Genomic DNA, 40,709 nt, shown 5'->3' with positions numbered 1-40,709 from the left:
ACACGTAGCGTGGCATGGTGAGCATGCGGACTATGACAATCACGTTATTTATTACAGTAAGTCTGAGGACGGTGGGCAGAATTGGGAGACGGAAGTTCTATCACTGTCAAATAACGGTATGGCAAATGGTTCTATAACTGTAGATAGTGATAACAATGTTTATATTGTATTTTCAGCTTTTGGTAATCCAAATAATACAGCTCCTTCTAATTATGTTGCTTACTTAGAGGGGGGCGAATGGAAAAGGTTAACAATCAGCAACTTGGAAGCCATTGATATGGGAAGGGATCATTATCATCCTCACTCTTTATATGACCCGCAATTCAACCTAAAATTCTTAGACAATTCACCACCACTTATTACTTCTGTGTCTAAAGGAGAAAACCCAAGAATAGTTTTTCGTGGTCATTGGCAAGAAGGCGAAGAAATCCCACTAGAAGAATCCACCGCCATCTACCGCATCAACCGAGAAACCGACGAATTGATCGTATGGGTGCAGAGGGATGACAACGTTACGATCACCGCATTTGCCAACGATCAAGAAATGGAGAAGGAAACCGAAGGCAACGAAGACCAGTTTTCGATACAGTTGTCAGAGTCCGCAGAGATTGAGTTGAAATTCGAGATGACTCAGCCTGACGGCGACGAAGTGCGAAGGATTACGAAGGTGTTAGGAGGGGTTGCTCGTGTCTGATAAAAGGACGCACTCATTTCCAGCCAAAGAACAACAGTTACTCCAAGAAATAAAAGACCTCAAACAATCGCAAGGAGAGCAAGACAGTTACTTGGTTGATCAAGATTTTAGAATATCAATTATAGAAATGGGGCTTTAATAATGACGTATACAACATGTAAAAGACTAATTGCGAATGGGAACTATGAAAAAGAAGATTTGAAAATGAAGCTGGATATTTTCCTTCTTAACGATCGAGTGAGCGAAGCAGAATACAATGAATTAATCAATCTAATCAACGCCGAGTAGGGCGTATTTTTTATGGGTGAAATGAGGTGGTGGTACATGGAAGACGGTAAAGCATATATCAGGTCTGATGCAGCAATCTCAAAAGTGGTTGCTGCATTTTTACTTGTATCTGGGGCATGGCTCGCCCCGTCTGGGGTGCTCTTTATTACGATGACGGAAGATGAGATAAGCGGTATACGACCATACGAATACATCCAGCGTTATTTTGATATGGACCTCCTGGGTATCTTGTTCTTACTCGTTTCGCTATTGCAAATCTGGCTGGGTCTTGGTCAGCTAATCAAGTTTTTGGAGCATAAATCCACAATATGGGCGTTGTACGTGCTGGCAGGACTTGCAGGAGTGCTGTTGCTATGCCTGCATACAGCCATTGTTATTTTGACAGCAGAGTCACTCATTACAGTAGTAAGACAAATGGTGTTTTTAGGCATCAACATGTTATGTATCACAGGACCGGGGGTGTTTATGTGGATCAAGCAAATACGCGCAGCGGCACAGACCCCGTGACGTGGGACAAATTTAAAAAAGAACGCATGGCGATCTCTCAAGAAATCATTCAGGGGGATGCAGCTACTGAGCGCAAGATGGTTGATCAGTTTAAACGCATAACAGACGCCACCAATCGTGCGGCAGAGAATCAAGAAAAGCTTCTCACTCGCATTGCTGATACCACTGATTCCAATACTGCAGCTATTCGGGAGCTTACTAAAGCGCAGGAACATCTCAATTCCTCAATAAACCAAATTCAGAATGAACATGGTAGAAGGCTAGAGAACATTGAGTCATCAAGAGCTCAGGAGCACGAAATCAAGACCATCAGCCTTAAAGGTTGGTTTGGTGTAGGTGCTGCCGCATTAGGTGGCACTGGCATTATAACGGTTATTGTTACGTTCTTACTAAATTATTTACCAAATTACTGAGGGGAGAATGAAAAATGAAGATGGATAAAGGAACTTTTATTAGAACGGCCGTGCTAGTTGTGGCATTGATCAATCAGTTTTTAGCATCAGCTGGACTATACGTTATCCCTGGAACCGAGGAGCAGCACACGGAGGTTATTGCAACGATTATTACTGGTATTGCCGCAGCTGTTGCTTGGTTTAAAAATAACTATGTGACTGCACGTGGTAAAGCACAAAAAGAAGCGCTCAAAAGGCAGAACCTAACCAACGCCAAATGAGGCATATTTTTTATGTCGAGAGGAGTGATTTAAAGTGGTCAGAGTGCAAACACCCCGTTTGAATTGGGGTAACTTATCTAGGATGCGTAACATCAGACGCGGTATTATCCATCACCCCGCAGCAGTCAGATACTCGTATTTACAGGTACACAATCAGCATCGTGGACAAGGTTGGAGCGGTGCTGGATACACGCATTACATGCACAAAGACAAAACAGCCTATATCCTTCGTGGCAAGAATCAAGGTGCTCATGCAGCCGGTCATAACCATGACTCGTTTGGCTATTGCCTAGAAGGTAATTATGACATCGAGTATGTGGATGATGATTTGTTGATCGAATTTGCCAAGTTCGTTCGGCAAGAATCAGCAAAAGAGTTTGCACTAATTAACTCCAATTTCCAGCGGCACAGAGATGTGGGCAGCACTTCATGCCCCGGAAGAAACTTCCCCTGGAATCGCTTTTTAGCGTTGGTTACTGCAAAGGAAGCTCCTGCTCCTGCTAATGTATGGATGGGTAAAAGCGGACAAGAGGTAAGAGAGTTACAAGATAAGCTCATTGCTGTAGGCGAATCACTACCTAGGTTTGGTGCTGACGGACATTTTGGTGATGAGACACTATTAGCTGTTCAATCCTTCCAACGCAAGCATGGTATCAGTAGTCCGAGTGGTCGCTTTTATGGCGTTCCTGGTCCAGCTACTCAAGAAAAACTTGATGCACTAATCATTGCAATGAAAGATGAGGAGGCGGAAGATTTGAAGAATGTAATTTTTTGGCCAAGCAGTCCTTCTTTAAGGGAATCAGCACATAAGATGTTGAAACGGGCTGTTGATCGGGATCATATCGACAAGAGGTGGTTGGATCAGTACGAGAAAAAAGAGCTGCGCATGGCTGATTTTATTACGCTTAAAGTGCACATTGATATGATGCCAAATGATTCGGATGTATATGAAGTGCATAGAGAGGATTGGGAGGACTACACTGAACGGGGTCTTGTGAATGGCGAGAACCAAATGATCTTGTGACTCGTTCACAATTGACGACCATTTGGGTAGAAAAGAAAGGGAAGAAAAATAACATTGGCAAATGTTGCATCTGCTAAAAATGGTGTGAATATAGTCCGATAATGATACAATGAAAGTCCATCATTTGTTCGGTGTTTATCGAGCAATTAGCCCTCACTTCTGTGGGGGTCTTTTTTTATGTAATAAAGCCCGCGTCATAACCAGCACGGGCTTTATTGAGGTCCTTTATCTTGTCCCCTTCCATATCCTTCTTCAAAATTCGGGAAAATATTCCAAAATTCATTGACCCCTAGTATAAAAGTCTGTAAATTTGTAATTGAGAGAGTCGAACAGGACATGGTGTACTGTTCATATAAGAGCCCGTGATCATAAGATCTGGGCTTGTTTTAAATTTTAGGGGGAGTTCCATGGCTGTTGAAATCGATTGTGCGAATAAACAAACACGAGCTAGGACAACTATTACATTAGACAGACATCCAGATTATTGTCCAATTTGTAATATAAGACAAATTCCTGAATTTATTATGGCTCTGATCCAAAAGGATCTAACAACGGAATTAGTTGAATGTGTGCACAAATGCACCAATAATAAGTGTAATATTTTATTCTTGAGCCATTACAAAAAAGTAAATTCGATGTATTTCGATTGGCAATATAATTTTTCGATGCCGAATTTTCCAGAACGTATAGAAGTAGCAGATGAGATTAAGTCATTTTCATCAGAGTTCGAGGAAATTTATAATCAAGCTCACTTAGCTGAACAAGACCGCCTTATCCATGTTGCCGGAATGGGTTACAGAAAATCTCTTGAGTTCTTAATCAAAGATTATAGTATTGAAATTATAGGTTGTGATCGAGAACGAATCGAGAAAATGAGTTTGATGGCCTGTATAAAAGAAAATTTCGAGAACACAAGAATCAGGGACAATGCAGAAAAGGCTGCGTGGATTGGTAATGATGAAACTCATTTTAAAAGAAAGTGGCCAGATAAAGATATTGATGACCTGAAGTTGTTGCTCGAACTAACAATGAATTACATGAAAATGGAAGTTCAAAGTGAAGAAATGGTTAAATCATTTGAGAGTAAGGAGGATTAAGTTGAACATCATAATGAATATTCACGATGAGGAAGATTTGGGATTGACTTTAAAATATATGATATTGGAGCTAGCTAAAGATTTAGACATAACAAGCTTAAATGATGTAGTAGTTTCTGAAGATATCAGTAAAGATGTAATTGATTTCCAAGAAAAGTATCTGCAAGATGGGCAAAGTGGGCATAGATCTGGTGAAATTGCAGGAAAAGTTATCTCATATCCCTTGAATCATAAATTTTCCCAAGCTATGTTCTTAAATAGCGAAATAGTAAATGATTTAAATAGTGATGATGTTTGGAAACAAGGAAGAGCTCAACATTTTATTCATCATGAATTAGTACACGTGTATGATAATCAAAATACCGAAGCTTTTTTCACCAACATATTGAATGAATGTAATCATCCAGTAAAATTCGGCATTTACTCTCTAATTGAAATAATTTGGGGAGAATATATAGCTAATGTCTTATCTAGTCCAACTGCCAATAAGTATGTGATATATGATTCAAAGGTAGAACTTGAATACCAAATAGACAAATTTAATTCTGAGGTTAGTGAAATAAAGGAAGGATTTCTAATACATCAAGATAATGATAAATGTTTGCAAGAATTGGTTCTTTCTACTGACGGAATTTTATACAGAGTTGCGCATTTGTTAGGATATGATCATTTTTATGAAATGGATATAAGTTACAATGATCCTATATTAAACAGATTCTTGAATGAGTTTGGCGAGATTCTTAAAGAACTGTATGTCTCATATCCTAACTGGGGTAGCCAATCCGTATTGGACAGTATGTTTTACTGTATTCTCTCTTTTTGGGAGGAAATTGGTTTTGATTTAAAATATAAATAATACTCGGAAATGAAAAAGCCCTTTTCAGGGCTTTTAATTCTCTAACACATACTTGGCAAGGAACTGATGTAGAAGTTCCTCTTGTTGCTGTGGAAAGTTACCTAGATAACTTTCGTTTTTACCGAAAAAAATTATAGTGTTATATATAATTAACTCATCACTAATTTCTAAGCGGTGCAAACCTTGATCCTCGTTTTCAATTTGTTGACCGTAGACCAGGATGCACTCTTCTAAGCCGTAGTCTTCTAAATCAAGATATGCAGCACTATTACTTCCAACAATACTATTCAATCTCTTATGTGACTTTGATATTCTATTATATTTACCATAACTAGATATCCCTATGGATGCAATTTCATAATCATTATCCAAATTAATAATTCGTGCATTTACAGTGCTTTTAATTCTATTCAAATCCATACAGTGACACCTCACTCATTAATTTCATACCCCTCATTAAAGAAATCTGATTCAGCCATTACAGAATCATCTCGATAATAGAATGTTACTCTCGGTGAGTCATATCCCCAAGTTTCAACCATCGTTGTTATTCCGAGGCCGACATCCTCAGCAAGTTCTTGCTTTTCTGCATCGGAATATAGAGCCACATCATTCTCTACATACACAGAAATGTGTTCCCAATCATCATCGTTATTTCTCGTACTGATACTATTTATATATTCGTTGTCTTCAACTAACCAGTCCATGTCTTCGGCAGCCATTTCTGGGTTTTGTTCGGATGTGCCTGAAGGTTCACTCTCATCCCCATCATCCATGATTTCATCTATTTCTTCATCTGTAACTTCATTCTCAGCTAATCGATCAGCAAAGCTTTCGGAATCATCATCTTCTTCGGATACAGACGCGTCATCATTAACTTCGTCCACGGGATCAACGGGCTCGCCACCCTCATACCTTACACAGCCAGTAAGCAATACCGAAATACCTATAAATAAAAGATACTTCTTCATGAAATCCTCCCATAAATTGTTATTAATTACTCCAATAGTAATGGATTTAGACTGTATGAGCAAACAGATCATTAACAGATCGTGACTGTAGTATTGATAAAGATGTACGGTCCACATTGTAATTGGTTTCAGTGATCACCCATATGTGCGGAAAATAAGGATTGCTAGGTTGCCAATCAAATGATTTCCAAGACCCTCCATAGTAATGTGATTCATAACGTTGCACCTTTTGATCAAAGACCTTTTGGCTGTATTGTGTGCGCTGGATTTCAACATAGAAGGGAGAGTCCTTCCAGATCATCAGCACATCCGGTTCAATGCCTCCCTTAACGCCTAGCTTGGCTCCACCTCAAAGAGGGCAGGTGTCTCATGTTTGCAGCATTCAATATAAAAATCGGTGATGGCCATAAAGTGTGGCATCTTGGTGCTGTCCGTTTTGATCTTGCTCTCGGCCGGCATATAAAAGTACTGATTATAACCGGTGACTGCTTTATACGACCGTCTCTACGCAGTCTTTTTAGCACAGCATTACACACCTTCACTGACTGCCTCAATTCCCCGAAATGAAGCTTTATAATCTGGTCGCGGCTCATAACCCTAAACCTCTGCAAATCGCTCACAATCGCCTTATCACGGTCTCTCATGCTTCAACACCCCAAATATTTTATTTTCTTTTTTAGGCTGATCAGCAGGGATGGAAGGGGAGGTGTCCACGGTCTCTTCTGCTGGCTTTTCCACCTTGTAAGGGGCTAACAGCCTTTTAGCTTCACCCTCACTCAAATAAGGAGCCTGCACCTCCTGTAACTGCTCCAGCTTAATAATCATCCTGCCTTTATCCTTAGACTCAATCTGCTCAGATCCTTTGGTGCCGATGATCCGGCTGTTAATGGCATCAGCCGTGCGAAAGCCCATACGAACAGTGAGGTTTACTTTGAGCTTACCGTCCATTACTTTGCTGTCAGGACGCTGCATAGACAGAATTAAAAAGATGCCAAGCGCACGACCCACAGCAGACAGATCCTCAATGATCGCCATAACGGATTTATCCCTTTGGAGCAATGCCACCTCATCGATGCACAGGACGATATACGGCAGTTTCTCTGGCAGATCATGGATGTGTGTGACCTCATGTTTATCCAGAAGATCTCCACGACGTAAGGACTCATTTTTCAATCCCTCCAGGGTCCCCCTAAGAGCTTCAGCAGACACGTCAACACTTTGAACATGAGCTATCTGTCTGAAAAGGTGAAACTCCGATCGCTTTAAATCAGCCATGTATATCTGTAATTGTGTAGGATCAAAACACAAAATAAATGTAGTGATAATGCTACGGAGCTGAGTGGATTTACCAGACCCCGTTTCTCCAGCAATTAGTAAATGCGGGTGTATGGTCATGTCATATACCACATCTTGGTTATAAATATTTTTTCCTGCATATATACCGAGCGCCTTTTGATCTATTAATTGGACAGATTTACCAGCTAAGAATTTAAAGGATTGATTGAGAGTCCTGTCGAAAATGGTAAGCGTGAAGGATTTTATATCGTCTCCGGAAAGCTCTAAAGAGCGACCGAAGAACTGACGAAAGACGAATTCTTTTTTGAGAACATCCTTTGGATCCATGCCATTTGGCAACGTAAAAACGTATCTCAAACGATACTCAGTGACATCAATATCATGGATTTTAGGATAGATGTACTTCTCGTACTTTCCGCTTTTGTAATGCAGACAAATGCCGGCTGTGTAAAAGCAGTCGATGAGTAGACGATGAAATTTTTCTTATAACGCCGTTTCATCAAAAAGACACCAATGGGTTTAGATATACAAACAGAACTAGCCCGCCAATAGTGAGCCATGGTATGGCATAATCAACGGTTTGAGCAATGGTTTTGGCCAAGTTACTGTTTCGCCTCACTGTGCTTCTCTCGGACAAGGCCATGCCTATAAGTCCAACGCCAGAACCAACAACAATGATGTACCCATTAATAATCGCATCATGCATACTAAATCCCTCCAATGTAGTGGTGGGGCTCAGCCAGCAAACGTCGCTCGCTTACGCTCCCTCTGCGTTGCTTTAAACAGATCTTGGGATTATTGCCATATCAACTTAAATCAACCGAAAACCACGGTAGGGAGACTGTGGTAGATGCTTTGGCAGCTACTAAAGTTGATAGACAAGCATATCGCTTTTGCCTACCGTGGCAACGGCTATGGATGATCTTATGCAGGTACGCTTGTACATGTTTCACACTACTTTTACATTTATCACATAGATGGGTATTAAAATCAGATAAATGGACATGACTGTTTCCAGAGGTGATAAGCGTGGGACTAGGCAAAAAAAGATCCAAATTTGGTCAGTTTATAGACAAGCATTCTATCTCGCAGACAGACTTGTCCGTGGCGAGTGGGGTAAATCGGAATACAATCAGTCGGTTGTGTAAGGACTCAGAAAATGCACCGTCGATAAAGAACGGGAGCAAGCTTCTTAATACTCTGAGGGAGGAGGGATATGATGTTAACTTCGAGGACTTTTGGGGGTGAAAATTGTGAATATGTGTGAAATCTATCCTAGACAGGGAATGTATGTTCGTATATACTGTAAAAACAAACCCTCTCTTTAGGAGGGCACTAGTACCTGTTTTTGATAAACTTGTACAAATTAAGGAACTCTTGCATCACTTCTAATTCTTCATCTGTATAACGCTCAGCCATGAAAGGCGTGTCAGTGCGGTTAAGTAAGTAATCAATCGATACCCTGTAATGATCAGCGAGCATAATCAATGATTCATAAGGCATCTGCCGTTCGCCTGTTTCATAATTACCGTACGTATTCCTGGCAACGCAATAATATCCGCAACTTGTTTTTGTCCTAAATTATGTTGATTGCGTAGATCTGCCAACCTTGTGTGCATTTGACCGTTACCCCCTAGATCTAAAGGATATATCGGACAGCAAGGTTAGAGGTTTAATGTCTCAAAACGAGACTTTAAAAACGATTATGTCACGATGTAATTACTTGAGGTGATCTGATGAGCAACGAAGAGGTTAATTTAAACAAGGTTTCATACATTTTAGGAATTAACGTTGAAGATTTGAGAGCTATTCGGAATCAAATTGCCGAACAGAGCGCAAGTAAGAAATAAATGCTTGTGCTTCTTTTTCAGTTACTTCTTTACCGTCTAACGTCATTGACAGGTTCTTAATGGTTTCATCGTCTGAGAGCTCTATTGAGTTTATTAACATACGCTCATTATTATTTGGAGATTGGAGCTCATGTCGTTCGATGATAAATTCTAACGCTTCTAAAATTGCAATTTGATTTTCATAATCATTATCTGCAAAAGATTGCTTGATTGTTTTTGCATTTAGCTTATTATCAAATTCATTTTGGAGCTCTTCAATATCCTTGTTGTTAAAATCTTCTTTGTCCTCTAGATACTTCTTGTATCTTTCCTCAAAATGATAATATTCGTCCGCAGTATTGAATTGCCCACTCAAATTATATTCGCTTAAACTAATATAATATACTAAGTCATCACGTACTTCTTCGTGGAATATGCCAGTTACATTTGTCAACAAAGGCAGAATATTATCTAGTTTCTTGTGCATATTTTTTTGATCGTCATTATACCTCAGTAGTATTTCCTCTGACTCATGATCCTCCACTAGTTCAGTTATAGATACCCCTAAAACAGAAGCGATTCTTTTTACCACACTTAAGCTAGCATTATACCTAAAGTTCTCTACATCAGCGAGGTAAGACCTTGATATACCAGCTTTTTTAGCCAAGTCGTTCTGTGTCAATTTAGCCGCTTTCCGCATTTCTTTAATGTTGTTTTCGTTTGACATTTTTTGGTTCCCCCTAACTAAAGTAAATTTAATTTGATTTTAAAGAAATTAATTTATATCACTGTAATACACAGTATATACCCTTTACAGTCGGATATACAAGTACTCAAAAGACGGAAATACTAGTAATTTTTAGAAAATAGACGGATATACAAGTAAAAACTCTATATATCCTCTCTAATCCTTTAATTTAGTCGATTTTAAGAGTTTACTCAATGACGGAAATACAATACATTAATATGCACAGGAGGTGACAACATGATCGATCCTAAAGAGCTTGGCAAAAGTATTCGTTATGAAAGAGACAAAACGGGCATGACTCAAGGGGAGTTGGCCTCACGAACAAAAATGTCTCGGAACTACATTTCAGACATAGAGAACGGCAGATATACACCCAGCGTTTCCACCTTATCTAAGATTGCAGAGGTATTAGAAGTGGATTTTTATTTTGCTAAAAAATGACGGAAATACAAGACAAATTATTAGGAGGCAACCATTCATGAAACCACTAGATGCACGTATCAGCTTTTATCTACGCAAGGTAAACGGATCATTCCGCAGCTTAAATCCATACCGTCATAACCGACTCATGTCATACAAAACTGAGCTTAACAGACGTTGTGAGGTCGCTTGCAATGAGCGCTAAAAATCCACACGAACAGTACGAAGCTCCAATCATCCTCGTAGCGATCGCAAGCTGGTTTGTCTGCATGTTCATATTAATTTGAGGAGGTGAAACCATGAATAAGCAAATCGAAAACAACTTCACGCATCACAGTCCTACACAAGAACAAATTTCGAGGTACCAGAAAATCCGTAATGAAGCTTTAATCTTGGCTATGTTAATTGACGGAAAATGCCCGAACAGCCGAGAAAAGTCATTAGCCATGACTAAGCTTGAAGAGACAGTTATGTGGGCCAATGCAGCGATAGCAAGAAATGAGTAAGAAGGGGAGGTAATGAGTTTGGACGAAAAAACGCTTCTTTATATGGAAGAGCGGGTTAAGAAAGGAAATGCAATAAAAGCTGAAGTTGATCATTTGCTGGAGATAAAGGAGAAGCACTGTTCATCTATTCATAAAGTCGCTTTATCTAACGGAAATGATCTTTATGCAAGTTTTATAGAGAGAAAGGATAATATAAGATTTGTTCTTTCTTTAGAAGAAACCTTATCCAATGAGATTGACAAAGAAGTCGCTTTGCTACAAGAAGAATTTGACAAACTTTAGGAGGGGTATTTTGAAGGTATTATTTAAGGAACTTACTCTCAATAACCACAAAAGCCACCAGCATCTCCACGTTAACTTTGGCGAGGTAACAGAGATATCTGGCGACAATGCGTGGGTAAATCAACTATTTTGTTTAGTGCTTGTTGGTTATTATACGGCACAGATGCCGTTGGAAGCAAGATGGATCCGTCACCTGTTAATTACGAGTTTGATGAGTCAAAGGTTTCATTACTTCTAAATGTTGACGGTAAAGACATTCTGCTCGAGCGGGGGATCGTCAAAGGCAAGAACAAGGTTTGGATCAATGAGGTCCCTAAAAAAGCGACGGAATTCTCGGAACTGGTGGATTCTCTGTTCGAAAAAGAGCTGTTCTTTTCGCTGTACAACCCGCATTACTTCTTTACGCTTCACTGGGAAAAACAGCGGTCAATGGTCCTGCAATACGTGACCCCACCTGCTAATAAAGAGGTGCTAGCGGCATTGCCTAAACTACAAGCGGACAAGCTAGCCAGTCTTATCAAAAAGTATACGCTGGATGATCTCAAAAAATTACACTCAGAGCGCAAAAATAAATTGGAAAAGGAAGCCCATCGTGCTGACGGATCCATTCAGACATATGAAAATATGCTTGGAATGATTGAAGTAGATTCTGACAACGATGAAACTTTGAAACAGCTACAGGAATTAGAAGACAAATCCCGTGAGCTTGAAACAGCTTGGGAAAACGTTGAGAAGACCAATCGTCCTTACAAAGACAAACTCTCAGAATTGGAGAACGTTAAAGCAAAGATTGATGTCTCTAAAGAGGGATGGGGTCCAATAAAGGAAGAGGTTATCAAGACGCATTGTCGTTGCTGTGGGCAGGAGTTGGACGAAGATTCAAAACTAACGGCGGAAGAAGTATTAGAAAGTAAAAAGAAAACCTATTTGACTAAGCATAAAGCGCTGGTGTCACAAAAAGAAGCTATTTTTGAAGCGCTTGAGGAATTGCAATATGTGGAACCAGAAGAAGCTAAACAAGCTTTTATAGCGGTTGATCGTCAGATCCCTGATTTACAAAAGAAGGTTCGTTCCCATCAAGAATACAAACGACTAAATGATCAGGTTAGCGCAGCCAAAGATCATAAAAAACAAACGATCGATGATCTGAACGAGTCCATTTTTATTCTGGATGCTGTGAAAGCATTTTTGGCCAAAGAAGCCGAGCTACAGGGCGAAAAAGTACAAGCCCTCTTTGAGACTCTATCAGTGAGACTCTTTGAAACTCAGAAAAACGGCGAGATCAAGCCATCATTTGTCGTGCAGATGGATGGCAAGGACTACAACAAACTGTCCTTATCAGAGTCGATTAGAGCGGGCTTGGAGCTACGTGAGGTCTTGTCTGAGCAGTCCGGCATTATAGCCCCTACGATCGTTGATAACAGCGAGAGCATCACCAAGTTTAAAGGTCCATCTGGACAGCTGATTATGAGTCGTGTTGTTGCCAGCAAAGAGTTAGAGGTGACAGCAGATGAAGAGCGGTAAACGGCTCACAAAGGCTCAAAAAATGCTGCTTACTTCTTACAATCTTAACTACGAAAACTGGCTAGTAATCAAAAACCTTGACCATGAGCTACATCTCGTGCACCGCCATACAAACAATACACGCGTATTACCGAAGGATGATATAGATGTCAAATCTACAATTAACGCCGGAAATTAAAGAACAGTTTAGCAATGAAGTTGTTGAGGTTATGAAGAACACGTTTGCAAAAGATGCTACAGATTCCGAGTTTGTCATGTTTGCTCATAAAGCTGCTAACTACGGACTGGATCCGTTTAAGAATGAAATCTTCTTCATCAAGTACGGGACCACTGCCCGCATTCAATTCGCAGCAGAAGCATTTCTTTCAAAAGCTAGAGAAAAAGAAGGGTTTCAGCCCCCTAACACACAGATGGTCCACGATAATGATGAATTTATAGTTGAATCGGACGAGGACGGAGCAATGAAAGTAACTAAGCACAAAATTTCGTTTCCGAGAGGCAAGATCATCGGTGCTTACTCGGTAGCATATAGAGACAACTATCGCCCAGTAACGGTGGTTATGGATCGTGAAGAGATTAGTCACATGTTCACGGGAGCTAATAAAGATAACTGGAATAAATACACTGCTGATATGTTCGGCAAGCATGTACAGCAGCGCGCGTTAAAACGTCAGTACGGTCTCGAATTCGACGATGAGACGATCACAGGCGGTGAACCTGTTCCTGAGTATAAACCAGACCGCAAAGACATCACGCCAGAAGCGCCGGCAGAGAAGAATGAAGAAGATAATAACAAGGCTGAACCTCCTGCTTCAGAAAATGCTGAAGAGCCGACACAAGAAGATCAAGAAGCATCTGAAAGGGAAGCTTTGACGGATCAAATCAAGGCGAATTTTAAGAACCTAGGCATCACAAATAAAACTGCTCGTGGTGAATTCTTCGATGAACACGGAGTTACTTTCGAGGATCCTCAAAAGCCTACTTCGCAGGAAATGGTAGGACTAATCAACATCCAAAAGATGGTCATGGAAGAAGAGAAGAAAAGCGATGACCTCTCATGAAGGTGAATATTCTTGAGTCAGGATCCAAAGGGAATTGTATAGCTTTAACGGCTGATGACGGCACCAGTATCTTAATTGATGCTGGTGTAGCCAAAACAAAGATTGAGAAGCGTTTGCTTGAAGTTGGGGTGAGGGTCGATCGGATACACGCAATATTTATCACACACGCTCACGGTGATCACATTAGAGGGCTTCCGTTGGCTGATAAATATTCAATCGATGTATGGGCAACAGAAGGTGAATTCAAGAGCATAAAAACGGTGGATGAAGAGGATAGAAATATCCTCAATCCTTATCAGAACACGATATATGACTTCGAGGGATACGGTGACTATTTCAGTGTCAGTTCCTTCTCTGTTCATCACGACGCTCTTGAACCAGTTGGGTATACAGTTTCAACTTATAACAAACAAGTAGCAGTTTGCTTAGACACCGGAAAAGTCGATGAAGAGATGATCGATGCAATGGGAGGATCAGACACCTACATCATAGAGGCTAATCACGATCCCACCATGTTGGAGCACTCAATTTATCCTCCATCGGTCAAAGCTCGTGTTGCTTCGCATATCGGACATTTGTCAAATGAACAAACAGCAGATGCCCTCTCTAAGCTCATCAAGGGCAAAGGCGAGCGCATATACCTTACGCATCTATCAAGTAAAAACAATATGCCGGCACTGGCTAAACTGACTGTCAAACGGCGACTGAAGCAACTAGGGTACGTTGCAGGCAGGGACTACGAAATTGAGGTGGTTTGAAATGAGGATAAAGATTCTAGTGAATATTAAAGGTAGCCCCGTGATTATGAAAGGCTCAGAGCACGAAGCTCGTAAAGTAAAGGGGAAAACGCCAGGAGTTATAGGTATGATCCCCGATTTCCAAATTATATCGGGACAAAACATGGGCGATATCGTTACGCATATGGACGCTATCGTAATTGAAGAATCGTATTCAAAGGATGAATATGACAACATCGTTAAGGATAACGAGGATTTATTAAAGAAACTGTCAGATCAAGCGCAGGACAAAAGCGAGCTTACAACTGATTACAACAAAATCAAGGCTGACTGTGACGATCTTGTTCTTGAAAATACCCGTCTCAAATCGGAAATGGCTGAGACGGAACAGTATTATCTCAAAAAGTTAGATACTCAGAAGCTCGTACTACCTGATGATGTTTGCTCAGAAATTCAAGCATTGCTAGATGATGGTGCTTTTAGGACGAGCATTGTTGCCGGAGCTGTTCCGAAAGAAATGAATAGGGCTATTGTTCGGTTCGTACAAAGAAGCAAAGAAGACCGAGATCTCTTGTTCGATGCTTTAAGTAAAGGTTTTATTTCTGAATCCGAAGACCGCAAAAACGTGGCTCAAGACTGGTATGACAAAGCCGTTGTTAGCAACAATCAAGCTGCAATTGAATTAGCCCAAGGTATGGCAAAAGACCTCGGGATCACCCTGAAAAAGTCGTCATAGGAAGTGAGGTGAATGCAGGGGTATATCAAAGACTTTCGTAAAGAGCTCAACAGCGATATATGGCAGATGCCGCCCCTGTATTACAAGGTGTGGCAGTGGCTGAAATATATGGCGAGTCATAAAGATACGCATGTACCGATGAGGGACGGAAGTAAAATGCCACTAAAAAAAGGGCAGCTACTAACGTCTCTTACCAATATATCAAACGGTGTTGGCCATAAGTACAACAATGCTTTCATCAAACCCGACACCCGCACGATAAAACGTATTTTAGAGTGGATTGAATCGAACGAAATGATTGTCATTGAGAAGGGTAGAAAAGGCCGTCAATATCATCTCATTACAATCAAGAATTGGGAGGCTTATCAGATAGAAGAAAAGCCTCCTCCTGTTGAAGATACGAAGTCAGTTTCTCAGCCTAAAAATAAAAAGGATCCCAAGCCTCAGTATGACAAGGAAAACACGTACTACAAGATGGCATCTTACTTCAAAAGTCGTATAGATGAGATGGCAAAGTCTGAAGGTCTTGGAGAGATCACCAAACGTTCCAACATGCAAACTTGCAGATGACATGCGAAAGCTCGTAGAGATCGACGGGCTGATAAGCGGACCGTAAAAGACGTTATGGATTGGGTTGTAACGGATGAATTTTGGAAGGCGAATGTTCAGTCTGGGGAAAAGCTTCGAAAGCAGTTCTCAAAGCTCGCAATTAAGATGAAGCAGGAAAAGCAACCGGTACAAAAGAAAGCGCCCGCCGATCCACGAGACATTGAAATTGCTCGTAACAAATGGATAGCTGAAGGGGGAGATCCACGTGAATTTAAGTACGACAGATAATGCAATACAAGCTGAGCAGTCGGTTTTAGGAGCCGTATTTATAGACCCGCAAGTCATGGACGACATCACCTTTTTAGAGTCTCGCGATTTTCTAACTGACCAGCACCAAAAAATCTATGAAGTTATGAAATATCTGGATAGCCGGAGCAAACCTATAGACCTCACAACGGTAACAGCTGAGTACCAAAAGTACGGACGTATGGATGAGAGCGGCGGTGTGTCTTATCTGACAGATTTGGCGGGTTCAGTTCCATCTACAGCTAACACCATTCATTATGCCCGCATCGTGCGCTCAGCGGCTCACAAGCGCAGAGGGGCAGACATCGGAGCTCAAATTATAGCCTTAACGGACCAAGATTTTGAGAGCGATGAGGATTACTTTTCCGCAGCTGAATCACTTGTTCAGCAAATGCGCCCGATCGAGGAGGGCCGCATGAAAAACTTTGCTGAAACAAGAGACGATTATATGATCTATCTTCAAAAAGATGCATTAGGTGACTTCATCAAGACCGGCTTTAATAAATTCGATGCCTGGTCAAACGGTATTGCTCGTGGTTGGCTGTTTGTCTCTGCTGGGCGACCTTCTGTAGGTAAAACAGCAATGCTCCTACAACGGGTATACGGCGTGGCTAAACAAGATGCGGGGCCCGTGCTTATTTACTCGCAGGAAATGGGCGAGAACCAGCTAAAAGACCGTATTGTTTCAGCAGTAACGGGTATCCCTCTTAACCGGATAAAGAACAAAAATCTTGAGTCATATGACCTTCAGAAAATCAGCGACTTGTACGATGAGCTTGAAAAGTTGCCGATTTTTATCCAAGACAGCGCCGGCGTTTCGATGGATACGGTGAGAGCAACCGCTAAGCGTTTTAAACGCAAGCACGGCAAAGTGGCTATGATCGCCGTAGACTACCTGCAAATCATGTCCATTCCACAAGCAAAAGGCGAGCTCAGGACGACAGCAATCGGTAAGGTGACATCAGCTGCTAAACAACTAGCTCGTGACATTGACTGTTGCTTCATGATGCTATCTCAGATGACTAGGGACAGTGATAAAACAAAGGTAAACCTCAGTTATCTGACCTCAAGGAATCATCTTCAATTGAGCAGGATGCGGACGTGGTTGAGTTCCTTTGGCGTGATGACAACGACACTCACATTGCTGGACCCGTCGTGCAACAGTTCATCGCAAAAGGACGAGATGTAGGTATTAATGAGTTCCGCTTGTTATTCGAAGGCTACATCCAAAAATTCACGGAGTTGCGTGCAAATGAAGAAGATTGAAACGGATGAACAACGTGAGAAAGCACTCGCTTTTCTTGTGGAGACAGCGGATGAACTCGAGCACCCACTATTGCCGGAAGAAGAGCGGGCAAAAAAGCACAAGCTATTTGACTATGTATCTGAACAAATTCAAGTTTATAACCGAAAATTTTATGCAGGCTTAGATTTCCCACCGGATGAGCCTGTTCAACCAAATATAGAGCCGGAACCACAAAGGGACTGGCTCGGAATGTGAGGCTATTATGAATTCTTTCATTGAACAGATAAATGCATGCCAAACAATGGACGAGCTAAACAAACTTAGAGATCCACTTGTTGAAGCTGGTAAGAAAGATTCAGACCTCTTTTTCATATCACAGAAAGCTTTTCGCAAGAAGAAAGCAGAACTACAGCAGGGATCAGTCCAATGAGATTTCTCGGTATAGATCCATCAACCAAAACAGGATTTGTCGCTCTATCTGGCACTGGTCAAATCATCAAAGCCAAAGAGCTCACGGGGATTGGTGACAAAGACCCTAAGCGGATGCGTACCATGATTCATGACGTAGCAGCACACATGCAGCCTAACGATCACGTTGGTATTGAGGGCTTTGGCTTTGCATCACAACAGGCGGTGCAAAACGGCGGCATTGGTTGGGGTATCCGTATGATGCTCGATGCTAAAGGGTTTAATTATCTGGACATTGCCCCTAACACCGTTAAAAAGTATGTACACGTTACAGGTTGGGTTGGAGAAAAAGGCAATAAACAACGTATCTCTGGACCGCACAAAAAGAAAGCCGTCATTAAAGCAATCAAGACGCACTACAACCTCACATTTCCTTCAGACAACGTAGCTGATGCCTTCTTGATCGCTCGCATAACTTTGGATTTGTGGAAAGCTAAAAACGGCTATAAGCAGACGTTGCTACCGTACCAGCAGGAGGTATAGACTCGTTTCTTAATCCTAAAAAACCGAAAAACAAACGCAAGAAGGTGAAAGCGTGAGCGAATCATACGGCAAGGATAGCAGGGCTAGACGTGCTGAAAACACTAATAATAAATCTGACTTTAATTCTGATGTGAAGACATCTCAATGGACGCCTGAGCAGATGCGAGCGCATATGCAAAATTTAAAGGGAGGAAAACCCATGAAAAAGGAACTAACTATCGACCGGTACCGTCAACACAAAGAAGACGATGGCATGCCAGATCATAAGATTATGAAAGAGTACGGCCTTAATCAACCTGAGCTTACAAATTGGAAAAGAAAGAATGGGTTGAAAGGGATGTCCAATTACTCAGTATCGAGCAAGAAACCTTCACTACAAGAGACCGCAGAGATACTAGCAGCGGAAGAACCAAAAGCTGATGTTGAATTCAAAAGTGACGAAGATCCTCCTAATCACGATCTTCTCGAAGAATACCAAAAAGCAATTGTGGCTTTGAAAGAAGAACTTGATCAGCTTCGTGCTCAACGAACAGAAGACCAGTCAACAATAGAAAGTTAGAAGAACAATTTGAGGACATTAGGAGAAACGTTCAACAGGACCGGGAATTTATCACAAGAAAAATGGATGAAGCCAAGCGTTATAAAAGTCTTTATTTAGCCACTGCTGAAAGCCTTCGCCAACATCTTCCGGAGGTGCGCTATGAGCCAGTTACGTAAAGCTTTAATCATCCAGGAGATGCACAGTCAGCAATTGTATTTATCGAGAGATGGCCGGTTGTTTCATGAGCTGTCGTTAAATGAATTGGAAACTGAGCGGGTGCGTGTGCCGGAGTTGATGGAGTTAGGGGGAGTTGCAAATTGAAACATGAAACCTGGTTCACTAAAGCTCTGGATCACTTACCCCCAAAAAGTTATATCCATTGTAATTATTCATTCTCGGTTAAACGAGGCATGCATTTCATTGCTAGAAAATATTGGAATGGTCCTTACTGTCCAAAATGTGGGACTAGACTTAGATAAGGTGGCGTGAAAAATGACCAAGGAAGAAGCAATCCAAAAAGCGCTCGAAATGGGCGCAGATATTGATATAACACTTGAGGCTGAAACCGAAGCGGAAGCTTGGGTAAAAGCTAAGGCATTCAGTAACTTCAGAAACGGTCATTTTTATAAGGATGAAAGCGAGGACGGATCCACCAAGTGGCTTGATTTTGACACTGAACAAGACTTGGAAATCACGATATTTTTTGACGAAGATGATGACGATGACGGAGAACGAGCTAACAAATCTGACTCACCTCATTATGCTTCTTACTAAGGGCGACACGGAGTGATGGCAATGAGCCACAAACGAATTTCACTAAGCGTTATGCTTCTACGATCCTAAAAAAGATCGTGATTGAAATACAAGCAAATCAGAAGAGGAAAAGATCGAGCCACGGATAAAAAATTGGCAACGGCTGAGTCAGCAAGCGCTGTAAGAACATGCGTCATTGGAGAGCGGCAGGAGATATGGAGTTTTTTCATGCTGAGACTGAGAAGGGCTTCAGTGACTTGAAAGATCTTGATGATCTGACGGGTTGGAGTGGCAATTTGCATCAGAGTCGGTTCAGTTTCATTGAAGAAAAATATGCTGCCATTTTAGACGAGTATCTTGAGCGTTATGGGAGGTGAGCGGATTGATCAGAGAAACTTCATTGTTCCGTGAGATCATAGTTGACAATTTTGCTGGCGGTGGTGGAGCTTCCTCGGGCATTGAGCAAGCGACTGGACTTAATGTGGACGTGGCTATTAATCATGACATTGGGGCTATTTCCATGCACAAGGTAAACCATCCCCACACTGAGCACTATTGTGAATCGGTTTGGGATGTAGATCCAGTAGAAGTGGTTAGAGGAAGAAAGGTTGGGTTGTGTTGGCTTTCTCCCGATTGTAAGCATTTTTCAAAAGCCAAAGGTGGAAAACCATTAAACAAAACTATTCGTGGGCTTGCTTGGATTGCTCATAGATGGGCAGCAAAAGTAAGACCGAGAGTTATAATTCTTGAAAATGTAGAGGAGTTTCAGACATGGGGACCTCTCGCAGAAGACGGGAAACCAATTGTTGATAAGAAAGGCAGTATATACAATTCGTTCGTTAGGCAATTAGAAAAGAAGGGATACGAAGTTGATTGGAGAGTATTAAGAGCTTGTGACTACGGTGCTCCAACTATCAGAAAAAGGTTCTTTTTAATCGCTCGTTGCATGGCAAACCAATTATCTGGCCAGATCCAACACATGGCGATCCTCAAAGTTCAGCGGTAAGTCATAGGAGTTTGAAGCCTTGGAGATCAGCTGCAGAAATTATAGATTGGTCCTTGCCTTGTCCTTCAATATTTGAACGCAAGAGACCACTTGCTGAGAATACAATGCGAAGAATTGCGAAAGGAATTAAGCGTTTTGTGGTCGATAATCCTGAACCATTTATTACTACTTCTAAAAATGAGGTCGCGCTGGTTTCACCGTTTTTAACAAGCTATTACACAGAGACTGTATCTAATGAAGTACGTGGTCTAGATGTTAACGGACCACTACACACAATCAGCACGGCAAATCGTTTTTCATTAGTGGCTACATTCTTGGCAAAACATTTTGGCGGTATGACTGGTACTGAGATTACAAACCATTGCCTACAATCACAGCTCGCGGTACACAAACGCAACTGGTGACCAGTCACCTCTCCATTTTGAGAAATAATCAATATGGACAATCACTTGATGAACCTTTACCAACAATTACTGCCGGGGGAAATCATGTAGCAGAAGTTCGGTCATTCTTAATAAAATATTACGGTCAAGGTGTCGGCAGGATCTTAATATCCCGTTGCATACCATTTCAACGAAAGATCGTTTTGGCTTGGTCAATGTTGCCGGTGAAGAATATCAAATTACTGATATAGGCATGAGAATGTTGCAACCACACGAGCTATTTGCGGCACAAGGTTTTCCCAGCGATTACATCATCGATCGAGATTGCGAGGGAAAACCTTTCCCAAAAACACACCAAGTAGCAAGGTGCGGTAACTCTGTTCCCCCGCCTTTTGCAAAAGCACTAGTTGAAGCAAACTTACCTGAACTTTGTGATGTAAATAGAGAAATTGAGATTGCTATTTCTTAAAGGAGGCGGCAAGCGATGAGTGAGCAACTGTATCAAACGACCGACTTTGCTTATATTGCCAAGGAGAGACGCATAAAACTGTTTGCTGGCGATGTGATCAAGATATGCAAAAGAGTAAGCGACAGGTGACAAAGATATTATTGATTAAAGACCATCGTAAAAGGATCGAAGGGCGATGAGTAGGGATTATAAATTCATGGTCTACGATAAAGGCACTAATACAACACACATCGTAGGTGAGGATCGACACGATAGCTTGCACGTAATAGATGGAGTGGTTGAGTATTACAACCTCCAAAATGGTGAGGGAAGCGGTGAGGACGGTGAATATATACTGATGCAATGCACCGGCTCAAAGATATAGAGCAATTTGAAGAACCAAAAGATCTATACACTGGCTACATTGTTAGAATGCACCAATTTTTGTTTGATGGTACTGAGTATGAAAATGAAATTACAGGCGTTTTGGAGTATGAGGAAGAACTAGCCTGCGTTTGTTTAACCAAGATGCAACAAAAGGATATTCAAAAGCACATGGGATACGAGGATGATCAAGATGGATTTGAGGGAGAGAAAGTCCCTGTCTGTAATTTCCACGGGCTACATGAATGCAGTTGGACTTATCTAGGCAACATCTACGAGCATCCCCATTTGTTGGAGGCTGAGTAGGAATGAATAAACTTCTTGGCATTCTCCTCAATGTAATCAATCCGCTGTTGTTGGCTGTACTGGTGGTTATCTTTATCTACAAAAACCACATCACCGTAACTTTGGATTTGCATCTATTTACAACGATCGTTGTGTTGTTGTTACTAAGTATGTATGGAGCAATATCCTTTAGATTGAAAGGATGGCACTAAATGAATAGAAAACCAGATCCACATGAAAACATTGATTTTTACAATGCTTATGCTGAGGCGATCGAGGAAGAGAATCATCGGACTACAATTTAAGCTTAGGACGGAGCCATACCATGCCAAAAAAATCACTCAATTTATTGTTTAAATCTCAACAAAAAGATGACAAAAAAGAAGTGCTCAAATTTGAATTGCACGGGGATGAGGAGAACACCAATGACCTACATCTTCTAGCCGGCGAAATGGTCAATTTTGAAATTAATAATTGCGATGCAGGCATGACGACCGCTGAGTTTGTATCCATTCAAAAGGACTCCAAAAAGACCGTCCTCAAGTTCGCCATTAAAGGTGACAGCGACGAGAAAGCACGTCAGCTATACGCCTTTGCAGGACATGATGTGACGCTGATCATTGAGCCTGCTCAAACAAGCCTGGAGGACTTCGAGCCACCTCATGAGGCATCGAATATAGCGTGTCTGAAGACGGAACTGCCTCGGTTAAAAAGGAAGATGATGGCTATGAGCAGACATCGCTAGAAAACACATTGAGTCCAGAGGAAGAAGATGCTTTAAATGAGTCAGATGAAGACGATGAAGATAAGGGCAAGAAGAAAGACACGGTGCTCCATCTGACGACGATTTGCCGTTTTAAATAAGGGGATGAGTGACTATGATATTTGAGCTTCCAGAGCTGGATCGCAAACAGACTAAAACAGCCGTACAAGCAGCTCTCGAAAAGTACAGGCTGTACAAGTATCTTTCTTTCGATGAGCGTGAGGCGTCAATCACAGCATCTTCAGAGGTTAGATATCACGGTCCCACTAATGAAACGAGTGATCAGACAGGGGATATTGCGGCTTATAACGCAGACAAACAGCGTGAACGTGATCAGTATTGCGAGAGGATCGAACGGGCAGTCAAACGACTGCCCTCTCTCGAGAGGTTTTTGATCGAAAAGCGTTACATGGTCAATGACTCGGAGTACAAAACAGATCAAGCAATTTACAACTTTGAGTTTCAACCACCAATCAGCCAAGGGACTTATCAAAAATTACGTTGGAAAGCATTCTACAAACTAGCTTTAAATCTCAACATACAAGTGGAAAAATGAGGTGAAAACAATGAGCAAATCGTTGACTGAGTACCCAGAAGTCATGGAGCCGAAGCACGTTCAAGAATTTTTAAATATAGGAGAAAAGCAGACCTATGAATTACTCAACTCAGAACCTAAACCATTTCATTATATTAGGGTAGGTCGGCGTATAAAAATCTCAAAAGATGCATTTGAAAAATGGTTCACAGGCACTCCATGACGGGGTGCTTTTTTATAAAGTAAACGCTAATTAGTTTGAGAATTGGAGAGAAACGGGTTATATTCAAATGGACATTGAGTGTGACAGACAGTTACAGAAAGAACCGTTATTCCCCATAATTCTCTGGCTTTTTAGCATTCAAAATCATTAGGAGGTTTTGTAATGCCGGTTTACAAAAACGAAAAGGCAAAGGGAAATAAGTGGTATTATTCCTTAAACTACAAGGAGAACGGGAAGTTTAAATCAACAACAAAAAGGGGGTTTAAGACCAAGAAGGAAGCTGAGGCCGCTCTGGTGGAAATCCAAGATCAGATCAATAAGGCATGTACGTAGAGCCTACAAAGATGCTCTATTCGGAGTTCATGGATACTTGGCTAAGTGATAAAAAAACGTATATAAAAACCAACACATTAGAGACGTACACGTATTTAGTGAATCGTTTCATTATACCTGCACTAGGCAGTATCCAATTACGCAAAATGACACCTAGAGATATCCAGGGCTTTTACAACGATTTAAAGAGCACTCAGAGGCTGTCAGACGAGAATATAAGAAAGATACACACCTTAATCAATGACTCGCTCACTAAAGCCATGAAGTGGGAGTTGACTACCAAGAACCCTGCTTTTCTTGTGGATCCACCGAAGGTAGTTAAGAGGGAGATTGAGGTTTGGGATGAAGATGAAATTCATCGATTTCTTAAAGTGGCCAAAGGATATCGTTACTATCAAGTGTACCTCTTAGCGCTAACATCAGGCATGAGACAGGGGGAAATTCTTGGGCTTCGTTTCAAGGATATTGACGAGGATAACAGCACATTGGCGGTTGTTCAGACGCTCTCTCATCAAGGCAAGGTATTGTCTGTAGGGGCTAAAACTTCAGCCGGAAACAGGCGTATTGCTTTAGATGATAAAACACTAAATAGCATTATAAAAGTGAAGCAAAAGTATAAACTTGAGAAGCTGGAAGCGGGTCCGCTTTACAATGATCATGATTTAGTATTCAGGACAACGATCGGAACGCCTGTTTCACCCAGGAACATCCTCAGAACGTTCTATACCATCATTGAAAAAGCTGGGGTCAAGAAGATAAGGTTTCATGATTTGAGGCATACACATGCTAGCTTGCTCCTTAAACAAGGAGTTAACCCTAAGATCGTATCTGAGAGACTCGGACATGCTAATGTGCGCATTACACTGGACACGTATAGTCATGTCTTGCCTAACCTGCAAAAGGATACGGCCGAGGAATTCGGAAGATTGTTCTATGGGACAAGCTAAAAGCTGATTCGTGTCAAATTCATGTCAAATGGGGTTTTAGGGTATGGAGCAATGGGAGAGTAACATTTGTAGGCAAAACAAAAACCTTCTGTATCAAGAGTTTGGTAGGTTATATTCATGGTGTCCCGTACTGGGCTCGAACCAGTGACCTCCACCCTGTCAAGGTGGCGCTCTCCCAACTGAGCTAACGGAACGTATAAGTAATGGCGACAACAATATTATAGGCTGATTTGTTCGTTTTTGTCAATAATATTTTGTTGTTTTTTTGCTATTGAGCATGATCGATGTCCAGATTTATCGTCTTTTGTTACACTGTTTGAAAGGAGTGGTCATAAGTGAAAGCTTTTTATAATGGAACAATCTTTAATGGAGACGGTGAAAAATACGAAGGGAAAGCGCTATTAATTGAAGACGGAAAAGTGAAACGAATTGTAAAAGAAGGGGACATTCCGTCTGAGGCGGAGAAAGTTGATGTTCGCGGCGGGTATATAACCCCTGGGTTTATTGATGTGCATACGCATCTAGGTGTAAGTGAAGAGGGGATCGGGCAAGCAGGGGCGGATTTCAACGAAACGAGCGACCCGGTCACGCCAGAAGTCCGCGCTCTTGATGGCCTCAATCCTTTAGAGGAAGGATTTCAAAATGCCATCCGGACGGGTGTAACGACGGTGCAAGTGTTGCCAGGAAGTGCGAATGTGATCGGTGGAGAAATGTGCACAGTGAAAACATCAGGAAGTATTGCTGATCACATGGCAATTGCCGCCCCGTCGGGTATGAAGGCGGCGTTTGGGGAAAACCCGAAACGTGTGTATGGTTCTCGTACGAAAAAGCCGATTACACGTATGGGCATTGCCTCAATCTTTCGTGAAGAAATGTATCGTACGAAAGAGTATATGGAAAAACGAAAAGCCGGGACGACAGATTTTAAGCTTGGTTATGAGCAGTTAGCGAAAGTATTGCGAAAAGAAATTCCATTCCGCATTCATGCGCACCGAGCAGATGACATTGTTACAGTCCTTCGATTAAAGAAGGAGTTTGATTTTGATTTAACGTTAGAACACGGGACGGAAGCCCATTTGATTGCTGATCATGTGGCGATGCATGATGTATCGGTGTCAGTTGGCCCAACGATGTCACCAAAATCAAAAATCGAAACGAGTCAAAAAAGTTGGCACACGCTAATGGAGCTTGAGATGAGAGGGGTTAATATTGCGATTACGACGGATCATCCTGTCATTGCTATTGAGCATTTGCTCGTAAGTGCATCAAAAGCAATCACTGCTGGGCTAAGTGAAAAGACAGCGATGAAAGCTGTTACATCAAATGCGGCTAAACATCTTGGTCTAGAGGATCGAATCGGTCACCTCGCTAGTGGGATGGACGCAGACTTTGCGATCTGGACAGGCCACCCGTTCCATTATGCATCCACGCATTTAAGCACATGGATTAATGGAGAAAAAATCGAACCTACTGTGTAAAGTCAACGATCCTACACCTATTTTTTGGAATGATCTTTCATGTATGAAAGAAGAAACATGTTGGCAAAGCTAGCATGTAAATAGAAAAGAGGTGTAGGAATTGAGAAGTATATGATCGTGGCAATGGTTGCGATTTTAGCTACCGGCTGTGCGCAAGACGAGCAAACCCCTGGCGAGGATGAAGTAGAAGAAGTCAATGCCGTTCAACATGAGAATACGCCGTTGAAACCGTCAGCGATGGCAGAAATTATAAATGTAAATCAAGACGTCATTGGCGAGGCGAATTTCTACCAAGACAGTCAAGGGAAGACGGTTGTCCATACGAAAGTCGAAGGGTTAGAGCCTGCAGGATTTCATGGGTTCCATATTCATGAAAAGGGTATTTGTGAAGCGGATGCGGCTGACGGTCCGTTTACGACAGCGGGTGGACATTACTCTCCTGAAGATGTTTCTCATGATCATCATGCTGGAGACATGCCATCCTTGTATGTGAATGAAGATGGCACTGCACAAGCGACATTTATGATGGACCGATTTGGTGCAGAAGAGTTAATTGATGCGGATGTTTCTGTGATGATTCATGAAGGTGCCGATAACTTTGCGAACATTCCTGACCGTTATCAATCTTCAGAGTCAGATGCACCGGGTGCGGATGAAGAAACGAAGAAGGCAGGAGACGCTGGAGACCGAATTGGTTGTGGGGTTGTTGTTGCACCAGAATAAGCAAAAAAGGATGCCGCTGTATGCGTCATCCTTTTTCTGGATAAAGAAACAAGCTCAAGGGAACGATAATCGTAAAACAGGAGGGATTTGATGACGACGCATTATGTATGCCCAGCATGCAAAACGAATAAAACACGTTTTCACATTATTGAACAGTCTCCGCATGCGGTGAAACTGAATCCACAAACGGGGGATGTAGTCGAAGAATACCAGCAATCAGAATTAGACCCGTTTCACCTGCCTTATAGTGGACCGAGCAACCGCATCCAATGTGGGGCATGTGGGTTAAATGAAGATGAGCGTCAATTCATAAGAACTGACCCCTCGGCCACATAGCAAAAAACGCAGATCGATTTAAGATCTGCGTTTTTTAATTCATTACGTATCTTTTAGTTTGCCTTTTGTTTCTTGGGCTGTACCTTTAACTTTATCGAATTTCCCTTTTGCTTGTAAATCAGGATCATTCGTTGCTTTGCCTGCGGCATCTTCTGCAGAACCTTTAATCTTGTTGCCGAGTCCCTTTAGACGATCTTTACTTCCTTTTCCCATTTTGAAGTCCTCCTCGTTGAAGGTTACTTCATATATACCCACCCGTTGTGCAAATGAAACCGTCTCGCCTGTACTTATTTGGCGTATTGCTGAATGACTTTCATCAGCTCATCGATGGATTCTTGTTCTTTGCCGTTTTGGATGTCGTGTACGACGCACGTTTTCGTATGATGTTCAAGTAACGAGTAGCCGACTTTCTTCAATGCGGCTTGAACAGCTGTAATCTGAACGAGGATGTCGACGCAATATCGATCATCTTCAACCATGTTCTGCAAGCCACGAATTTGACCTTCTACGCGACGCAGTCGTTTCAACAATCGTTCCTTATCGTCATTTGTGTGTGGAGAAACCGGTTTTTTGTCCGGCTGTTCGATCAGGGTATCCTCCTGCATTTTATGAACCCCCTTACATGTATCGTTCACTCTCTCTAGTATAGCCTAGCAATGCCATATACGCTATAGTCGTGTTTTCAGGGTTCCCGTCAATTTATTGAGCTATGCGCTAGTTTGCGTGTTTCACGTAACGCCCGTAGCTAAGCCAAGCGATAAATGCGCCAAGCATGCTAAACCCAAGAAGCATTGCAAGTGAGGGCCAAATGTCAACGATCGTAGCCCCGCGTGACATCACATCAAGAAATGCTTGATGCGCCCAGTATTGGGGTAACCCGACACTGATGGTTTGAATAAAGGACGGCATAAATTCTAAAGGCATCCATAATCCAGCCACAATCGCGCCGCCAAGAGCGATCACTTGTGTGAGTGCGATTCCCATATTCTCTGTACGTACAACAAGGCTAAGGCCAAGACCAAGACCTGTCGCAGTCAGGGCAAGGAGTAGGGAAACAGCGGTAATCGCGGGCACATTTCCAAGGGTGATATCGTACACAAAGTAACCGAAAAGGAGAAGAATGACGACTTGCAAAAAAACGATTGTTATAAAAGCGATCCACTTTCCTCCTAGGTATTGTAGCGGGGCAAGCGGTGTTGCTGCCAGCCGCGAAAGCATACCGGATCGTTGATCTTTAATAAATGAGGTGACCATTGAAATCATAATAAAGAAGGTGAACATGACGGCATAACCTGGGATAAGATGAGTGATTGCATCAACTCTCCACCTGAATCTTGTGCTTCATAAGAAATATCAAACGGTGGCGTGAAAAATTCAGCGACCATGGCAGCATCTTCCACTCCTCTTGTGCCAATGTGTACTGCTCTTCTGCTTGTAATCCGTATCGCAAATTTTCTAACATCGCAATCATTGGTGCAGCCACTTCTTCGCGCACTTGTTCGTAATATAAATGCGCGCTCCCGTCATTTGAGAAGCCTTCAGGAAGATGAAATAGCACATTCATCTGACCGGATTGAATTTGTTCTACACTGTTTGCGTAGCTCTCTTCTTTTACTAATTCGACGTTTTCAAGTGTGGAAATTTCTTGCAATAGTTCAGCAGATTCATCGCTTTGATCGGTGTCAACGTAATGCAATGTCAATTCTTGATCTGTTGTGTCTGATCCGAAAATCGATGCGAACACAACGATAAAGGCAATCGGGAGAAGTAATGTCCAAAAAATTAATCCTTTGTCTTTGAGGTTTTTCTTCATTTCCAGTACATACATTGGAATCATTACTGAGCGTCCCCCTCTCGCAGTGCAGTCCCAGTTAATTGAATAAAGATATCTTCCAGTTTTGGTTGCGATACTTCAAGCCGAGCAATCGGGATGTGATCTCGCTCAATTGGTGGGCCATCTTCTCTAACAGTTGCAATGGCTGTTCTGTAAGAATGCGATACCCGTTTCCTTTTTCCTCTACATGTTCAAATGGCTTCAATATGTCGGGTTGCTCAGATTGGAATTCAACATAGACCCCAGACTTGGCATGCTGATTGGCAATCTGGGAAAGAGAACCGCACGCAACCACTTCACCATGATCAATAAAGGCAACTCGATTGCAAAGCTGTTCGACTTCTTCCATGTAATGACTCGTATAAATGATCGTCTTGCCAAGACGTCTTAAACGATGAATAAGTGAATAGATATTGTAACGAGATTGGGGGTCAATTCCGACCGTTGGCTCATCCATAATGAGAACATCTGGGTCGTGCAAGAGTGCACAGCCGATGTTCAGTCTACGCTTCATCCCTCCAGAAAATGTAGATACAACGTCTTTTCTTTGATTCGTGAGGCTGATTTGTTCGAGAACAGCATCCATTCTTTCTCGTCTTTCTTTTCCTTTTAAATGATGGATTCGAGCGAAAAAGGTTAAGTTATCTTCAGCAGTGAGTGTTTCTTCTAAACAAATGTCTTGAGGTACGTATCCAATCATACTTTGACTCGTCTTTTGGAGCGGGCGTTCTTGAATCGTAATGCTCCCTCGGTCATGTTGCAAAATCGACGTTAATATTTTGATTAGTGTAGATTTCCCTGCACCATTAGGTCCAACAAGACCGAAGCAATCTCCTTGTTGAATATCAATGTCAATGGCTTGTAAGGCGTTTTTGTTCTTATATGATTTGGAAACTCCTGTTATTTGAATCATTGCTTATCTCCTCCAGCGCGTTGTTTATAGCTATAATGTATACTGAATAAAGACTCGCATTTACATGTTTTGCATAAGGCGCACGAGCGGATGACCAACATGTAGAAATGAGTGTATGAGGAGTTAAAAGCAGCAATAGCGTCATTACTCAGTACTACCGGGTTGCACGTCAGCGTCGAGACGATGAGAAACAGGAATTCATTCTTAATTAATCTCCGCTACAGAACGCATTGCGTCTATAAACGTTTGAAATGCTAAGTGAGGAGCATGAATCATCGTAAAACGAAATGTTATTTTCCGACTTCTCTATGTTAAGATTTTACTTGTAGGATATGTAGTAAATGTCCGAGAATCATCGGTTGAATGACGAACATTTCATGGAGATGGAGCAGTGTACGAAGGAGGTGGATCGCAATGAATACGACACTAAATGTAACAGGTATGTCTTGTGGGCACTGTGTGAAGGCAATTGAATCAAGTGTTGGGGAAATGAACGGTGTGGCGTCTGTCGTTGTACACCTTGACGAAAACAAAGTCGATGTAAATTTTAACGATAGCGAAGTAACATTGGATAAGATTAAAGAAGAAATTGAAGATCAAGGATATGACGTCGTGTAGTCTAATGATTTGAAACTCCCCAAACGTTCGTGTATAAACACACGTTTGGGGTTCTTTATTTTCTTTCGTTTTTGGCCGATAGGATAAATATATTGCATTGAAAGAAAACACGAACAACAAATGATCTTTAATAATCGATGGGATGACGAGATGATCCAAAGGAGGAAAAAATGAAAATCATTGATTTAACGGCACCGATTGAATCAGGAATGAGTGTTTACCCTGGCGATCCGGAAGTAAACCTAGACGTTGCGACGACAATTGAGCAGCAAGGATTCGAAGTCCGTCGTTTAAGTTTAGGATCTCATACAGGCACTCATGTGGATGCGTTCTCGCACATGCATGCCGGAAAGCACACGATTGATCAGATCCCTCTTACGACTTTCGTGCACGCTGCGGTTCTCGTTGATGATGTCCATCATCTTCCAGAGCGAACAGGGCTTGTTTTTCGACAAGACGTCGGCATCGAGGACTTTGATGCGATTGTAAAAGCCGCACCGCCGTTTGCCGCAGGTGAAATTGATGTTGACTTAGAAAAAGCGCTGTTAGGGCACGGGATTGTAACGTACACAAACCTTGTTAACTTAGGCCGTGTACCGGTCAGAAAGCCGTTTCTTTGGATAGGATTGCCACTGCATATTAAAGGCGGAGATGGTTCCCCGGTTCGTGCGGTGGCCGTCTTTAACGAATAACTATCGAGCCTCCTGTAACTTGATTCATGCCACGCTTTTTGGAGAGGCAATCAATGAGAGACAAACAAGCGCGATCTTTGGCTTTAGCTTCAATCATGAAATCCACATTTTCTCGAATGGTTTTCAAACCGTCGAGCAGCGGCTCGAGAAACGTTTCATCGACATAATCCGCGTGGCTCCGAAAAGCGGTTTTGCTTTTTGGCGAGGAAATATGAATCTTGGCGGGTTGAGAGGTGGATTCCCAAGTCGCAAAAACCCGAGGAAGTAGCTCTGTTAGTTCTTCTTCGTCGGTATGATTTGCCACGTAATGATGATAGTCAAACATCATCGGAATGCTGTGTTGCTCGGCGACAGCGAGTGTTTCCGTCGTCGTATACGTTTTATCGTCATTTTCAAGTGTGAGTTGTTTTAAGATGTGAGTGGGAACCTTCTTTATGTTGTTGTGAAACCGTTCGAGCGCTTTCTGTTTATCACCATAAGCGCCTCCAACGTGGATGTTAATTCGAATCTCTTTGTGTAAACCCATCGCTTTTGCGAGCTCGTAATGATAAACCAAATCTTCAACGGCTTTTTCAGTGACGTGATCACGATCACTCGTAAACAGGGTGAACTGATTTGGGTGAAAACTCGTTCGTAATTGATGGGTCTTAACAAGAGTGCCAATCTCTTTATATAAATGAGAAAAGGGCGTTATATAATCCCACTGTGTTTCAGGGTGTGTTGCAAGTGGGACGAGTGAAGAGGAGAACCGGTATAACGGAATTTCATGGGCAATTAAGTAATGTATAATCCGTTTCGTTCGTAATAAATTCATTTCGGTCACGTCATGCAATTTCTTTTTACCTTCTTTCTCGCCAAGCTGGCGATAACGAGAAAACGTAACTGTTTTTGCAGGTGATGCTTCATAAAGGTCAAGGGCATTGGCAACAAAACCAAAGCGGATGTGCATTATGGGCCTCCCAAAGTAGTGAATGGATGTCTCAAAAAGCATACCCATTGCGCGTAATCTTAAACATCGAGGACAAATGGTTGACGGTTTACGTATCATCGGATACACTAAGTTACATAATCTAATATAAATCTTCGGGGCAGGGTGAAATTCCCGACCGACGGTAAGTTACGCGCGTTGTAACAAGTCCGTGACCCACTTTATATTTTAAAGTGGTTGATCCGGTGTAATTCCGGAACCGACAGTATAGTCTGGATGGGAGAAGATTGCAGAGAAAGTCGTTCCTACTCGATGGGTAGCATGTTTATCATGCGGCCGATTTGTTTAGGTGAACGCTTTGTTATTGATCGCTCAAGCCCCTCGCAGTTTACTGTCGAGGGGCTTTTTTAATGAAAAACAACGAACATAACAAAGTGAACAACTCTGTTATCCCTTTTTTACCGGAGAAGGGAGGCAATTATTATGAACAACCAATCATCGAAAACGTTCCGAATGGTAAGCTATGCCATACTTGGTGCACTAGGTACCGCGTTTATGTTTCTAAGCTTTCCGTTGCCGTTTCTAACAGCTACACCGTTTTTAAGCATTGATTTTAGTGAAATTCCTGTGTTGTTAGCGGCCATTCTGTTCTCGCCTGTTGCAGCATTGCCGTCGCAGGTATTAAAATCGCTCTTTATACACTATTTATGGGGGCGGGCGACCCGATCGGTATGGTGACGAACTTTACCGCAAGCTTAGCATTTGTGTTGCCGATTGCGTATATCTATCGTCGGTACCGGACGACGCGCAGCCTCGTTGTTGGCGTAGGTGTGGGCACATTTTCACTTACCGTTATTCTTAGCGTACTCAATTATTTTGTTTTCTTACCCGCTTACGTATGGCTTGTGGAAATGCCATTTACCCCTGAAATTATGATGACAATGGTTCTCGCAGGGATATTGCCATTTAATCTAATGAAAGGCATTCTCGTCGGTGCGGTATTTGTTCCAGTATTTTTGAAACTATACCCACTTCTTCAAAAGCAAAAAATTGGTGCTGGTTTAAAGAAACAACCAGTAAATGAATAGAGATGAACCTTTCGCTTCATTGATTTATAATGAAGCGAAAGGTTTTTTTGTGATGTCATCCTCAGTTCATACACGAGGGGTATACTGCAGAGAAAGGGCGGTGAAAGTATGACAACCATTCTTGTCGCTGATGATGATGCGAACATACGAAGACTCATCCGTTTGTACTTAGAAAATGATCAATTCCGTGTAATCGAAGCATTAGATGGAGAAGAAGCGCTAGAAAAAATGAAGGAACAACCCGTTTCTTTAGCGATTATCGATGTGATGATGCCGAAAGTAAACGGATGGGAAGTGACGAGGTTCATTCGCCAATCTTATACATTGCCCATTCTCATCGTGACAGCAAAAGGCGAGTCAAGTGATAAAATCGAAGGATTTAACGCAGGGACCGATGATTATCTTGTTAAACCGTTTGATCCAGTAGAGCTCGTATTACGTGTCAAAGCATTACTAAACCGCTACGAGTTGTTCACTGCACAAGAAGTTCAAATTGGTCCGTACGTCATTCAAAAGGATAAACTTAAAGTGACGAGTGACAGGACGGAGGTCGCGTTAAAAAGAAAAGAATGCGAACTGCTGTTTCATCTTGCGAAATTCCCAGGCACGATTTTCACTCGAGATCAATTGATACAACTCATATGGGGACATGACTATGAAGGGGATGATCGAACGGTCGATGTGCATATTAAACGATTAAGGGAGAAAATTCGCCCGTTTGAAGGGCTATCGATTCGGACCATTCGAGGGTTGGGATATACGATGGAGGAGTATGGATAATGCTCATCTTATTTTTTCGAAGAAGCTTTCACGCGAGAATCGTCACGATGTTTATCGTCGTGCTGCTCATCAGTCTATGTGCCGCCTATATGTTTACATACGTCTTCTACCCAGAACATCATCGTTCTGAACAATCCCTTTCAACAGTTGAAGATGGCATCAATGCCTTGCTTCTTTCTGAAGAAGCAGCGTCGATCGCCGATTTAGAAGCGAATGCGAGGGAACATCAAGCAACATTGACTGTTTTGGATGAAGAGCAACAATTGCAATACAGAAGTGAAGCCGCACAACCCATATCAGACGCTTCCATCAACAATTTCTCATCTCTAAGTGAAGGTGAATCTTCTTTTGTTTTTAAAGGGACGGAAGAGTTGTTTGAGATTGCTATCGCGCGACCGATTAATGGAGAGTTGCATACGCTCGTCTATCAAGTTGATTTGTCAGCAGAATCACAAGCTGTTCGTGATATTATCATTGCTTCATTGCTCGTCGTATTTATTGTAGGTAGCATACTGTTTCTCATCGCTTCCACACCGATCGTCTCGCCGATTAACTTGCTATCAAAAGCAGCAAAAAAAATGGCAACTGGAGATTTTTCGGTTTACATTCAGAAAAAAAGGGAAGATGAAATTGGCGAGCTAGTGGACAATTTCAACTACATGTCCAAAGAGTTGCAAAAAGTGGAGAATATGCGACAAGAGTTCGTGAGTAATGTTTCTCACGAGTTTAAGGCGCCGATGACGACGATCAATGGATTCACTCAAGCGATTCGAGACGGGGTTGTGAAAGAAAATGAGCGGGAAGAGTACTTAGCGATTATTCAGTCGAGTACCCAACGTTTATCCCGGCTTAGTGATCACTTGCTGCAACTCGCTTCGTTAGAATCAGAACATCATCCACTGCAAATGACTTCATATGCTTTGGATGAGCAAATTCGTAGGGTGATTTTATCTACGCGCTTACTTTGGGAAGAGAAGCATATCGATATTCAAGTTGAGTTGCCTTCGATTACCATTGAGGCAGACCAAGATTTAATGGAACAAGTATGGATGAACTTGTTTACGAATGCGATTAAATTCTCGCACAGTCACGGCACTATATGGGTGAATGTCATTGTGCTTCCCCAACAGATCAAATTGGTTATCGAAGACGAAGGGATTGGGATCGCTGAAGAACACCTTTCTTATGTGTTTGACCGGTTTTATACGGTAGATGAAGCAAGAACGCCTGAAAAGAGTGGCAATGGTCTCGGACTTCCCCTCGTTCAACGAATTGTTGATGCACATGGATTTTCAATCAATGTTCAGAGCAAAATAAACGAAGGGTCGACGTTCACTGTGACGATCATGCCTTCCATAAGTTATGACTAATTTGTGACAACGGTAAGAATGTGAAGTTGGTTCATAATCAGTTCATCGTTCCGGTGTATGCTAATGAAGTGCATTTCCATACGTAAAAAATACATAAAAATTGATAGGGCATAGGGGTGGTTTACACATGACAAATTTCTCGATCAGACGTCCGGTTTTTACAATCGTCGTCATGATTTTGTTTTTAATTGTAGGTCTCGTTTCTTCTACGAGATTACCGCTACAATTAATTCCAGATATTGATCCTCCAGTAGCAGCGGTGATTGCATCGTATCCAGATGCAGGGCCAGAAGAAGTTCTAACCGAAGTAACTGAACCGTTAGAAGCGCAATTAGCGACGACAACGGGTTTAGATCTCATTCAGTCGAATACGACTGAAGGCACGTCAATGATTATTTTGCAGTTTGATTGGGAAACAGACATCGAAGATGTTGAACTGGACATCATGAATACGCTACGGCAGGTGAACTTGCCTGATAGTGTGGATGAACCGAGCTTTTTGCAATTTGACCCATCGATGTTCCCGATGATGCAACTTGCGGTCACATCAGGGGATGACATCATTGACTTTCAAGATGATGTGCTAGACCTTGAACAAGAACTGTTAAACATACCCGGTGTAGCAAGCGTTGATGAATCAGGTAGTCTAACAGAAATTGTAGAAGTGAACCTCGATCGTGAACTCATGGATGATAACAACGTCGCACAAGACGACATTAGTGGAGCCATTCAATCAAACAACGTTTCCATGCCTGGTGGTACTGTGCTCCAGGATGATCTGAGTTTAACGACAAGGGTCGTTAGCGAACTCACATCAGTGAATGACATTCGCGAGCTAGTCGTAGGTGTTGATCCAGAATCGGGCGATCAAATTACGATTGATGATGTCGGGGACGTAGACATTGTTACCGAAGATCAAACGGTCATTACAAGAGCCAACCAAGAAGATGCCATGATGTTATCGATCATGCAAGAATCTAGCGCCAATACGGCATCAACATCTGATGCAGTAAATGAGCGGTTGGACGAATTAATGAATGACAGTGATTTTGAAGACTTGAGTATTATCTCCTTATATGATGAAGGGGACTTTATAAACCAAGCGATTAACAGTGTACTTTCTGCACTCGTACTCGGTGGTGTGCTGGCGATGACAGTGTTGTTCTTCTTCCTAAGAAACTTGAAGACACCATTTATCATTGGCTTGGCCATACCTTTCTCGGTCATTGTTACATTTGCGTTTATGTTCTTTTTGGACATTGGATTAAACATCATGACGCTGGGGGGTCTTGCCCTAGGAATTGGTCTTGTTATTGATAACGCGATTGTTGTTATTGAGAACATTTATCGCCACCTATCCAAAGGTAAAGACGCAAAAGAGGCAGCGAGAGAAGGTACGAAAGAAGTGATGGGGGCGATTACAGCCTCAACGCTAACGACCATTTCTGTTTTCTTGCCAATCGTATTTATTACAGGCATTGTTGGAGACATTTTTGGTGAGCTAGCCTTAACTGTATCGTTTAGTTTATTGTCTTCGCTCCTCGTTGCGATTACGGTCGTTCCGATGGTTGCGAGCCGTGTATTAAAAGCACCTAAAGAAGACATTGAAGAAAAACGCCGCCAAGGCAAAACAATGAAATCACTTGAAAATATTACGCACTGGTCGCTCGGGCATCGCAAGTCTGTCATCGCGATTACGTTATTGCTTCTTTTTGGCGGTATTGGTGGACTGTTTACAGTCGGCACAGAGCTTCTCCCAGAAGCTGACCAATCGTCATTTAACGTCGATATTGAAATGGAATCTGGTACGAGTTTAGAGCGAACAGATGAAGCCGTAACGGCAATCGAAGATGTTTTGGATGACTACCAAGAAATCGACCATTACTCGGCCTCCATTGGAGGATCGTCAATGGATATGGTGGGGAAGGTGAATCTCATACTGCCCAAATCATCGTATCGATGATTCCGATGGATGAGCGATCAATGACGGATGCGGAGTTTGTGGAATCAATTACGCGTGAACTGGAACGTGCAGATGACGGTGTTGAAGAGTTGCGAGCCTATACAATGACCGCAGCGATGGGCGGGGAAGCCAATACGGTACCGTTTATCGTGTCTCACTCAGAGCGTAGCGAGTTGTATGATTTCGCAGAAGAGCTACAAGATGAGTTGCTCGATTACTCCATCATTCAAGAAGTACAACTAAGTATTGAAGATACGGTGCCAGAAATTCTTATCGAAGTCGATGATGAGGCAGCACTTGACAACGGTCTAACACCAGCAGAAGTTGCGACACAAGTCAATGAGGCGACCCAAGGCGAGACCGTTGCAACTGTCCAAATTCCTGATGATGATGAAGAAGAGGATACAAATGGCACGACAACGACGTATGAAGTTGTCGTTGGTCTCGATGCAAGTTTTACCGATTCAATAGATGAACTTGAAGTCTTAACGATTAGAAATAACGAAGGTGAAACGGTAAACCTCAATGATATTGCCGAGATCACTGAAGGAGAAAGCCCTGCAGCCGTTCAACGAGCGGACCAAGAAGAAGCCGTTGAATTTACAGTCGGTTATACGACTGCTGCTGTACTCAGTGATGTGTCAGATGCGATTGTATCGTCTGTTGATGAAGTTGAGTTGCCAGATGGAGCAAACTTCTCCTTTGGCGGAGAGCAAGAAATCCTTGATGATGCATGATGAGCATGGTTCTTGCGCTTGTGCTTGCGGTTACCTTCATTTATCTCATTATGGCTGCACAATTTGAATCATTTAAGTTGCCATTTATTATGATGCTAACGGTTCCTCTCGTTATTATCGGGGTTGCAATTGCTCTTACAGCAACGCAAACCGCTATCGGAATTACGACCTTTATCGGTGTAATCATTCTCGTAGGTATTGCAGTAAACAACGGAATTGTCATGCTTGACTTCGTGAATCAACAGAAGCGAAAAGGGTTGTCTACCTACGATGCGCTCGTTGAATCTGTGAAGTTAAGAACACGACCGATTGTGATGACATCTGTCACTGCAATTCTAGGTATGGTGCCGATTGCGATTGGTATGGGTGAAGGTGCAGAAATGCAGCAGCCAATGGCGATTGCTGTAATTGGTGGTCTCATTAGTAGTACAGTGCTTACACTCGTGTTTATTCCGGTCATGTACAGCTTGTTTGATAAAGAAACACGCTCACGCCGGACGCCATATGTAGTTGTGAGTGACTACGATGAATCAGGTGAAGAGCGACGCATGTATTTACCCGCACACGAAGCAGGGCGTCCTTCAACGTACAAGTCGACACAAGCAGAGGACATTGAAGAAGTCGATGATGAAAAAGCGCCGGCTGATCCGGAGCCTAGAGACGCTGAAGACCGACACGAAGAAATGACAGAAGAACAGAACGAAGAGTACCAAGAAGAAGAGAAACAAGAGAATAACACGTCCACAGACCGTGAGACGAATGATTTAAGTAAAGATGAACTGCTCGACCTTCTTGAGTCGATTGTCAAACGCAACAAAAACGACAATGAAAAATAAAAAAACTGAGCAGTTTGGTAAGAGGACCGCCAGATTCCACACGTTGGAGTCTGGCGGTTTTTTAATGAGTAAGTGGAAGGTATTAGATTGCACACGTTGGATTAAAAAAGCACGCCCGCCCAACTTGGACGAACGTGTGATATCGGAAATGACAATTTACAGTCGCTTTAACAGTTGTCTTTTTGCCTCCGAATAATCGGAAGTGGATGCTTTGGCTGCGGCCTGTCTTTGCGTTCTCAGCCATTTGTGATAATGGGATTCAGATAGAATGCCACGCTTTTTTGCCGATCGCGCTGCGGCTTTTTTTAGCAGTTCTTTTCCTGACAAATTGCATCAACCTCCCTTGCTTCTATCGTATTCTGTCTCATTTAATTGTTGATCGACAAATTGATTATCAAGCGTCTGACTATATTCAATGAATGCCAGCTCAATAAATCTGCTATATAGTGCGGCAATTGGAATCACTTCTTTTTGAAACGACGTCTGGGCATCGATGGTTAACACTCCCCATTCGGATAAAGGGAAGCAAAGAAGCGCTTTGGAATCCACTCTTAGCATCTCGGTTGGGTAATAATCAACATCCGCGTAAATGTTCTGGACGTGTTCTCTTCTTTTTTTGCGAAAACAACGTCCGGCAATCGTTTCATGAATGGGAAGTTGGTCGTTTTGATCGCCTTCATCAAAACGGGTGTTACCTGCAAATAGCACGAGCCGATCAATTTCTTCTTCTTCAATCCATATAGCGCAGTAATGTTCTTCGCCTGGTTTGAACTTAATATCGGTACTTAGTGTGTTCACGAGTTGAATCATTAAGCTTTCGTACGCTTCTAATCGTTCAGTGACGGGTAACTCTTGTTCCTTTAAGTTGGACAGAGACGCAAGAAATCGCTCTGCGTTTTGCATCGCATGTGTCGTTTGCAGCGAGATGTCTTTTTGTAAGGAAGCTTCGGTTTTGGATGTAAACAATTCTTGTTGAATTTTTTGGAATCCTAATTCTTTATCAATTTTCTCCGTATACTTCATCGCGGCGCGTCCGATTAATACAAAAAGAACGAGCACACCCGCAATGATGAGAAAACCAGTCACTCCGTATACCCAGTCCGGCTGATGTTCGAAGAGAACACGTAACACTTCTGTCATTTGCAGCACCTGCATTCCTTCATTAATACAATGTAATTCACGTTAAGAGGAATTATGCACAGTAGTTTTATTTTTTGCGATCCAGTGAAACTACCCAATTTCATAGACGTCTCCCTCTTTTTTGTCGATAGCTAGGTTATGTCATTACAACGAATGTGAGAGTTGACATAGGATTTAATGTAAGACAATTTATGAGGAAAAAAGGAGAGTTTGAAATGTCATATAATCATTGGGACTATCTGTTTGGCTGTGGCGGTAACCGAGGTGGCCGCAACCGACGGGGCAAGCGTTTTGAGTGCGAGTGTAGAGAAGTACGTGACAGAGGTCGCGGATGTGGATGTAAAGACAAGTATGACTATGATTACGACTAC

General features: G+C 42.2%; 57 protein-coding genes, 1 tRNA gene, 3 pseudogenes and 1 riboswitch. Of the genes and pseudogenes, 46 read left to right on the top strand and 15 right to left on the bottom strand.

Annotated elements, in window-relative coordinates:
- The 9 genes from JCM19037_RS26040 to JCM19037_RS18345 all read left to right on the top strand — a co-directional run.
- On the top strand, positions 1-694 hold a 694-nt coding region (locus JCM19037_RS26040; RefSeq protein ID WP_042403596.1), incomplete at its 5' end, for a hypothetical protein.
- Positions 687-833, top strand: a complete 147-nt coding sequence (locus JCM19037_RS26035; protein WP_193744810.1) for a hypothetical protein — start codon at positions 687-689, stop codon at positions 831-833. The genes JCM19037_RS26040 and JCM19037_RS26035, both read left to right, overlap by 8 nt.
- A 2-nt stretch (positions 834-835) precedes the next feature.
- Complete coding sequence (locus JCM19037_RS26030; protein WP_193744809.1) at positions 836-982, top strand: hypothetical protein; 147 nt, start codon at positions 836-838, stop codon at positions 980-982.
- Positions 983-994: 12 nt separating this feature from the next.
- The gene (locus JCM19037_RS18370) at positions 995-1,489 is read left to right on the top strand and encodes a hypothetical protein (protein ID WP_152549143.1); all 495 of its coding nucleotides are present in this window, start codon (positions 995-997) and stop codon (positions 1,487-1,489) included.
- On the top strand, positions 1,450-1,902 hold the full coding sequence (locus JCM19037_RS18365; protein WP_152549142.1) for a hypothetical protein: 453 nt from the start codon (positions 1,450-1,452) through the stop codon (positions 1,900-1,902). Before JCM19037_RS18370 ends, JCM19037_RS18365 begins: the two co-directional genes overlap by 40 nt.
- 14 nt (positions 1,903-1,916) lie before the next feature.
- The gene (locus JCM19037_RS18360) at positions 1,917-2,162 is read left to right on the top strand and encodes a phage holin (protein ID WP_307189872.1); all 246 of its coding nucleotides are present in this window, start codon (positions 1,917-1,919) and stop codon (positions 2,160-2,162) included.
- 34 nt (positions 2,163-2,196) lie between these two features.
- Positions 2,197-3,186 (top strand): N-acetylmuramoyl-L-alanine amidase, encoded by a 990-nt coding sequence (locus tag JCM19037_RS18355; protein ID WP_042403589.1) that lies wholly within the window; start codon positions 2,197-2,199, stop codon positions 3,184-3,186.
- A gap of 407 nt (positions 3,187-3,593) precedes the next feature.
- The gene (locus JCM19037_RS18350) at positions 3,594-4,283 is read left to right on the top strand and encodes a DUF4145 domain-containing protein (protein WP_042403587.1); all 690 of its coding nucleotides are present in this window, start codon (positions 3,594-3,596) and stop codon (positions 4,281-4,283) included.
- A 1-nt stretch (position 4,284) separates the two neighbouring features.
- Positions 4,285-5,139 carry a hypothetical protein gene (locus JCM19037_RS18345; protein ID WP_042403585.1) on the top strand — a complete coding sequence of 285 codons (855 nt, stop codon included), beginning with the start codon at positions 4,285-4,287 and terminating at the stop codon, positions 5,137-5,139.
- Between the two features lie 33 nt (positions 5,140-5,172).
- Here the strand turns inward: JCM19037_RS18345 and JCM19037_RS18340 are convergent, their stop codons facing one another.
- The 4 genes from JCM19037_RS18340 to JCM19037_RS18325 all read right to left on the bottom strand — a co-directional run bounded on the left by JCM19037_RS18340 (position 5,173) and on the right by JCM19037_RS18325 (position 8,112).
- Entirely contained in the window at positions 5,173-5,559 is a 387-nt protein-coding gene (locus JCM19037_RS18340) for a hypothetical protein (RefSeq protein WP_042403584.1), read from the bottom strand.
- A gap of 11 nt (positions 5,560-5,570) precedes the next feature.
- Positions 5,571-6,110, bottom strand: coding sequence for a membrane lipoprotein lipid attachment site-containing protein (locus tag JCM19037_RS18335; RefSeq protein ID WP_042403583.1), 540 nt, complete (start codon positions 6,108-6,110; stop codon positions 5,571-5,573).
- A gap of 630 nt (positions 6,111-6,740) precedes the next feature.
- Entirely contained in the window at positions 6,741-7,733 is a 993-nt protein-coding gene (locus tag JCM19037_RS18330) for an FtsK/SpoIIIE domain-containing protein (protein WP_152549141.1), read from the bottom strand.
- Positions 7,734-7,905: 172 nt separating this feature from the next.
- Positions 7,906-8,112 carry a hypothetical protein gene (locus JCM19037_RS18325; RefSeq protein WP_042403580.1) on the bottom strand — a complete coding sequence of 69 codons (207 nt, stop codon included), beginning with the start codon at positions 8,110-8,112 and terminating at the stop codon, positions 7,906-7,908.
- A gap of 314 nt (positions 8,113-8,426) precedes the next feature.
- Here JCM19037_RS18325 and JCM19037_RS18320 point away from each other — a divergent pair, with 314 nt between their 5' ends.
- The gene (locus JCM19037_RS18320; protein WP_373901218.1) at positions 8,427-8,654 is read left to right on the top strand and encodes a helix-turn-helix domain-containing protein; all 228 of its coding nucleotides are present in this window, start codon (positions 8,427-8,429) and stop codon (positions 8,652-8,654) included.
- 87 nt (positions 8,655-8,741) lie between these two features.
- On the opposite strand, the gene JCM19037_RS26025 is transcribed toward JCM19037_RS18320, so the two are convergent.
- From JCM19037_RS26025 to JCM19037_RS23425, 3 genes are all read right to left on the bottom strand, one after another.
- Positions 8,742-8,909 (bottom strand): hypothetical protein, encoded by a 168-nt coding sequence (locus tag JCM19037_RS26025; RefSeq protein ID WP_193744808.1) that lies wholly within the window; start codon positions 8,907-8,909, stop codon positions 8,742-8,744.
- Positions 8,891-9,025, bottom strand: coding sequence for a hypothetical protein (locus tag JCM19037_RS28795; RefSeq protein ID WP_255357945.1), 135 nt, complete (start codon positions 9,023-9,025; stop codon positions 8,891-8,893). The genes JCM19037_RS26025 and JCM19037_RS28795 overlap by 19 nt, the downstream gene beginning before the upstream one ends.
- A gap of 187 nt (positions 9,026-9,212) precedes the next feature.
- Positions 9,213-9,962 carry a helix-turn-helix domain-containing protein gene (locus JCM19037_RS23425; protein WP_052364049.1) on the bottom strand — a complete coding sequence of 250 codons (750 nt, stop codon included), beginning with the start codon at positions 9,960-9,962 and terminating at the stop codon, positions 9,213-9,215.
- 258 nt (positions 9,963-10,220) lie between these two features.
- On the opposite strand from JCM19037_RS23425, the gene JCM19037_RS18310 reads away from it, so the two are divergent.
- From JCM19037_RS18310 to JCM19037_RS18195, 25 genes and pseudogenes are all read left to right on the top strand, one after another.
- Positions 10,221-10,424: a helix-turn-helix domain-containing protein gene (locus JCM19037_RS18310; protein ID WP_042403577.1), complete on the top strand. Its 204-nt coding sequence runs from the start codon at positions 10,221-10,223 to the stop codon at positions 10,422-10,424.
- Positions 10,425-10,702: 278 nt separating this feature from the next.
- A complete protein-coding gene (locus JCM19037_RS18305) occupies positions 10,703-10,909 on the top strand; it encodes a hypothetical protein (protein ID WP_042403576.1) in 207 nt (68 codons plus the stop codon).
- Between the two features lie 18 nt (positions 10,910-10,927).
- Positions 10,928-11,191, top strand: coding sequence for a hypothetical protein (locus tag JCM19037_RS18300; RefSeq protein WP_152549140.1), 264 nt, complete (start codon positions 10,928-10,930; stop codon positions 11,189-11,191).
- 111 nt (positions 11,192-11,302) lie between these two features.
- The gene (locus JCM19037_RS18295; RefSeq protein WP_052364048.1) at positions 11,303-12,715 is read left to right on the top strand and encodes a hypothetical protein; all 1,413 of its coding nucleotides are present in this window, start codon (positions 11,303-11,305) and stop codon (positions 12,713-12,715) included.
- Positions 12,702-12,893: a hypothetical protein gene (locus JCM19037_RS27710; protein ID WP_042403573.1), complete on the top strand. Its 192-nt coding sequence runs from the start codon at positions 12,702-12,704 to the stop codon at positions 12,891-12,893. Before JCM19037_RS18295 ends, JCM19037_RS27710 begins: the two co-directional genes overlap by 14 nt.
- Positions 12,862-13,776 carry a RecT family recombinase gene (locus JCM19037_RS18285; protein ID WP_052364047.1) on the top strand — a complete coding sequence of 305 codons (915 nt, stop codon included), beginning with the start codon at positions 12,862-12,864 and terminating at the stop codon, positions 13,774-13,776. Before JCM19037_RS27710 ends, JCM19037_RS18285 begins: the two co-directional genes overlap by 32 nt.
- Positions 13,773-14,534, top strand: a complete 762-nt coding sequence (locus tag JCM19037_RS18280; protein WP_042403572.1) for an MBL fold metallo-hydrolase — start codon at positions 13,773-13,775, stop codon at positions 14,532-14,534. The genes JCM19037_RS18285 and JCM19037_RS18280 overlap by 4 nt, the downstream gene beginning before the upstream one ends.
- A 19-nt stretch (positions 14,535-14,553) precedes the next feature.
- Positions 14,554-15,249 (top strand): hypothetical protein, encoded by a 696-nt coding sequence (locus tag JCM19037_RS18275; protein ID WP_152549139.1) that lies wholly within the window; start codon positions 14,554-14,556, stop codon positions 15,247-15,249.
- 12 nt (positions 15,250-15,261) lie between these two features.
- Positions 15,262-15,819, top strand: coding sequence for a hypothetical protein (locus JCM19037_RS18270; protein WP_042403569.1), 558 nt, complete (start codon positions 15,262-15,264; stop codon positions 15,817-15,819).
- A gap of 54 nt (positions 15,820-15,873) precedes the next feature.
- Positions 15,874-16,086 (top strand): hypothetical protein, encoded by a 213-nt coding sequence (locus JCM19037_RS18265; protein WP_042403567.1) that lies wholly within the window; start codon positions 15,874-15,876, stop codon positions 16,084-16,086.
- Between the two features lie 55 nt (positions 16,087-16,141).
- A pseudogene (locus tag JCM19037_RS18260) lies at positions 16,142-17,086 on the top strand (replicative DNA helicase); the annotation flags it as partial.
- A gap of 119 nt (positions 17,087-17,205) precedes the next feature.
- Complete coding sequence (locus tag JCM19037_RS28790; protein WP_255357944.1) at positions 17,206-17,370, top strand: hypothetical protein; 165 nt, start codon at positions 17,206-17,208, stop codon at positions 17,368-17,370.
- Positions 17,357-17,605 carry a hypothetical protein gene (locus JCM19037_RS18255; RefSeq protein WP_042403566.1) on the top strand — a complete coding sequence of 83 codons (249 nt, stop codon included), beginning with the start codon at positions 17,357-17,359 and terminating at the stop codon, positions 17,603-17,605. The genes JCM19037_RS28790 and JCM19037_RS18255 overlap by 14 nt, the downstream gene beginning before the upstream one ends.
- 171 nt (positions 17,606-17,776) lie before the next feature.
- Positions 17,777-18,301 carry a hypothetical protein gene (locus JCM19037_RS18250; protein ID WP_042403564.1) on the top strand — a complete coding sequence of 175 codons (525 nt, stop codon included), beginning with the start codon at positions 17,777-17,779 and terminating at the stop codon, positions 18,299-18,301.
- 52 nt (positions 18,302-18,353) lie between these two features.
- Entirely contained in the window at positions 18,354-18,860 is a 507-nt protein-coding gene (locus tag JCM19037_RS18245) for a hypothetical protein (protein WP_052364046.1), read from the top strand.
- Between the two features lie 141 nt (positions 18,861-19,001).
- On the top strand, positions 19,002-19,163 hold the full coding sequence (locus JCM19037_RS26020) for a hypothetical protein (protein WP_193744807.1): 162 nt from the start codon (positions 19,002-19,004) through the stop codon (positions 19,161-19,163).
- A 171-nt stretch (positions 19,164-19,334) separates the two neighbouring features.
- Positions 19,335-19,616 (top strand): hypothetical protein, encoded by a 282-nt coding sequence (locus tag JCM19037_RS18240; RefSeq protein ID WP_042403559.1) that lies wholly within the window; start codon positions 19,335-19,337, stop codon positions 19,614-19,616.
- A gap of 167 nt (positions 19,617-19,783) precedes the next feature.
- A complete protein-coding gene (locus tag JCM19037_RS25265) occupies positions 19,784-19,972 on the top strand; it encodes a DUF1140 family protein (protein ID WP_152549138.1) in 189 nt (62 codons plus the stop codon).
- Between the two features lie 8 nt (positions 19,973-19,980).
- Positions 19,981-21,453, top strand: a pseudogene (locus JCM19037_RS18230) (DNA cytosine methyltransferase).
- Positions 21,454-21,795: 342 nt separating this feature from the next.
- A complete protein-coding gene (locus JCM19037_RS30320; RefSeq protein WP_042403555.1) occupies positions 21,796-22,122 on the top strand; it encodes a YopX family protein in 327 nt (108 codons plus the stop codon).
- Between the two features lie 304 nt (positions 22,123-22,426).
- Complete coding sequence (locus tag JCM19037_RS18210; RefSeq protein WP_052364045.1) at positions 22,427-22,846, top strand: hypothetical protein; 420 nt, start codon at positions 22,427-22,429, stop codon at positions 22,844-22,846.
- A 133-nt stretch (positions 22,847-22,979) separates the two neighbouring features.
- Positions 22,980-23,420: an ArpU family phage packaging/lysis transcriptional regulator gene (locus JCM19037_RS18205; RefSeq protein ID WP_042403551.1), complete on the top strand. Its 441-nt coding sequence runs from the start codon at positions 22,980-22,982 to the stop codon at positions 23,418-23,420.
- A gap of 10 nt (positions 23,421-23,430) precedes the next feature.
- Positions 23,431-23,622 carry a helix-turn-helix domain-containing protein gene (locus tag JCM19037_RS18200; protein ID WP_042403550.1) on the top strand — a complete coding sequence of 64 codons (192 nt, stop codon included), beginning with the start codon at positions 23,431-23,433 and terminating at the stop codon, positions 23,620-23,622.
- A gap of 162 nt (positions 23,623-23,784) precedes the next feature.
- Entirely contained in the window at positions 23,785-23,955 is a 171-nt protein-coding gene (locus tag JCM19037_RS29610) for an Arm DNA-binding domain-containing protein (protein ID WP_307189871.1), read from the top strand.
- A 29-nt stretch (positions 23,956-23,984) separates the two neighbouring features.
- Positions 23,985-24,902, top strand: coding sequence for a site-specific integrase (locus JCM19037_RS18195; RefSeq protein ID WP_307189870.1), 918 nt, complete (start codon positions 23,985-23,987; stop codon positions 24,900-24,902).
- A gap of 118 nt (positions 24,903-25,020) precedes the next feature.
- Here the strand turns inward: JCM19037_RS18195 and JCM19037_RS18190 are convergent.
- Positions 25,021-25,096, bottom strand: a tRNA-Val gene (locus JCM19037_RS18190).
- 141 nt (positions 25,097-25,237) lie between these two features.
- On the opposite strand from JCM19037_RS18190, the gene JCM19037_RS18185 reads away from it, so the two are divergent.
- The 3 genes from JCM19037_RS18185 (at position 25,238) to JCM19037_RS18175 (ending at position 27,439) form a co-directional block, all read left to right on the top strand.
- Positions 25,238-26,380 (top strand): amidohydrolase, encoded by a 1,143-nt coding sequence (locus tag JCM19037_RS18185; protein WP_042403548.1) that lies wholly within the window; start codon positions 25,238-25,240, stop codon positions 26,378-26,380.
- A 123-nt stretch (positions 26,381-26,503) separates the two neighbouring features.
- A complete protein-coding gene (locus JCM19037_RS18180; protein WP_238544803.1) occupies positions 26,504-27,103 on the top strand; it encodes a superoxide dismutase family protein in 600 nt (199 codons plus the stop codon).
- 90 nt (positions 27,104-27,193) lie between these two features.
- Positions 27,194-27,439 carry a hypothetical protein gene (locus tag JCM19037_RS18175; RefSeq protein WP_042403544.1) on the top strand — a complete coding sequence of 82 codons (246 nt, stop codon included), beginning with the start codon at positions 27,194-27,196 and terminating at the stop codon, positions 27,437-27,439.
- A 42-nt stretch (positions 27,440-27,481) separates the two neighbouring features.
- Here JCM19037_RS18175 and JCM19037_RS24630 read toward each other — a convergent pair whose 3' ends face one another.
- From JCM19037_RS24630 to JCM19037_RS18155, 5 genes are all read right to left on the bottom strand, one after another.
- Positions 27,482-27,652: a CsbD family protein gene (locus JCM19037_RS24630; protein WP_081829423.1), complete on the bottom strand. Its 171-nt coding sequence runs from the start codon at positions 27,650-27,652 to the stop codon at positions 27,482-27,484.
- A 74-nt stretch (positions 27,653-27,726) separates the two neighbouring features.
- Positions 27,727-28,044 (bottom strand): metal-sensing transcriptional repressor, encoded by a 318-nt coding sequence (locus JCM19037_RS18170; protein ID WP_042403542.1) that lies wholly within the window; start codon positions 28,042-28,044, stop codon positions 27,727-27,729.
- A 109-nt stretch (positions 28,045-28,153) separates the two neighbouring features.
- Complete coding sequence (locus tag JCM19037_RS18165) at positions 28,154-28,738, bottom strand: ABC transporter permease (protein ID WP_255357946.1); 585 nt, start codon at positions 28,736-28,738, stop codon at positions 28,154-28,156.
- A gap of 16 nt (positions 28,739-28,754) precedes the next feature.
- Entirely contained in the window at positions 28,755-29,276 is a 522-nt protein-coding gene (locus JCM19037_RS18160; RefSeq protein ID WP_042403540.1) for an ABC transporter permease, read from the bottom strand.
- 34 nt (positions 29,277-29,310) lie between these two features.
- Positions 29,311-30,186, bottom strand: coding sequence for an ABC transporter ATP-binding protein (locus tag JCM19037_RS18155; protein ID WP_052364043.1), 876 nt, complete (start codon positions 30,184-30,186; stop codon positions 29,311-29,313).
- A 414-nt stretch (positions 30,187-30,600) separates the two neighbouring features.
- Between JCM19037_RS18155 and copZ the strand changes: the two genes are divergently transcribed.
- Both copZ and JCM19037_RS18145 read left to right on the top strand, forming a co-directional pair.
- Positions 30,601-30,804, top strand: a complete 204-nt coding sequence (copZ, locus tag JCM19037_RS18150; protein ID WP_042403538.1) for a copper chaperone CopZ — start codon at positions 30,601-30,603, stop codon at positions 30,802-30,804.
- Positions 30,805-30,974: 170 nt separating this feature from the next.
- Positions 30,975-31,496, top strand: a complete 522-nt coding sequence (locus JCM19037_RS18145) for a cyclase family protein (RefSeq protein WP_042403536.1) — start codon at positions 30,975-30,977, stop codon at positions 31,494-31,496.
- Here JCM19037_RS18145 and uvsE read toward each other — a convergent pair.
- Positions 31,486-32,445, bottom strand: a complete 960-nt coding sequence (uvsE, locus tag JCM19037_RS18140; protein WP_042403534.1) for a UV DNA damage repair endonuclease UvsE — start codon at positions 32,443-32,445, stop codon at positions 31,486-31,488. The genes JCM19037_RS18145 and uvsE overlap by 11 nt on opposite strands.
- 126 nt (positions 32,446-32,571) lie before the next feature.
- Positions 32,572-32,716, top strand: a riboswitch (FMN riboswitch).
- A 191-nt stretch (positions 32,717-32,907) separates the two neighbouring features.
- Here uvsE and JCM19037_RS30315 point away from each other — a divergent pair.
- From JCM19037_RS30315 to JCM19037_RS28775, 6 genes and pseudogenes are all read left to right on the top strand, one after another.
- Positions 32,908-33,512, top strand: a pseudogene (locus JCM19037_RS30315) (ECF transporter S component).
- A 108-nt stretch (positions 33,513-33,620) separates the two neighbouring features.
- A complete protein-coding gene (locus JCM19037_RS18130) occupies positions 33,621-34,292 on the top strand; it encodes a response regulator transcription factor (RefSeq protein WP_042403532.1) in 672 nt (223 codons plus the stop codon).
- Positions 34,292-35,662 carry a cell wall metabolism sensor histidine kinase WalK gene (locus tag JCM19037_RS18125; RefSeq protein WP_052364040.1) on the top strand — a complete coding sequence of 457 codons (1,371 nt, stop codon included), beginning with the start codon at positions 34,292-34,294 and terminating at the stop codon, positions 35,660-35,662. The genes JCM19037_RS18130 and JCM19037_RS18125 overlap by 1 nt, the downstream gene beginning before the upstream one ends.
- 127 nt (positions 35,663-35,789) lie before the next feature.
- Complete coding sequence (locus JCM19037_RS28785) at positions 35,790-37,625, top strand: efflux RND transporter permease subunit (protein ID WP_255357943.1); 1,836 nt, start codon at positions 35,790-35,792, stop codon at positions 37,623-37,625.
- A 5-nt stretch (positions 37,626-37,630) separates the two neighbouring features.
- Positions 37,631-38,362, top strand: coding sequence for an efflux RND transporter permease subunit (locus tag JCM19037_RS28780; RefSeq protein WP_255357942.1), 732 nt, complete (start codon positions 37,631-37,633; stop codon positions 38,360-38,362).
- The gene (locus JCM19037_RS28775; protein WP_255357941.1) at positions 38,362-39,198 is read left to right on the top strand and encodes an efflux RND transporter permease subunit; all 837 of its coding nucleotides are present in this window, start codon (positions 38,362-38,364) and stop codon (positions 39,196-39,198) included. Before JCM19037_RS28780 ends, JCM19037_RS28775 begins: the two co-directional genes overlap by 1 nt.
- 333 nt (positions 39,199-39,531) lie before the next feature.
- On the opposite strand, the gene JCM19037_RS18115 is transcribed toward JCM19037_RS28775, so the two are convergent.
- Positions 39,532-40,338 carry a GAF domain-containing protein gene (locus tag JCM19037_RS18115; protein WP_042403530.1) on the bottom strand — a complete coding sequence of 269 codons (807 nt, stop codon included), beginning with the start codon at positions 40,336-40,338 and terminating at the stop codon, positions 39,532-39,534.
- Positions 40,339-40,709 lie beyond the last annotated feature (371 nt).

It is taken from the genome of Geomicrobium sp. JCM 19037 (assembly GCF_000698105.1).
Classification (GTDB): domain Bacteria; phylum Bacillota; class Bacilli; order Bacillales; family Marinococcaceae; genus Geomicrobium_A.
The sequence above is the reverse complement of the archived record's forward strand: the minus strand, read 5'-3'. Positions and strand labels throughout refer to the sequence as shown.

Excerpts from the sequence above, each read along its gene's own strand:
- JCM19037_RS18330 (WP_152549141.1), bottom strand. The coding sequence starts at position 7,733 with ATGGATCCAAAGGATGTTCTCAAAAAAGAATTCGTCTTTCGTCAGTTC.
- JCM19037_RS18115 (WP_042403530.1), bottom strand. The coding sequence starts at position 40,338 with ATGACAGAAGTGTTACGTGTTCTCTTCGAACATCAGCCGGACTGGGTA.
- JCM19037_RS18145 (WP_042403536.1), top strand. The coding sequence starts at position 30,975 with ATGAAAATCATTGATTTAACGGCACCGATTGAATCAGGAATGAGTGTT.
- JCM19037_RS18340 (WP_042403584.1), bottom strand. The coding sequence starts at position 5,559 with ATGGATTTGAATAGAATTAAAAGCACTGTAAATGCACGAATTATTAAT.
- JCM19037_RS18170 (WP_042403542.1), bottom strand. The coding sequence starts at position 28,044 with ATGCAGGAGGATACCCTGATCGAACAGCCGGACAAAAAACCGGTTTCT.
- JCM19037_RS27710 (WP_042403573.1), top strand. The coding sequence starts at position 12,702 with ATGAAGAGCGGTAAACGGCTCACAAAGGCTCAAAAAATGCTGCTTACT.
- JCM19037_RS18200 (WP_042403550.1), top strand. The coding sequence starts at position 23,431 with ATGAGCAAATCGTTGACTGAGTACCCAGAAGTCATGGAGCCGAAGCAC.
- JCM19037_RS24630 (WP_081829423.1), bottom strand. The coding sequence starts at position 27,652 with ATGGGAAAAGGAAGTAAAGATCGTCTAAAGGGACTCGGCAACAAGATT.
- JCM19037_RS29610 (WP_307189871.1), top strand. The coding sequence starts at position 23,785 with ATGCCGGTTTACAAAAACGAAAAGGCAAAGGGAAATAAGTGGTATTAT.
- JCM19037_RS28795 (WP_255357945.1), bottom strand. The coding sequence starts at position 9,025 with ATGCACACAAGGTTGGCAGATCTACGCAATCAACATAATTTAGGACAA.
- JCM19037_RS30320 (WP_042403555.1), top strand. The coding sequence starts at position 21,796 with ATGCACCGGCTCAAAGATATAGAGCAATTTGAAGAACCAAAAGATCTA.
- JCM19037_RS18255 (WP_042403566.1), top strand. The coding sequence starts at position 17,357 with ATGAAGAAGATTGAAACGGATGAACAACGTGAGAAAGCACTCGCTTTT.
- copZ (WP_042403538.1), top strand. The coding sequence starts at position 30,601 with ATGAATACGACACTAAATGTAACAGGTATGTCTTGTGGGCACTGTGTG.
- JCM19037_RS25265 (WP_152549138.1), top strand. The coding sequence starts at position 19,784 with ATGCGTCATTGGAGAGCGGCAGGAGATATGGAGTTTTTTCATGCTGAG.
- JCM19037_RS28775 (WP_255357941.1), top strand. The coding sequence starts at position 38,362 with ATGAGCATGGTTCTTGCGCTTGTGCTTGCGGTTACCTTCATTTATCTC.
- JCM19037_RS18280 (WP_042403572.1), top strand. The coding sequence starts at position 13,773 with ATGAAGGTGAATATTCTTGAGTCAGGATCCAAAGGGAATTGTATAGCT.
- JCM19037_RS18265 (WP_042403567.1), top strand. The coding sequence starts at position 15,874 with ATGGATTGGGTTGTAACGGATGAATTTTGGAAGGCGAATGTTCAGTCT.
- JCM19037_RS18155 (WP_052364043.1), bottom strand. The coding sequence starts at position 30,186 with ATGATTCAAATAACAGGAGTTTCCAAATCATATAAGAACAAAAACGCC.
- JCM19037_RS18175 (WP_042403544.1), top strand. The coding sequence starts at position 27,194 with ATGACGACGCATTATGTATGCCCAGCATGCAAAACGAATAAAACACGT.
- JCM19037_RS18350 (WP_042403587.1), top strand. The coding sequence starts at position 3,594 with ATGGCTGTTGAAATCGATTGTGCGAATAAACAAACACGAGCTAGGACA.
- JCM19037_RS28785 (WP_255357943.1), top strand. The coding sequence starts at position 35,790 with ATGACAAATTTCTCGATCAGACGTCCGGTTTTTACAATCGTCGTCATG.
- JCM19037_RS26025 (WP_193744808.1), bottom strand. The coding sequence starts at position 8,909 with ATGCCTTATGAATCATTGATTATGCTCGCTGATCATTACAGGGTATCG.
- JCM19037_RS18130 (WP_042403532.1), top strand. The coding sequence starts at position 33,621 with ATGACAACCATTCTTGTCGCTGATGATGATGCGAACATACGAAGACTC.
- JCM19037_RS18160 (WP_042403540.1), bottom strand. The coding sequence starts at position 29,276 with ATGATTCCAATGTATGTACTGGAAATGAAGAAAAACCTCAAAGACAAA.
- JCM19037_RS18335 (WP_042403583.1), bottom strand. The coding sequence starts at position 6,110 with ATGAAGAAGTATCTTTTATTTATAGGTATTTCGGTATTGCTTACTGGC.
- JCM19037_RS18180 (WP_238544803.1), top strand. The coding sequence starts at position 26,504 with ATGGTTGCGATTTTAGCTACCGGCTGTGCGCAAGACGAGCAAACCCCT.
- JCM19037_RS18210 (WP_052364045.1), top strand. The coding sequence starts at position 22,427 with ATGCCAAAAAAATCACTCAATTTATTGTTTAAATCTCAACAAAAAGAT.
- uvsE (WP_042403534.1), bottom strand. The coding sequence starts at position 32,445 with ATGCACATCCGCTTTGGTTTTGTTGCCAATGCCCTTGACCTTTATGAA.
- JCM19037_RS18195 (WP_307189870.1), top strand. The coding sequence starts at position 23,985 with ATGGATACTTGGCTAAGTGATAAAAAAACGTATATAAAAACCAACACA.
- JCM19037_RS28780 (WP_255357942.1), top strand. The coding sequence starts at position 37,631 with ATGGATGAGCGATCAATGACGGATGCGGAGTTTGTGGAATCAATTACG.
- JCM19037_RS18205 (WP_042403551.1), top strand. The coding sequence starts at position 22,980 with ATGATATTTGAGCTTCCAGAGCTGGATCGCAAACAGACTAAAACAGCC.
- JCM19037_RS18240 (WP_042403559.1), top strand. The coding sequence starts at position 19,335 with ATGACCAAGGAAGAAGCAATCCAAAAAGCGCTCGAAATGGGCGCAGAT.
- JCM19037_RS23425 (WP_052364049.1), bottom strand. The coding sequence starts at position 9,962 with ATGTCAAACGAAAACAACATTAAAGAAATGCGGAAAGCGGCTAAATTG.
- JCM19037_RS18370 (WP_152549143.1), top strand. The coding sequence starts at position 995 with ATGGGTGAAATGAGGTGGTGGTACATGGAAGACGGTAAAGCATATATC.
- JCM19037_RS18270 (WP_042403569.1), top strand. The coding sequence starts at position 15,262 with ATGCAGGGGTATATCAAAGACTTTCGTAAAGAGCTCAACAGCGATATA.
- JCM19037_RS26030 (WP_193744809.1), top strand. The coding sequence starts at position 836 with ATGACGTATACAACATGTAAAAGACTAATTGCGAATGGGAACTATGAA.
- JCM19037_RS18310 (WP_042403577.1), top strand. The coding sequence starts at position 10,221 with ATGATCGATCCTAAAGAGCTTGGCAAAAGTATTCGTTATGAAAGAGAC.
- JCM19037_RS18125 (WP_052364040.1), top strand. The coding sequence starts at position 34,292 with ATGCTCATCTTATTTTTTCGAAGAAGCTTTCACGCGAGAATCGTCACG.
- JCM19037_RS18360 (WP_307189872.1), top strand. The coding sequence starts at position 1,917 with ATGAAGATGGATAAAGGAACTTTTATTAGAACGGCCGTGCTAGTTGTG.
- JCM19037_RS26020 (WP_193744807.1), top strand. The coding sequence starts at position 19,002 with ATGAGCCAGTTACGTAAAGCTTTAATCATCCAGGAGATGCACAGTCAG.
- JCM19037_RS18285 (WP_052364047.1), top strand. The coding sequence starts at position 12,862 with ATGTCAAATCTACAATTAACGCCGGAAATTAAAGAACAGTTTAGCAAT.
- JCM19037_RS18250 (WP_042403564.1), top strand. The coding sequence starts at position 17,777 with ATGAGATTTCTCGGTATAGATCCATCAACCAAAACAGGATTTGTCGCT.
- JCM19037_RS18325 (WP_042403580.1), bottom strand. The coding sequence starts at position 8,112 with ATGCATGATGCGATTATTAATGGGTACATCATTGTTGTTGGTTCTGGC.
- JCM19037_RS18305 (WP_042403576.1), top strand. The coding sequence starts at position 10,703 with ATGAATAAGCAAATCGAAAACAACTTCACGCATCACAGTCCTACACAA.